The 57671-nt window shown below is 70.2% G+C and carries 44 protein-coding genes and 1 tRNA gene (2 of these 45 cut by a window edge); 18 read left to right on the forward strand and 27 right to left on the reverse strand.

The window, feature by feature from the left end; translation table 11 throughout:
- The 3 genes from CIK81_RS06050 to CIK81_RS06060 form a co-directional block, all read right to left on the reverse strand.
- A protein-coding gene (locus tag CIK81_RS06050) for an ABC transporter ATP-binding protein (protein ID WP_114355523.1) crosses the window boundary here: on the reverse strand, window positions 1-1147 show its 5' portion. It extends 653 nt beyond the left edge of the window; only the first 1147 of its 1800 coding nucleotides appear in the window; the start codon lies at window positions 1145-1147; the stop codon falls past the left edge of the window.
- Window positions 1144-2802, reverse strand: coding sequence for an ABC transporter ATP-binding protein (locus tag CIK81_RS06055; RefSeq protein ID WP_199586300.1), 1659 nt, complete (start codon window positions 2800-2802; stop codon window positions 1144-1146). The genes CIK81_RS06050 and CIK81_RS06055 overlap by 4 nt, the downstream gene beginning before the upstream one ends.
- Before the next feature lie 117 nt (window positions 2803-2919).
- On the reverse strand, window positions 2920-3768 hold the full coding sequence (locus CIK81_RS06060; RefSeq protein ID WP_096163788.1) for an SDR family NAD(P)-dependent oxidoreductase: 849 nt from the start codon (window positions 3766-3768) through the stop codon (window positions 2920-2922).
- A gap of 122 nt (window positions 3769-3890) precedes the next feature.
- Between CIK81_RS06060 and CIK81_RS06065 the strand changes: the two genes are divergently transcribed.
- On the forward strand, window positions 3891-5108 hold the full coding sequence (locus CIK81_RS06065) for a M20 family metallopeptidase (RefSeq protein ID WP_096164206.1): 1218 nt from the start codon (window positions 3891-3893) through the stop codon (window positions 5106-5108).
- A 124-nt stretch (window positions 5109-5232) separates the two neighbouring features.
- Here the strand turns inward: CIK81_RS06065 and CIK81_RS06070 are convergent, their stop codons facing one another.
- Both CIK81_RS06070 and CIK81_RS06075 read right to left on the reverse strand, forming a co-directional pair.
- Window positions 5233-7764 carry an excinuclease ABC subunit UvrA gene (locus tag CIK81_RS06070; RefSeq protein WP_114305081.1) on the reverse strand — a complete coding sequence of 844 codons (2532 nt, stop codon included), beginning with the start codon at window positions 7762-7764 and terminating at the stop codon, window positions 5233-5235.
- Window positions 7765-7799: 35 nt separating this feature from the next.
- Window positions 7800-8816 carry a Ku protein gene (locus CIK81_RS06075; RefSeq protein ID WP_096163789.1) on the reverse strand — a complete coding sequence of 339 codons (1017 nt, stop codon included), beginning with the start codon at window positions 8814-8816 and terminating at the stop codon, window positions 7800-7802.
- 103 nt (window positions 8817-8919) lie between these two features.
- Between CIK81_RS06075 and CIK81_RS06080 the strand changes: the two genes are divergently transcribed.
- The gene (locus CIK81_RS06080) at window positions 8920-11517 is read left to right on the forward strand and encodes an ATP-dependent DNA ligase (RefSeq protein WP_114355524.1); all 2598 of its coding nucleotides are present in this window, start codon (window positions 8920-8922) and stop codon (window positions 11515-11517) included.
- 763 nt (window positions 11518-12280) lie between these two features.
- Window positions 12281-12484: a cold-shock protein gene (locus CIK81_RS06085; RefSeq protein ID WP_096163791.1), complete on the forward strand. Its 204-nt coding sequence runs from the start codon at window positions 12281-12283 to the stop codon at window positions 12482-12484.
- Window positions 12485-12673: 189 nt separating this feature from the next.
- Here CIK81_RS06085 and CIK81_RS06090 read toward each other — a convergent pair whose 3' ends face one another.
- Entirely contained in the window at window positions 12674-15025 is a 2352-nt protein-coding gene (locus tag CIK81_RS06090; protein WP_158541940.1) for a family 78 glycoside hydrolase catalytic domain, read from the reverse strand.
- A 166-nt stretch (window positions 15026-15191) separates the two neighbouring features.
- Here CIK81_RS06090 and CIK81_RS06095 point away from each other — a divergent pair, with 166 nt between their 5' ends.
- Window positions 15192-15902, forward strand: a complete 711-nt coding sequence (locus tag CIK81_RS06095; RefSeq protein WP_096163793.1) for a M50 family metallopeptidase — start codon at window positions 15192-15194, stop codon at window positions 15900-15902.
- Between the two features lie 76 nt (window positions 15903-15978).
- Window positions 15979-17448, forward strand: a complete 1470-nt coding sequence (locus tag CIK81_RS06100; protein ID WP_096163794.1) for a lipase maturation factor family protein — start codon at window positions 15979-15981, stop codon at window positions 17446-17448.
- A 94-nt stretch (window positions 17449-17542) separates the two neighbouring features.
- Here CIK81_RS06100 and CIK81_RS06105 read toward each other — a convergent pair whose 3' ends face one another.
- The 3 genes from CIK81_RS06105 to CIK81_RS06115 form a co-directional block, all read right to left on the reverse strand.
- Window positions 17543-18559 carry a YdcF family protein gene (locus CIK81_RS06105; protein ID WP_096196680.1) on the reverse strand — a complete coding sequence of 339 codons (1017 nt, stop codon included), beginning with the start codon at window positions 18557-18559 and terminating at the stop codon, window positions 17543-17545.
- Window positions 18560-18806: 247 nt separating this feature from the next.
- A complete protein-coding gene (locus tag CIK81_RS06110; RefSeq protein WP_096163796.1) occupies window positions 18807-20243 on the reverse strand; it encodes a tagaturonate epimerase family protein in 1437 nt (478 codons plus the stop codon).
- Between the two features lie 116 nt (window positions 20244-20359).
- On the reverse strand, window positions 20360-21415 hold the full coding sequence (locus CIK81_RS06115; RefSeq protein WP_096196681.1) for a zinc-binding alcohol dehydrogenase family protein: 1056 nt from the start codon (window positions 21413-21415) through the stop codon (window positions 20360-20362).
- A gap of 311 nt (window positions 21416-21726) precedes the next feature.
- Between CIK81_RS06115 and CIK81_RS06120 the strand changes: the two genes are divergently transcribed.
- On the forward strand, window positions 21727-22767 hold the full coding sequence (locus CIK81_RS06120; protein WP_241964020.1) for a LacI family DNA-binding transcriptional regulator: 1041 nt from the start codon (window positions 21727-21729) through the stop codon (window positions 22765-22767).
- Window positions 22768-22873: 106 nt separating this feature from the next.
- Here the strand turns inward: CIK81_RS06120 and gntP are convergent, their stop codons facing one another.
- A complete protein-coding gene (gene gntP / locus CIK81_RS06125; protein ID WP_114307001.1) occupies window positions 22874-24259 on the reverse strand; it encodes a gluconate permease GntP in 1386 nt (461 codons plus the stop codon).
- Window positions 24260-24598: 339 nt separating this feature from the next.
- Between gntP and CIK81_RS06130 the strand changes: the two genes are divergently transcribed.
- From CIK81_RS06130 to CIK81_RS06140, 3 genes are all read left to right on the forward strand, one after another.
- Window positions 24599-26404: a TrkA family potassium uptake protein gene (locus tag CIK81_RS06130; protein WP_241964025.1), complete on the forward strand. Its 1806-nt coding sequence runs from the start codon at window positions 24599-24601 to the stop codon at window positions 26402-26404.
- A 104-nt stretch (window positions 26405-26508) separates the two neighbouring features.
- Window positions 26509-26985: a peroxiredoxin gene (locus CIK81_RS06135; RefSeq protein ID WP_096163800.1), complete on the forward strand. Its 477-nt coding sequence runs from the start codon at window positions 26509-26511 to the stop codon at window positions 26983-26985.
- Window positions 26986-27113: 128 nt separating this feature from the next.
- Window positions 27114-27202, forward strand: a tRNA-Ser gene (locus tag CIK81_RS06140).
- A 191-nt stretch (window positions 27203-27393) separates the two neighbouring features.
- Here CIK81_RS06140 and CIK81_RS06145 read toward each other — a convergent pair.
- Window positions 27394-28185 carry a GntR family transcriptional regulator gene (locus CIK81_RS06145; protein ID WP_096163801.1) on the reverse strand — a complete coding sequence of 264 codons (792 nt, stop codon included), beginning with the start codon at window positions 28183-28185 and terminating at the stop codon, window positions 27394-27396.
- A gap of 326 nt (window positions 28186-28511) precedes the next feature.
- Between CIK81_RS06145 and CIK81_RS06150 the strand changes: the two genes are divergently transcribed.
- From CIK81_RS06150 to ppc, 5 genes are all read left to right on the forward strand, one after another.
- Window positions 28512-29426 carry a transporter substrate-binding domain-containing protein gene (locus CIK81_RS06150; protein ID WP_096163802.1) on the forward strand — a complete coding sequence of 305 codons (915 nt, stop codon included), beginning with the start codon at window positions 28512-28514 and terminating at the stop codon, window positions 29424-29426.
- A gap of 85 nt (window positions 29427-29511) precedes the next feature.
- Window positions 29512-30288, forward strand: a complete 777-nt coding sequence (gene ehuC / locus CIK81_RS06155) for an ectoine/hydroxyectoine ABC transporter permease subunit EhuC (RefSeq protein ID WP_096163803.1) — start codon at window positions 29512-29514, stop codon at window positions 30286-30288.
- The gene (gene ehuD, locus CIK81_RS06160; RefSeq protein ID WP_096163804.1) at window positions 30285-30935 is read left to right on the forward strand and encodes an ectoine/hydroxyectoine ABC transporter permease subunit EhuD; all 651 of its coding nucleotides are present in this window, start codon (window positions 30285-30287) and stop codon (window positions 30933-30935) included. Before ehuC ends, ehuD begins: the two co-directional genes overlap by 4 nt.
- On the forward strand, window positions 30928-31725 hold the full coding sequence (gene ehuA / locus CIK81_RS06165; protein ID WP_275542203.1) for an ectoine/hydroxyectoine ABC transporter ATP-binding protein EhuA: 798 nt from the start codon (window positions 30928-30930) through the stop codon (window positions 31723-31725). The genes ehuD and ehuA overlap by 8 nt, the downstream gene beginning before the upstream one ends.
- A 195-nt stretch (window positions 31726-31920) precedes the next feature.
- A complete protein-coding gene (gene ppc, locus CIK81_RS06170; protein WP_096163805.1) occupies window positions 31921-34749 on the forward strand; it encodes a phosphoenolpyruvate carboxylase in 2829 nt (942 codons plus the stop codon).
- Window positions 34750-34842: 93 nt separating this feature from the next.
- Here ppc and CIK81_RS06175 read toward each other — a convergent pair whose 3' ends face one another.
- The 4 genes from CIK81_RS06175 to CIK81_RS06190 are packed head-to-tail and all read right to left on the reverse strand — an operon-like array spanning window position 34843 to window position 38246.
- Entirely contained in the window at window positions 34843-35859 is a 1017-nt protein-coding gene (locus CIK81_RS06175; RefSeq protein WP_096163806.1) for an aldo/keto reductase, read from the reverse strand.
- A gap of 48 nt (window positions 35860-35907) precedes the next feature.
- A complete protein-coding gene (locus CIK81_RS06180) occupies window positions 35908-36642 on the reverse strand; it encodes an N-acetyltransferase (RefSeq protein ID WP_114355526.1) in 735 nt (244 codons plus the stop codon).
- Entirely contained in the window at window positions 36639-37754 is a 1116-nt protein-coding gene (locus CIK81_RS06185) for an App1 family protein (RefSeq protein WP_241964026.1), read from the reverse strand. The genes CIK81_RS06180 and CIK81_RS06185 overlap by 4 nt, the downstream gene beginning before the upstream one ends.
- 6 nt (window positions 37755-37760) lie before the next feature.
- The gene (locus CIK81_RS06190; RefSeq protein ID WP_096163807.1) at window positions 37761-38246 is read right to left on the reverse strand and encodes a GNAT family N-acetyltransferase; all 486 of its coding nucleotides are present in this window, start codon (window positions 38244-38246) and stop codon (window positions 37761-37763) included.
- Window positions 38247-38417: 171 nt separating this feature from the next.
- On the opposite strand from CIK81_RS06190, the gene CIK81_RS06195 reads away from it, so the two are divergent.
- Entirely contained in the window at window positions 38418-38945 is a 528-nt protein-coding gene (locus CIK81_RS06195) for a protein tyrosine phosphatase (RefSeq protein WP_096163808.1), read from the forward strand.
- 154 nt (window positions 38946-39099) lie between these two features.
- Here the strand turns inward: CIK81_RS06195 and CIK81_RS06200 are convergent, their stop codons facing one another.
- From CIK81_RS06200 to CIK81_RS06225, 6 genes are all read right to left on the reverse strand, one after another.
- A complete protein-coding gene (locus CIK81_RS06200; protein WP_147272345.1) occupies window positions 39100-40311 on the reverse strand; it encodes a hypothetical protein in 1212 nt (403 codons plus the stop codon).
- A 654-nt stretch (window positions 40312-40965) separates the two neighbouring features.
- Window positions 40966-42603: a phosphoglucomutase (alpha-D-glucose-1,6-bisphosphate-dependent) gene (gene pgm / locus CIK81_RS06205; RefSeq protein ID WP_096164212.1), complete on the reverse strand. Its 1638-nt coding sequence runs from the start codon at window positions 42601-42603 to the stop codon at window positions 40966-40968.
- Between the two features lie 249 nt (window positions 42604-42852).
- Window positions 42853-43662: a hypothetical protein gene (locus CIK81_RS06210; RefSeq protein ID WP_096196686.1), complete on the reverse strand. Its 810-nt coding sequence runs from the start codon at window positions 43660-43662 to the stop codon at window positions 42853-42855.
- Between the two features lie 107 nt (window positions 43663-43769).
- Complete coding sequence (locus CIK81_RS06215) at window positions 43770-44786, reverse strand: inorganic phosphate transporter (RefSeq protein ID WP_114305028.1); 1017 nt, start codon at window positions 44784-44786, stop codon at window positions 43770-43772.
- Entirely contained in the window at window positions 44787-45410 is a 624-nt protein-coding gene (locus tag CIK81_RS06220) for a DUF47 domain-containing protein (RefSeq protein WP_158541942.1), read from the reverse strand.
- Between the two features lie 334 nt (window positions 45411-45744).
- Window positions 45745-46371 (reverse strand): hypothetical protein, encoded by a 627-nt coding sequence (locus tag CIK81_RS06225; protein WP_096163814.1) that lies wholly within the window; start codon window positions 46369-46371, stop codon window positions 45745-45747.
- 289 nt (window positions 46372-46660) lie between these two features.
- Between CIK81_RS06225 and CIK81_RS06230 the strand changes: the two genes are divergently transcribed.
- Window positions 46661-47344, forward strand: a complete 684-nt coding sequence (locus tag CIK81_RS06230) for a PH domain-containing protein (RefSeq protein ID WP_096163815.1) — start codon at window positions 46661-46663, stop codon at window positions 47342-47344.
- An 89-nt stretch (window positions 47345-47433) separates the two neighbouring features.
- Here CIK81_RS06230 and CIK81_RS06235 read toward each other — a convergent pair whose 3' ends face one another.
- Both CIK81_RS06235 and CIK81_RS06240 read right to left on the reverse strand, forming a co-directional pair.
- The gene (locus tag CIK81_RS06235) at window positions 47434-48120 is read right to left on the reverse strand and encodes a hypothetical protein (RefSeq protein ID WP_096163816.1); all 687 of its coding nucleotides are present in this window, start codon (window positions 48118-48120) and stop codon (window positions 47434-47436) included.
- A 157-nt stretch (window positions 48121-48277) separates the two neighbouring features.
- Window positions 48278-49138 carry a S9 family peptidase gene (locus CIK81_RS06240; RefSeq protein WP_096163817.1) on the reverse strand — a complete coding sequence of 287 codons (861 nt, stop codon included), beginning with the start codon at window positions 49136-49138 and terminating at the stop codon, window positions 48278-48280.
- 273 nt (window positions 49139-49411) lie between these two features.
- Between CIK81_RS06240 and CIK81_RS06245 the strand changes: the two genes are divergently transcribed.
- Window positions 49412-50587 (forward strand): ROK family protein, encoded by a 1176-nt coding sequence (locus tag CIK81_RS06245; RefSeq protein ID WP_096163818.1) that lies wholly within the window; start codon window positions 49412-49414, stop codon window positions 50585-50587.
- Window positions 50588-50735: 148 nt separating this feature from the next.
- On the opposite strand, the gene CIK81_RS06250 is transcribed toward CIK81_RS06245, so the two are convergent.
- The 4 genes from CIK81_RS06250 to CIK81_RS06265 form a co-directional block, all read right to left on the reverse strand.
- A complete protein-coding gene (locus tag CIK81_RS06250) occupies window positions 50736-52148 on the reverse strand; it encodes an ABC transporter substrate-binding protein (RefSeq protein WP_114355529.1) in 1413 nt (470 codons plus the stop codon).
- A 10-nt stretch (window positions 52149-52158) separates the two neighbouring features.
- A complete protein-coding gene (locus tag CIK81_RS06255; RefSeq protein ID WP_114355530.1) occupies window positions 52159-53115 on the reverse strand; it encodes a carbohydrate ABC transporter permease in 957 nt (318 codons plus the stop codon).
- A 13-nt stretch (window positions 53116-53128) separates the two neighbouring features.
- Window positions 53129-54043, reverse strand: a complete 915-nt coding sequence (locus tag CIK81_RS06260; RefSeq protein ID WP_096163821.1) for a carbohydrate ABC transporter permease — start codon at window positions 54041-54043, stop codon at window positions 53129-53131.
- A 62-nt stretch (window positions 54044-54105) separates the two neighbouring features.
- Window positions 54106-56358 carry an alpha-galactosidase gene (locus CIK81_RS06265; protein ID WP_114355531.1) on the reverse strand — a complete coding sequence of 751 codons (2253 nt, stop codon included), beginning with the start codon at window positions 56356-56358 and terminating at the stop codon, window positions 54106-54108.
- A 329-nt stretch (window positions 56359-56687) separates the two neighbouring features.
- Here CIK81_RS06265 and CIK81_RS06270 point away from each other — a divergent pair, with 329 nt between their 5' ends.
- Window positions 56688-57671, forward strand: the 5' portion of a protein-coding gene (locus CIK81_RS06270) for an AbgT family transporter (protein WP_114355532.1). It continues 690 nt past the right edge of the window; 984 of the gene's 1674 nt are visible here — the first part of the coding sequence; it begins with the start codon at window positions 56688-56690; the stop codon falls past the right edge of the window.

A 57671-nucleotide genomic window follows, 5' to 3' on the forward strand; every position in this document is an offset into this window, starting at 1 on the left:
GCAGGTCCACGGCGGAGAGCACGGGATGGTCCTGCTCGTAGGCGTGGCCGACGCCGGTGAGCACGAGGGCGCGGTCATCCGGCGCGCCATCCGGAACGTCACCCGGCACATCCTTCGGCCCGTTGTCCGAGACGGCCTTCGGCTGCGCGGCGAGTGCACGTCGTGCGGGCCTCGCGGGCAGGTCGATCACGCCCACCATCCGCGAGAGCGAGGCGCCGGCGGACTGGATCTCGTCGAACATCCCCACCAGGGCACCGATCGGGTTGAACAGGCGGTGGAACAGCAGCGCGGCCGTCGCGACCCCACCCGCCGTCAGACCGTCGGCCTCGACCAGGAGGAACCCTGCCACCAGCAGCGCCGCGAGGACCACCGCCTCGGCCCGGTTGTTGCGGGAGAACGCGCGGGTGAGGAAGCGGAACACGTCGATCGACAGGGTGCGGGCGTCGGCCGAGGCGCTGTCGATCCGTGCCAGCTCGATGTGCTCCCGCTCGTAGGCGCGCAGCGTCGCGGCGCCGCCGATGCCGCCGAGCATCCGCTGGGAGCGCACCCCGAAGGCGATGCGCTCACGGGCGTAGATCGGCCCGGAGCGCGGCAGGTACCAGCGCAGCGTCAGGGCGTACATCGGCACGGCGAGGAGGCCGACGAGCCCCAGCCGCCAGTCGACGGCGGTCATGCCCGCAGCGGAGACCACCACCACGAACAGCGACTGCAGGAACATCGGCAGGATCACCGAGGCGGCCTCGGTGACCACCCGGGAATCCTCGGCGACCCGGGAGACCAGGTCGCCGCGGCCCCCGCCCTCGACGACGGAGGAGTCCACCGCGAGGGCGGCGTCGAGCACGTCCTCGCGCAGGGAGGCGACGGTCGGTTCGGCGAGGGCCCCCATCCAGAAGCGACCCAGCCACGTGCCCAGAGCGCCGACGAGACCCGCGGCGAGGATCCATCCGGCGCCCTCGAGCACGGGCCGCATCGAGGTGCGCACGCGCAGCTCGTCGACGAGGCCGCCGACCACCCACGGGCCGACGAGCCCGGCCAAGGCGGTCACCAGCCCGGCGACGGCGATCAGGAGCAGCAGGCCCACGTGACCGGTGAGCAGGGGGCGCAGCGTGGCGAGGACGCGTCGCCCGGAGGCGGTGGGCAGGATCATCGGGTGCCCCCGGCGGAGTCGTGGGGAAGGGCCGGGGCGTGCGCGGTCGCCACCGGAGCACCGGGGATCTCGTGGACGTCGTCGGCCAGCGCGCGGAAGGCGGGGGAGGAGGTCAGCACGATCGTGGTGCGTCCAATGCGCTCCCGTTGCACGCCACGGGCGATCTGCCACTCGGTGACCGAGTCGACGGCGCTGGTGGGGTCCTCGAGCACGAGCACCTCGGGGTCGGCGTACAGCGCCCGGGCCAGGGCGATCCGCTGGCGCTGCCCGCCGGAGAGGTTGCTGCCGGCCTCGCGCACCTCGTGGTCCAGGCCGCCGGTGACCACGCCGAGCACCTCGTCGGTGGCCGAGGCGGAGAGCACCGACTCGGGCACCGGGGTCTCGCTGTCGTGGAGCATCGTGATGTTCGAGCGGAGGGTGCCGGCGAAGAGGTCCGCCGCATGCGGGGCGCTGATGATCGTGCCCGCCCGGGGGCGCGCGACGGCGCTGCGGGCGATGCCGCCGACGAGGACGTGCTCGCTGCCCGCGCCACCTGCGAGGGCCCGGGCAAGGCGGCCGGCTACCACGGGATCCGCGGCGTCCAGGACGCACAGCGAGCCGGCGTCGATCCGCAGGTCGAGGGGAGCCTCCAGGCCGAGGTCCAGGGCGTCGAGGAGGACCGTCGCGTCAGACGGCATCGGGCCTGTCGGATCCTCCTGCTCGCCGCCGCGGAGGAACTCCGCGATCTTCCCGGCCGCGCCGTGGGAGCGGGCGAAGACGGTCATCGTCATGGTGAGCGTCTGGATGGGCTCGGAGAAGAAGACGGCGACCCCGATCACCGAGACCAGCTGCCCCACGCTGAGATCTCCGGTGGTGACCCGCCAGCCCGCCACCAGCACGACGCCCGCGAGGATCAGGCCCACGCTGAGCACGCCGAGCGCCGAGACCCGGCCGGAGACGTCGGCGGTGCGGATGCCCGCCCGCGCCGCCCCGGCGGACGCGCGCTGATAGCGCTGCGAGGCCCAGCGTTCGCCGCCGACGGCCTTGAGGATCCGCAGCCCGCCCATGGTGTCGCTCGCGACGGCTCCCGCCTCGGCGACAGCCGCCTGCTGGTCACCGCTGCGCCGGGAGATCACACGGGAGGGGCCGGCGACGAGCAGGAGGGCCAGCGGCACGCCGAGCATCACGACGAGCCCCACCAGGGGGTCTGCCCACAGCAGGTAGGCAGAGGCGCCGGCGATGCCGATCAGTGCGGAGCCGCCCGACGCGATCTGTCGGAAGAGCATCGCGGTGACGTCGGCATCCGCCGAGGAGAGCGAGAGCACCGCGCCGGGGCGACGGCCCGTGAGCGCACCGCGCGTGAGCAGGGCATGCTGCGCGACCTCGACCCGCAGGTCGTGGGCCTCGAGCTGCTGTGCGGTGTTCATCCGCCGCGCCCCGAAGCGGTAGGCGAAGGACAGCACGGCGAACAGCGCCAGCAGCGCAAGGATCGAGATCAGCAGGGCGATGCGGTCCCGGGGCACGATCGCGTGGTCGACGATGAGGCCGATGGAGATCGGCACGATCGCCTCGCAGAGCTGCCAGGTGGACATCAGCAGCAGTCCGGGGATCACGAAGCCCAGGCGACGGCGCACGGCACGCCGGAGCAGGGAAGCGCTGGTGGGCAAGAACGGCATGTGGCCTTCGGGACGAGGAGCGACGAGGAGGTCGAGGGGGCGAGACCGGGGTCGGCTCTGAGAAGGCAAGCCTAATCTGAGGGAGATGCGTGGGGCGGGGTGGTCCGCCGGCGGTGCTCAGCCGGCGCTCTGCAGGCCCACCAGCTCCGCGCTGCGCTGCCACAGGGCCTCGGCGAGCGCGAGGTCGTCCGCCTGCGGATTCATGCGCCCGGTGGGCCGGTCCTGGTCGTAGTAGCGACCGGACGTCCAGGTGGAGCCCGGGGTCCCGGTGAGGAACCAGGCCAGGATCGCCCCTCCCTGCTCGGGGCTGATCATCGGCAGGAGGCGCGCCAGCGGCGAGTGGTAGAGCCAGCGCATCCAGCTGGCGGACGAGGCGGAGAAGCTGGTGCGCACCAGCCCGGGGTGGAAGGCGACCGCCGAGATCCCGTCGGCGTGGAACTTCTCGTGCAGGCTCCGGGTGAACAGCACGTTCGCGAGCTTCGCGTCCCCGTAGGCCTTGCGGGGCGAGTAGCGCCGAGTGTTGTCCAGGTCCTCGAGATCGAGGTGCGCGAACAGTCGGTGCGCCACGCTCGAGGTGGTCACGACGGACGCGCCCCCGGGGAGCAGGCGCGGCAGCAGGAGATGGGTGAGCAGGAACGGCGCGAGATGGTTGACCTGGAACGTCTTCTCGAAGCCGTCGACGGTGGGAGTGCGGTCTCCGAAGATCCCGCCCGCGTTGTGGGCGAGCACGTCGATGCCGTGCTCGCCGGTGGCCTCCGAGAGCTCGTCCGCGAGACGGCGCACGTCCTCCAGGCGAGCGAAATCGGCGACGAAGTGCTCGGCGTCGACCTCGCGCGCGACTGCCGCGGTCTTCTCGGGGGACCGGCCCACCAGGAGCAGGCGGTCCCCCTGACCCGCGAGCTGTCGGGCGGCGGCGGCGCCGATGCCGTCGGAGGCGCCGGTGATGATGAGGGTGCGTGCATGCATGGTGATCAGTCCTCTGGGTGGTCGTCGTCGGCGTCTGAAGGGCGCTCGGCGGGATGCGGTGGCAGGAGAAGGGCGAACGGGACAGGATGGAGCATCCCCTGCCCGAGTGGAAGGACCCTCCCATGACCGAGCTCGCCCCCGGTGACGACAGCTTCCTCGACGACCTGATCGCGCTGCGTCGGCGACTGCACGCGGCGCCCGAGATCGGCCTCCAGCTGCCGATGACGCAGCAGCTCGTGCTCGAGGCGCTCGCCGGTCTCGACCTCGAGATCACGCTCGGCACCGAGACCAGCTCGGTGGTCGCCGTGCTGCGGGGCGGCCGTCCCGGCCCGGTGGTGCTGCTGCGTGGAGACATGGACGGGCTCCCGCTCGTGGAGGACACCGGACTGCCCTACGCCTCGACCAACGGCGCCATGCACGCCTGCGGCCACGACCTCCATGTGGCCGGCCTGGTGGGTGCGGCTCGGCTGCTCGCCGCGCGACAGGAGGAGCTCCCCGGATCGGTGATCTTCATGTTCCAGCCCGGCGAGGAGGGGTACGACGGCGCCGGCGTGATGCTGCGCGAGGGCGTGCTCGATGCGGCCGGCGAACGGCCGATCGCGGCCTACGGCGTGCACGTCTCCGCCGACGTGCGCACCGGACTCGTCACCGGCCGCCCCGGCACCCTGATGGCTGCGTACTCCGTGCTCGACGTGCGTGTGGTGGGCCGAGGAGGGCATGGCTCGCGCCCCCATGAGGCGCTGGATCCGGTGCCCGCGACCGCCGAGATGATCTCTGCGCTGTATGCGCACGTCACGCGCCGCTACAGCGCCTTCGATCCGGTGGTGCTCACCGTCGGCGAGATCCATGCCGGCAGCGCTCCGAACATCATCCCCGACCAGACGCACTTCCGAGCCGGGGTGCGCTCCTTCAGCACGGCGGTCACCCTGCAGCTGGTCGACGAGCTGCCCCGCTTCGTCACCGACATCGGCCGCGCCCACGGGCTCACGGTGCGCGCGACCATGCGCAACGTGCTGCCCGCCACGATCAACGACGCCGTCGAGGCGGAGACCTTCGCGCAGACGGCCAGTGACCTCTTCGGCGAGGACCGCTACCAGGAGCTGGAGAATCCGCGCACCGGTTCCGAGGACTTCTCCCGCGTGCTCGCGGAGGTCCCCGGCGCCTACGGCTTCGTCGGCGCCGCGAAGGACTTCGATCCGGCGGACATGCCCGCCTCGAACCACTCGCCGCAGGCCCGCTTCGACGATTCGGTGCTCGCGGACCAGGCTCTTCTGCTGGCCACTCTGGCGTGGGAGCGCCTGCGAGCCGCGTCGTCGGGAGGCGGGGTCGCGGAGGGCTGAGCCCGCACGGTCCCTGTCAATGCCAGGCCGTCCGAGACAGTTCCCTCGGGCGAGACGGCTCGGCATCGCCCGGTCGCCATGCCACAGCCCGGTCACCGCGGCGGCGTCCCGGAAGGCGCGGGGCTCACGGCTGCCCGTGCAGGTGGCCGCGCAGATACCGGCCGGTGGCCGAGGCCTCGACGGCGGCGACCTCCACCGGGGTGCCGGTGGCCACGATCCGCCCGCCGTCCTCGCCGCCCCCGGGGCCCATGTCGATCACGTGGTCGGCGTTGGCGATCATGTCCAGGTCGTGCTCGATGACCACGACGGTCGCGCCGCGTGAGACCAGACGATCCAGGACCGACAGCAGGGTGCGCACGTCCCGCGGGTGCAGGCCGACGCTCGGCTCGTCGAACACGAAGAGCGCATCGTCCTGACGGCGGTCGATCTGCCCGGCGAGCTTGAGGCGCTGGGCCTCGCCGCCCGAGAGCGCCGGGGTGTCCTCGCCGAGCGTGAGGTAGCCGAGACCGAGATCGATCAGCGCCTGCAGCTTCTTGCGCACCGAGGCGATGTCGCCGACGGCCTCGATCGCCTCGCTCGCCGTGAGCGACATCAGATGCGGCAGGGAGATCCCGACGGCGGAGTCGGCGCGCGGGCGCAGGATGTCGTCGGCCTCCGGGCCGTAACGGTGCCCGCCGCAGTCCGGGCAGTCGATGTCGATGTCCGGCAGGAACTGCACGTCCAGCGAGACCCGTCCGGTGCCCTCACAGCGCGGGCACCGCAGGGACCCGGTGTTGTAGGAGAAGTCGCCGAGCTTCAGGCCCCGCTGATGGGCCGCGTCGGTCCGAGCGAACGCCCGGCGCAGGTCGTCCTGCACCCCGCTGTACGTGGCCACCGTCGAGCGGACGTTCACCCCGATCGGAGTGGCATCGATCTGGTGCACCCGCCGGATCCCCTCGTCCTCGAGGTCCACGACGTGGGCCGGCAGCGTGGCGCCGTCGAGCCGTGCCCGCAGCGCCGGCACCAGGGATTCGAGCACCATGGTCGTCTTGCCGGAGCCCGAGACGCCCGTGACGGCGGTGAAGCGTCCGCGCGGGATCTCCACCTCGAGCGCGTGCACCGTGTGCACCTCGGCGGTGCGCAGGCGCAGGCAGCCCGGTGCGAAGACGTCGCTCGCGGGCTGCTCGCGCACGACCACCGGTTCCCGGCCGTCGAGGAAGCCGCCCAGCTGGGAGTCCTTCGAGGCCTCGATCTCCGAGACCGTCCCGGAGGCGATCACCGTGCCGCCGTCGCGCCCCGATCCGGGGCCGATCTCGATCAGATGGTCCACGGCGCGCAGCACCTGCGCATCGTGGTCGACGAGCACCACGGAGTTCCCATCGGCCAGCAGATCGCCGACCAGGGCGAGGAGACCGTCGATGTTCGAGGGATGCAGGCCGATGCTGGGCTCGTCGAGCACGTACAGGACGCCCGTGGTGCGGTTGCGCACCGCCCGCGCGAGCTGGACCCGCTGGAGCTCGCCGGTGGAGAGCGAGGAGCCAGCACGGTCCAGGGCGAGGTAGCCCAGCCCGAGCTGCACCAGACGGTCCGCCATGGACTGCAGCGTCGCCACGAGCGCTCGCGCCATCGACCGCATCTCCGCCGGCAGCGGGTCGATGACGGTGGGAGCCCAGGCGATCAGCTCATCGAGCGTCTTCGCCGAGGCCTCGGCCAGATCGATCCCGGCGACGCGGGGGAGGAGGGCCGACGGGCGGAGGCGCGTGCCGCGGCAGTCGGGACAGGTGCCCTCGGTGAGGAATCGGGACACGCGGGACAGCCGCTTCTCGGTGTCCGCGCGCTTGAGCTCCTCGGTGACGGTCAGGCGAGCGTTGCGGAAGGTGAAATCTAGTTCGTGCAGGCCCTTCCTGCTGGTGACCGCGATGTGCTTCTTCTCCTCGGGACCGTCGAGCACCACCTCCCGCTCCCAGTCCTCGAGCTCCTGCCAGGGCACGTCGGTGCGCACTCCGAACTCGCGCGCGATGTCCGGCTGCACGTTGAAGCCGAACATCGACCAGGGCACCACGGCGCCCCCGTCGAGGGTCTTCGTCGGGTCGGGCACCAGGGAGGAATCGTCGACCGTGCGGATCACGCCGGTGCCGGTGCAGCGCGGGCAGGCGCCCTCGGCGTTGAAGGCCAGCTGCTCCGCGCCGGGCGGGCTCACCTGCTCCCCGCACTCGGGGCAGGAGATCGGCACCTCCGCGGCGACGTCGATCGTCGGGTCGAGGCGGTGGCCGTTCGGGCACACGTGGGAGGCCAGGCGCGAGAAGATCAGCCGCACCACGTTCAGCAGCTCGGTCGAGGTGCCGAACGTGGAGCGCACCCCGGGCACCCCCGGCCGCTGACGCAGCGCGAGGGCCGCGGGCACATGGGTGACCTCGTCGACGTCCGCCCGCGGGGCCTGCGACATGCGGCGACGCGTGTAGGTGGACAGCGCCTCGAGATAACGACGCGACCCTTCGGCATACAGCACGCCCATCGCGAGCGAGGACTTCCCGGAGCCGGAGACCCCGGCGATGCCGACCACCGCGTGCAGGGGCACGTCGACGTCGAGATCGCGGAGGTTGTGCACGCGGGCGCCGCGCACCTCGATGGCCGTGGGCTGATCGCCCTGTCGCTGATCGCTCGGTGACTCACTCACCTGCGTCACGCTACTCGAGGGCCCCGACAGGAGGCTCAGGCGGACTTCTTGCCGGATTTCTTCGCGGTGCCGGTCTTCTTCGCGGTCCCGGTCTTCTTCGTGGACGAGCCGGACTTCGTTGCTCCGCCGGATCTCTTCGACGTGCCTCCGGACTTCTTCGAGGAGTCCGACGCCTTCGTCGAGCCGTCGGACTTCTTCGTGGGGCCGGACTTCTTGGTCGACCCGTCGGACTTCGTCGTCGAGCCGCCGGACTTCGACGTATCGCCTCTGCGCTTCTGCACGCTGCGTTCGAGCGCGTCCATCAGGCTGATGACCTTGCCGCCTTCGTCGGATCCCTCCTGCGAGCGCTCCTTGCCGAAGGTCTCGTCGGTGTCGACGGATTCCCCCTCCTCGAGCTTGGCGTCGACCAGCTCGCGCAGCTGCGCCTGGTACTCGTCGGAGAACTGCTCGGGGTCGAAGTCGCCGCTGAACTGCTCCACGAGTGCGGAGGACATCTCCATCTCCTTGGCAGAGATCTTCGACTTCGAGGGGGCGAAGTCCACCTCCTTGAGGTCGGTGGGCCAGCGCAGCGTCTGCAGAGCCAGCAGGTCCTCATGGATCCGCAGCACCCCGAGCCGGGTCTTCGTGCGCAGCGTGAAGGTCACGATCGCCGTGCGCTCGGTCTTCTCGAGGGTGCGCCGCAGCAGCACGTAGGCCTTCGCCGAGCGACCCACCGGCTCGAGGAAGTACGAGGTGCCCAGCAGGATCGGGTCCACCTGGTCCGACGGCACGAACTGCACCACGTCGATCTCGTCGCTCTCCTCCGCGGGCAGGGCGTCGAGCTCCTCGTCCGTGAGGACCACCGTCTTGTCGCCGTCGTCGTAGGCCTTGTCGATGTGCTCGTAGTCGATCTCTCGCCCGCACACCTCGCAGCGTCGCTCGTAGCGGATGCGGCCGTGGTCCTCGTCGTGGACCTGGTGGAAGGAGATGTCGTGGGAGCGCGTCGCGCCGTACAGCTTCACCGGGACGTTGACGAGCCCGAACGTGATCTCACCGCTCCATATCGCACGCATGCCTCATGACATCACGGACTCACGGCACATGCCAGGAACGATCGGTAGGCCGTGCCTGCACCGTCCCCGTGACGGATCGTGTGTTCGGGGGCACAGTATCTCCATGGCTACCGATGAGCAGAAGGTCGAGATCGACGGGCGCACGCTGAAGCTGTCGAACCTCGACAAGGTCTTCTACCCCTCGACCGGCACCACCAAGGGCGAGGTGATCGACTACTACCGCCGCGTTGCGCCGGTGATGATCCCGCAGATCACGCGCCGTGCGGCCACCCGGAAACGATGGGTCGACGGCGTGGGCACGACGGAGCATCCCGGCAAGGTGTTCTTCCGCAAGGACCTCGAGGACTTCGCGCCGGACTGGGTGCCGCGGGTGGACCTGGAGCATCGCGAGGGGACCTCGACCTACCCCTTGGTCGACGAGACCGCCGTGCTGGTCTGGCTCGCCCAGCTCGCGGCGCTCGAGATCCACACCCCGCAGTGGCGGGTCGATGGGGACCTCGAGCCGGTGAACCCCGATCGACTGGTGCTGGACCTCGATCCCGGCGAGGGCGCCGGACTGCCGCAGTGCGCGGAGGTCGCGCAGTGGTGCCGCGAGATCCTCACCGACATGGACCTGGAGGCGTATCCGGTGACCTCCGGCTCCCAGGGCATCCATCTCTACGCGCCGCTGGACGGCGCCAGCACCGCCGACGAGGTCGACCAGGTCGCCCACGAACTCGCCCGCGCGCTCGAGGCCGACCATCCGGACGACGTGGTCAGCACCCAGAAGAAGACGCAGCGGACGGGCAAGGTGCTCGTCGACTGGTCCCAGAACAACGGGCACAAGACCACCGTGGCTCCGTACTCGCTGCGCGGACGGCTGCGGCCCACGGTCGCCGCCCCGCGTAGCTGGGAGGAGATCGAGAGCTCGGACCTCGCCCAGCTCGAGTTCACCGAGGTGCTCGACCGGATCGACGAGGGCACGGACCCGCTGGCGCCGCTCGGCGCCGAGACAGGTGCAGGGGCCACCGCCGAGCCCGGCCCGTCGGCGGAGCGGGCTCGGGACCGGCTCGAGGTCTACCGCTCCAAACGCGATCCCGGGAAGACCCCCGAGCCGGTGCCGGAGCCCGACGTCGGCGCCGAGGCGGCGCAGCGCGCGCTGGACGACGCGGCCCCCATGTTCGTCATCCAGGAGCATCACGCCTCCAGCCTCCACTGGGACTTCCGCCTCGAGCACGCCGGTGTGCTCGTCTCCTGGGCCGTGCCCAAGGGTCCGCCGCTCGACGTCGACGTCAACCGCCTCGCCGTGCAGACGGAGGACCACCCGCTCGAGTACGGGACCTTCGAGGGAACCATTCCGCAGGACGAGTACGGCGGCGGGGACGTGATCCTCTGGGACACCGGCACCATCGAGGTCGAGAAGTGGCGGGAGGGCAAGGAGGTGATCGCCGTCTGCCACGGGCGGGACGACGGGGGCCTGGGCGGCGTGCCGCGACGGTTCGCCTTCATCCACAGCGGCGGGATGGGGAGGGCGAAGACCTCCGCGGCGAAGGAGAAGGCCCAGGCCAACTGGCTGCTGCACCTGATGAAGGAGCAGCCGGGCGCCGATGAGCCGACGGGCGGCCGTCCGGCATCGGGCGGCAGCGGCCGCCCCTCCGGCCCCGATGGGCGCGGATCCTCCGGCCGGAGAGGCACGTCGTCCCGCCCCGGCGCCTCGGCCTCCGGCTCCGGCACGCCGGGGACGGAGGAGCCGATCTCCCCGATGCTCGCCACCCTCGGCAGCCGGGAGGACATCCGCGACGAGGAGGAGTGGGCCTTCGAGATGAAGTGGGACGGGATGCGCGTCATCGCCACCCTCACCCGCGACGGCCTGCGCCTGACCAGCCGCGGAGGCAAGGACATCACGGCCACCTTCCCCGAGCTCGCCGAGCTGTCGGCGGCCGTCGACGCCGACGTGCTCGACGCGGGCGAGACCGTGCTCGATGGTGAGGTGGTCGCTCTGGACAGCAAGGACCGGCCGTCCTTCTCCAGGCTCCAGCAGCGGCTGGGCCTCACCCGCGAGCGGGACGTCGAACGGGTCCGCCAGGACGTGGAGGTGCACGTGATGCTCTTCGACCTGCTGGTCCGGGGAGGCGAATCGCTGCTGCGCCGCCCGTACCGCGAGCGTCGCGACGCCCTGTTCGAGACGGTCGAGCCCTCCGAGCACGTGCAGCTGCCCCATGCTGATCACGGCGATGTCGAGCATGCGATCGAGCTGTCCCAGCGGCTGCAGCTCGAAGGGGTCATGGCGAAGAAGGAAGCGAGCGTGTACCAGCCAGGCAGACGATCGCGCACCTGGATCAAGATCAAGAACGCGCGGCACCAGGAGGTGGTGGTCGTCGGCTGGCGTCATGGAAAGGGTGAGCGTTCGGGCAGCATCGGATCGTTGCTGCTGGCCGTGCCGGATGCGGAGGGGACCTTGAGCTACGCCGGCCGGGTCGGCACCGGATTCACCGATCACGACCTCGAGCAGATCGCGAGCACGCTGCGCTCCCGGACCCGGAAGACCCCGCCGGTCCCGGACATCCCCGCTGCGGATCGTCGGGACGCCGAGTGGGTGCGCGCGGACCTCGTCGGCGAGGTGCAGTACACCGAGCGCACCGAGGACGGCCGGCTGCGTCATCCGGTCTGGAGGGGATGGCGAGCGGACAAGGACGCCGGTGAGGTGGGCTGGGAGGAATGAGCGCCGTCCGGCGAGCACCCGGTCGACGGACCGAGCGGTCGTCGTGCCCCGAGGGCGCGGATCGCATGGTGCGCGCGACACTGACTGTGCAGGCCAGTGCCGTGAAAGAGGGTGCCGCCAGGGGTCGGGACGTCGTGCCGCCCGTAGGGTGGGTCACATCGGGGAGCGGAGCATCCCCGGCATGCCGTAGTCTCCTCGTAGTCGTTCGCACGATTCCGCTCCGGCGGGACAGCACGCGCCACACCCTCGGGTGGTGGAGCACGGGTGCTGGGGCGGAGGGCCGCACGGCGCTGGATGCCTCTTTCGGAGGCGACCGACGACGGTCGCGCAGAACCACCTACGAAACTGAGTATTCATCACCGCCTCCGCACTGCCCACGCTTGACGACGTTGCGACGTCACCCCTCTCGTCCGCGCCGATGGCCGCATCCCTGGCCGTTGCAGCGCACCCCACCCTCTCCTGGCTCCGAGCCGATGACGACGTCCATGTCGCCACGCTCGCCGGGGAGTTCGCCGGTCATGTCGTCAGCCCTGCTGCTGACGCACCGGCCCACACGGCCTTCGGGCCCTCATTCGGCCGCATCGGCGACTTCATGTCGCTGGCCGCGGCTCAGGCGGCCCTCGAGGCCGCACATGCACCCCTTTCGGGCAGCGGTGACCGTATCGGTCGCCGTGACGCCTGGGGTGCGACCCATCCGGGGCGGCGCCGTCGCCACGGATACCCGGGCCACGAACGTGGTTCACGACAACGAAGGAATATCGCCATGGCTACTGGCATCGTCACCTGGTTCAACTCCGACAAGGGCTACGGCTTCATCGCCCCCGAGGACGGCTCCGCCGACGTCTTCGCGCACTTCAGCGCGATTCAGGGCACCGGCCGCCGCGACCTGGAGGAGAACCAGCGCGTGGAGTTCGAGACCGAGCAGGGCCCCAAGGGCATGCAGGCAGTGAACATCCGCGGCATCTGAGCGCCTCGGCCGATCTCTGATCGGCACTGACGACCGACGGGTCCGCTGAGCGGATCCCGGTCAAGACCTCGACGCCCGTCGAGTCCGGCTGCATGCCGGGCCCGGCGGGCGTCGTCGTCTGTCCGCGTCGCCTGTCCGGCCGGCCGGCGTACAGCTGCTGGTCGCCCGAGGATCACCACCTGCTGCGGCTCACCACCTGATCGTGTGCTGCCCGGCATCGAGCGTCCGCTCCCCGTCCGGGAGCCGCACCTGGGCGCGAGTGCCCGGGGGCACTGCGAGCGTCATGGTCGACGCCCCACGATCCACCTCCAACCGGATCTCTCCGAAGATCGTCGCGCGGATCAGGTCGATGCGACCGACCGACACCTCGGGATCGGGCTGGACGACGAACTCCTGCCAACCCTCGGGACCGCGCCGCAGACCGGCCACGTGCTCATGGATCCAGGTGGCCGGAGTGCCCATGAAGTAGTGGGAGCAGGAGCGCGGGTCCTGCCACATCTCCATGAACGTCGAGTTCCCGGCGTCCAACCAGGCCTTCCAGCCCGGCGCGGTGGGGTTGCTGAGCACCCGCATCGCCAGCGCCCCGTGCCCGTGCTCCGAGAGCACCGGCAGCAGGTGCCGCACCCCGATGTGGCCGCAGTCGTGGTGATCACCGCGCGCCTCGATGTCGGCGACGAGATGAGCCACCACCGCCTCGACCCGCGCCTCCGGCACGATGTGGAAGGCCAGCGGCAGCAGATTGCTGGTCTGGCGATAGCTGTCCTCGCCCGGATCACGGTACCGGCCGCGCTCGCTGTCGAGGAAGACGGTGTTCACCGCCTCCTCGAGAGTCGCAGCCTGCTCGCGCAGCTGGTCGGGGGAGAGCAGAGCACCGGGCGCTGCCGAGGTCGAGGCGTCGGGAGCGCCCGACGGTGCTGCGGTGGCCGGGCCCTCCGTGGTCCAGGGGTTGTTCGCGACGGCACCCACGGCCGCATCCGGGTCGGTCTCGGCGTCGGCGCCGACCAGCTCGAGGGCATGAGCGAGGGCGCGCAGACCCTGGGCGACGAAGAGGCTGCCGCTGAGGCGCTTGTCCTCCGGGGCGGGCCCGGGACTGCCCGGCGTCAGGTAGTCGCCGAGGACACCGCTGATCAGACCGTCCTCATCCCGCCGATCCCACTCATGGGCGAGGTAGGCGGCAGCGGCCTGGGCGTGCTCGCCCACCACATCGACCTCGCCGTACTCGCTGGCGAGCTCGTCCAGCAGCACCGGCAGCAGCGTGGTCCACTCCGGGGCCGGGGAGAGCTCCTCATAGCCCCAGCCGGGGTTCGGGGCGATCACCGACAGCGAGCCGTCGGCCCGCTGACCGTCCACCTGATTCGCGATCCACTTGCGCAGCATCCGGCGCATGTCGAAGCTCGCCGTCATCGCACGCAGACCCGTCAGCGCGTCCCCCGTCCACCCGTTCTTCTCATGCATCGGGGTGTCGGTGGGGACGTGGTGCATGTTGTTCGCGAGCGAGGCCCGCATCGCCGCGTCGAAGCGCTCGAGGTACTCGTCGCTGCTGGTCAGCATGCTCGCCACCTCGAGATCAGCATGGGCCAGAAGGCCGGTGACCTGGAGGTCCTGCAACGAGCCGAGGTGGGACCAGAGCTCCACGTACCGGAAGCCCTTGTAGCTGAACTGCGGCTCGAAGGAGCGGGCATCGATGCTCAGGCGCACCCTGTCCTCCTGGAAGCGCTCGGCGTGGATGTGCTCGTTGTCCGCATCGACGCTGCCGTCCGCGCGCAGCTTCTCGCCGTGGACGGCCGTGAACTCGAGCGGATCCTGCCCCGTCAGCTCGTACCGGCACCAGCCGGCGATCACCTGTCCCATGTCGAGCACCACCCGCTCACCGCCGGGGACCACGACCGGGGTGATCTCCTCCTGGATCACGACCGGCTCCTGGACCTGCAGCTGCATCCGCGGTTCCGGGATCGGTGCCGTGCGGCGCGCTCCGGTCCGCGGCCGGTCCACGAGCACCGGCTCCCAGTCGGAGTCGTCGAAGTCGGCCCGCAGCCACGCCGTCGGATCCTCCCGGCCCTCGAACACCTCGCCCTCGTACATCGAGTCGTGCAGCACCGGGCCCGGGGCCGTCCGCCAGCTCTCGTCGGTGCTGATCACCCGTGACGTGCCGTCGGCCTGCTCGATCCGCAGATGCGCCCAGGCGCGCACGGGCCCGCGCCAGGGCGCCTGCTCCCAGCGCCACACATTCGGGGTGTCCATGGCGTGGAAGCCGCGGCCCAGCGCGATGCCCAGGACGTTCTCGCCCACGCCGAGCAGCGAGGAGACCTCCGCCTCGCAGACCAGCACCCGGCGGCGCGGGTCGGTCAGTCCCGGGTCCAGGCGCGAGCTGCGGAACGGGGATTCACCGACGAAGGCGCGGAAGGCGCCCAGGCCGGTCACCAGCAGGCGCGCGGACAGCGGCGGCGAGGAGAGCTCGAAGGTGGTGCGCAGCAGGGGGTTCTGGGGATCCTCGGCCGGGGCCGTGATCCAGCGGGCGAGGGCAGGGTCGAGGTCCGTCATCGTGCAGGCCACCTGATCTCTCGAGTCATCATCGACGAATCCGCACAGTCTGGCACGCAGCATGCTGCGCAGGCCGCAGGCGACGGACGGGCGATCCCGTGGATCTCGCCGTGCCCCGCGCACCGGCTCCCAGGCGTCCCGAGGGCGCACCTGCCACCATGGCGGCATGGATCTGCAGAATCTCGCCCGGGCGGTGTGGGAGCGCATCACGCCCACGACCGCGCCGGACCCCGGCTGGTGGGTGCTGCTCGCGCTCGCCGCCGCCCTCGTGGTGGTCGCGGTCCCGACGCTGTGGCGCCTGGCGCGACCTGCGGTGACGATCGTGCACGAACTCGGGCACGCGATCATCGGGATGCTGATGGGCCGGCGCTTCACCGGTTTCGTGGTCAGCGGCGACATGTCCGGGCACGCGGTGACGGTGGGGCCGCGGCGCGGGTTCGGCCGGATCGCCTCGACCTGGGCGGGATATCCCGCGCCCGCGCTCCTCGGCGCGGTGCTGGTCCAGGTCGCCCTGCAGGGCTGGGCGAGCACGGCGCTGTTCGTTGCCCTGGTGGTGCTGGTGCTCTCGCTCGTGTTCACCCGCTCCGTGCACACGGTGCTGGCCGTGCTCCTCTCCGCCCTGGCCGTCGGCGCGACCTGGTGGTGGGGGAGCCCTTCGGTGACCGCCCTGGTCACCCTGGTGATCGGCGTGTTCCTGCTGATCGGGGCCTGGAAGCATCTGGGCGCCGTGATCACCGGCGGCGGCCGGGGCGACGACCCCGCCCAGCTGGCCCAGCTGACGCCGATCCCGGGCTGGCTGTGGATCACCGGCTACGTGGTGGTCCTCGCTGTGTGCACCTGGTGGGCGTGGACCGCGCTCGGCCCGCAGCTCTTCTGACCGGGGCGCGGCGTGACAGGCCGCGCCCGGCGGTGCATGCTCGGAGGCGGACGCCGCACTCGGGGAGGTGAGCGCGATGGAGTGGACCAGCTGGCTCGGGTTCCTGGACGGGCACGACTACACGATCGCGCGCGAGGTGATCCTCCGCGGTGTCGCCGCCGTGTTCGTGCTCGCCTTCCTGTCCACCCTGAACCAGTTCCCGGCCCTGCTGGGGGAGCGCGGACTGCTGCCCGCTCCCGACTACCTCGCCCGCACCGCCGGGCGCGGCGGCCCGACCCTGTTCCGCTGGCGACTGACGCCCTACAGCGATCGTCTGCTGCGGGTGATGTGCCTGGTGGGGATGCTGCTCGGGGTCAGCGTGATGCTGGGGCTGCCGCAGCAGGGGCCCGCCTGGAGCACCATCCCGGTGTTCCTCCTGATGTGGGTGCTGTACCTGTCCATCCATTCCGTCGGCCGCACCTTCTACGGCTACGGATGGGAGTCGATGCTGTTGGAGTGCGGGGCCGTCGTCGGCTTTCTGGGCTCCCAGGAGGTCGCACCGCCGCTGCTGGTGCTGTGGTTCCTGCGCTGGATGCTGCTGCGCCTCGAGTTCGGCGCCGGGATGATCAAGATCCGCGGCGACTCCGCCTGGCGGGACCTCACCGCCATGGACCATCACCATCAGACCCAGCCCATGCCCGGTCCGCTCAGCCGCTTCGCCCACCGCAGGCCGCGCTGGTGGCACCGGCTCGAGGTGCTCGGCAGCCACGCGGTGCAGCTCGGCGCGATCTGGCTGATCCTGCTGCCGCAGCCGGTCGCCTCCATCGGGGCGTCGCTGGTGATCCTCTCCCAGCTGTTCCTCGTCCTGACCGGGAACTACGCGTGGTTGAACTGGCTGACGATCCTGGTGGCGTTCTCCGCCGTCAGCGATTCGTTCCTGCGCTGGCTGGTCGGCGGCCCGTTCCCGGGGTGGGGCTGGGGCGGCCTGGGAAGCTCCGGGCCGACGGACTCGCCGCTGTGGTGGCATCTGCTGATCCTCGCCGTGTGCATCGTGCTGGCGGTGCTGAGCTGGAAGCCGCTGCTGAACCTCTTCTCCTCGCACCAGCTGATGAACGCGAGCTTCAACCGCTTCCACCTCGTCAACGCCTACGGCGCCTTCGGATCGATGACGACGCGGCGGTACGAGGTCGTCATCGAGGGCACCCAGGATCCCGCTCCGGAGACGGCCGACGAGGAGGCCTGGCGGCCCTACGAGTTCCGGGGCAAACCGGGGGACGTGCGCCGCCGATCCCGGCAGTTCGCGCCCTACCACCTGCGGTTGGACTGGCAGATGTGGTTCCTCGCGCTGCGGCCCGGCGCGGAGGACTGGTTCATGGCGCTGCTGGGCAAGCTGCTGGACGGCGATCCCGACATCCGTCGGCTCCTGCGCACCGATCCCTTCGACGGGGCGCCGCCGACGGGCCTGCGGGTGAGGTACTTCGAGTACCGCTATGCGTCGGCGCAGGAGCGTCGCGACAGCGGCGCCTGGTGGGTGCGCACCGATCTTGGGGTGATCGCGCGGACGTGAGCCCCGGGACCCAGCACAGCAGGGAGCCGGGAGGCAGGACAGCTGGGGCCGCGTGGACAGGTGCCGAAATGCCGGGCAGTGAGCGTCGCGTGCCTCAGACGTTGAGGAGGGCCGCGCGCACCAGCAGGATCACGAACGCGATCGACGGCAGGAACAGCACCGTGAGCCAGACCTTGCGGTACGAGAGGATCGCGAGGAATTCGCGCACCGTGGCACTGGGGACGAAGTAGAACGCCGTCGGTCCTCCGATCGCCTCGTCGGCGAAGCCGAGCTTCCGGGCCAGCAGTGCGGCCCGGAAGGCGTGGTAGCGACTGGTGGTGACGATGTACGGAGCCTGGTGGCCGGTGGCATCGAGGATCCGATGGGAGAAGACCAGGTTCTCCTCGGTGGTGCGGGACTCGGTCTCGGCATGGACCCGGTCCGCCGGCATCCCGGCGTCCTCCAGGAGATACTCGGCCATGGCCTCGCCCTCGGCGCGCGGCTCGTCCTCGCCGCGGCCGCCCGAGGGGATCAGCAGCGGGTCCAGGCCCTTGCTCAGCAGACGCTCGCGCTCGGCGACGCCGCGGTCGAGCCGGTTGCGCAGGAGCTTCGGGGGCTGCCCGTCGATCAGGCCCGAGCCGTGGATGATGATCCCTTCGGTGTCCAGCTGCCGAGGGAACAGCTGGTAGGGGACCGAGGCGCACAGGAAGACCAGGAATGCGAGCCCGATGTGCAGCGAGAGCAGGGCGAGCAGGGCTCCGGCGCCGATACCGATCGGGTTCAGGGTGACCACCAGGGAGGCCGAGGCGACCGGGGCCGCGAGCAGCGCGATCCCCACGAGCCCGGAGAGCAGGTTGCCCAGTGAGCGGCCCTCCTTGCGCACCATGGTCAGTCCGTTGCAGATCATGAAGACACCGAGCACCAGCACGCCCAGCAGCGCGAGGCCGCCGCCGGCGAGCACCAGCAGATCGCCCAGCGGGAGGGCGGTCGAGACCAGGCGTGCGAGGGTCGAGATGCTCGAGTGCAGCGCGATCAGCAGCAGCACCCCGTTGCGCACCCGTCGGCGGTCGCGGCGGAACACCACCAGATACACCGCCCACCAGAAGGCCGTGCCGACGATAGCTCCCAGCATGCGCTGCTCCTCTCGAGATCCGAGGTTCCATCCTGGCACCCGCTGCGCCGTGCCCGCGCATCGCAGCGGCCGATGCGTGATCACATCACGGACCGGCCGTAGCTCGACGGGTGGCTGCGGAGCCCGGAGCCCGGAGCCCGGAGCTCGGAACCCGGGACCCGGACCGCGGAGCTCGGAATCCGGACGCCGGAGCAGGGAGCCCGGTGTGCAGTGAAGACGCTGCACACCGGGCTCCGGACAGGCTGGCTCAGCGACCGGTCGGTGCCGCCGCGAAGGGGGCGAGGTGCTGGCCGATGTGAGCGGCGAGGACGTCGCTGTGCTGGGCCTGGTTCTCGGTGACGACCGCGAGGAAGCGGTCGTGGATCGAGGCGCCCGCGGCGTCGGTGCCGTTGAGCGAATCGCCGTAGCCCACGTGCAGGATCTGACGCGCATCGGAGGAACGGATCAGCTCCTGCAGGTCCACCCCGGCGAGCGAGGTGGGGGTGCGGTCCTCGTGCGCGGAGACCTGGTAGCTCGCGCGGGCCTTCACGTACGAGGCACGGGAGATGTCCCAGATGGCGGAGAACAGCTCCGGATCGTGGGCGGCGACCACCTCGACACCGCACAGGTAGCTGGTGCCGGAGGTCTTCAGGTGCACCAGGCCCTGGGTCGCCTCGACGCACAGCGGATAGATCGAGAACTTGTCCGAGCCGGAGTGCAGGGAGATCTTGTAGCCGCCGAACTGCTCGGAGATCGCGTGGTGCGCCTCGAGGTTCAGGCGCAGCTCCTCGGTGTCGCCCAGGAAGTCCAGCCCCTTCTCGAAGCCGTCGACATAGCGCGGTGCGAAGCTGAACCAGGAGGCGCCCAGGCGCTTGAGCTCGGAGGCCAGGTAGAAGTGCTCGAAGAAGGTGGTCAGCCACTTCGTCTCGTCCACGGCGAACTCGATCTCGACCTCGTGCTGCGCATTGTCCGTCACGTGGCGGTACAGGCGCATCGACTCCACGACCGCGCGACCGTACTTCACGGCGGCGGTGAGGACGTCCTGCTCGGTGACCTCGATCTGGGAGTGGCCGACGTCCAGCGTCATGCCGACATAGCGCTTCTTCAGGTCCTCCAGGGAGTCCTCGAGCTGGTCCCAGGGGAGGGCCTCGGCGTCGGCCGCGGAGACTCCGGCGGTGACGTCGGCGACCAGATCGCCCGGATCCAGCGTGAACATCACGAAGCCGGCCTCGAGACCGCGGTCGATGCCCTCGGTGGTCTTGATGTGGTCGCAGTCGGCGCCGAAGCCGCTTTCCCACCCGGCCTCGACCAGGCCGAAGACGGCGTCGTCCATGACGGACCGGGCGCTGCGGCCCAGACGGTCCATCTCGCGGATCGACTGCTGGGCGAGGACCGGCATGACGCCGGGACCCTGGGTGGCGAAGGCGCGGGCCTGCCCGGGGGTGGCCAGGCCCGTGCGGTCACCGGTGCCGACGGAGGTGCGGTGGCCGCTGATCTTCTGGGGGCGCAGAGCCGGGAAGGCAGTCTGCAGCGCGCGGGCGTTCGCGGTGGACAGCGGCCCGGTGAGCACGTGGCTGTCGCCGGCCGCCGAGGCCTGGCCCTCGAAGGCGGTCAGGGCGTCGGCCGCGGAGGCGACGAGCTGCAGGGAACGGGCGGAGCCGTCGTAGCGGATGCTCGCCTCGAGGGAATCGTTGCGCAGGGTCATGGGGTTCTCCGTTTCGGTGGGGTGGTCGGGATCGAGGTGGGGGATGCGCGGCAGGCGCGGGATGCAGCGCGGGCCGCGAGGAGCGGGTATGCGGGCGGATGGGGACAGGCGATCGCTCAGGGGCCGTTCGGGAACTCCAGGAGCACCTTGACCTCGCTGGTGGACCCGCCGGCAGCCTCTTCGAGCGCGGTGCGGGCCTCGGTGAACGGCACGATGGCGGTGCGGATCGGGGAGACGTCCACCTGCCCGGTGCTGAGCAGCTCGATGAGTGCGGGGAAGACGTCCCGGCTGTTGCGGGAGCCCAGCACCGTCAGCTCCTTCTTGATCAGCAGCGACTGATTGAAGGTCACCTCGGCCGTGCCGTTGCCGATCAGCGCCAGTCGCGCGCCGACGGCGGCCGCCTCGATCGCATTCAGGAAGGAGACCGGCAGCCCGGTGGCCTCGCAGACCACGTCGAAGCCGTCCCCGCCTGTCGCGCCGGCGATCACGTCCGCGAGCGGGGTGGACGAGAGGTCGACGGTGCCTTCGGCGCCGAGGGATGCGGCCAGCTCGAGCCGGGAGGGAACGACATCGGCGACCCACACGCGTGCGCCGCGGGTGCGCGCCGAGAGCATCGTGAGCAGACCGATCGCGCCCGCGCCGAGCACCAGCACCCGCTCGCCCTCGCGCACGCCGGCCCGCAGCACGGCGTGATAGCCGATGGAGAACGGCTCGACCAGCGCCAGGTCCCGAGGGTCCACGCCGTCGGCCCGGTGCAGCCGGTCCAGCGGCATGGTGATCAGCTCCTGGAAGCTGCCGTCGCGATGGACGCCCATCGTCTCGTTGTGCATGCACGCGTTGACCAGTCCGCGGCGGCAGGAATAACAGGTGCCGTCCTCGAAGTAGGGCACGCCGGTGACGATGTCTCCAGGAGCGAACCGGGCTGACCGGGCGGCGTTGTCAGCGTCGCCAGCGTCGTCAGCGCCGTGGATCTCGAGGATCTCGGCGGAGAACTCGTGACCGGGCACGCGGGGGTAGCTGGCGAACGGCTGCGTGCCGCGGAACGTCTGGATGTCCGAGCCGCAGATCCCCGCGAAGCGCACGCGCAGCAGAGCCTCGCCGGGGCCGGGGCGGGGCGCCTCGACCTCGGCGACCTCGGCGCAGCCCGGCTCGGTCACCTGCAGTGCTCTCATGGTGCTCCTTCGGGGCTGCGACAACGGCGGCGGCCGGTCGGCGCGTGATTCCAGTGCCCTGCCGGTGCGCAGGGCCGTCTACACAGCGTAAACGATTGCATCCACAGTTTCCACGTGGAGGGGTCGTCCGTGGACTAGGATTCCGGAGTGGTGCAAAAGTTGCAGTCCGCAGTTCGCAGTCCGCAGTCCGGCGCAACGCGGAGCGGACCGGACTGCACGGCAGCAGCGACGGCAGCGGCACGAGGCACGCAGGCGGCCGCTGGACGGCACGTAGACGAGATGCAGAGGACACGCAGAGGACCCATATGGCCATGACCCTGAAGGATGTCGCGGCGCGAGCGGAGGTCTCCATCGCGACCGCCTCCCGCTCCTTCCAGCGCCCGGACCTGGTCGGAGAGGCCACGCGGGAGAAGGTGCTCGCCGCCGCGGCGGAGATCGGCTACAGCCCCAACCGCAGCGCCCGCGCCCTGATCACGGGCCGGTCCGGGGTGTACGGCGTGATCGTGCCGGACCTCGAGAACCCGTTCTTCCCGGCGGTCCTCAAGGGTGCTCAGGCGCGCGCTCATCAGCTCGGCGCCCAGCTGCTGATCACCGACGCCGGGGAAGCGCCGGACGGCGAGCTGCCGCTCGTGCGCACCCTCGCGCCTCAGGTCGACGGGATCGTGCTGTGCTCGAGCCGGATGGACGAGGGCGTCCTGCGCGAGGCCGCGAGGCTCGTCCCGCTCAGCCTGGTCAACCGGGTCTCCCCGGTGCTGCCGGGGGTCTTCGCGGATCCAGTCCCCGGCATCCCCTCCGCCATCCGGCATCTGCATCGCATGGGCCACCGCCACCTCGGCTACGTGGGCGGCCCGAGCATCAGCCGCTCGGACTCCGTGCGCCGCACGGTGATCGAGCGTGTGTGCCAGGAGATCGGCATGGAGTGGACGGACATCGGCTCCTTCGCGCCGACGGTCGAGGGCGGCCGGCGCGGCGCCGAGGCCCTGCTGCTCACCGAGGTCACCGCAGTCCTCGTCTACAACGACTTCATGGCGCTCGCCCTGATGGAGCGTCTGCGCGGCTTCGGGGTGGACGTGCCCGGCGAGATCAGCGTGGTGGGCTGGGACGACATCGAGTTCTCAGCGCTGGTCACGCCCGGACTGAGCACCGTGCAGGTGCCGCGCTACGACATGGGGGTCGCAGCCGTCGACCTGCTCCACGACGGAGACGTGCACGCGGGAGCGCGGGCCGACGGGGGAGATGGCGGGCGCGGGGCAGAGGGCTCCGACGGCGGCTCCTCGGCGCACGTCCGGCTCGGCCTGCCCACCCGGTTCGTCCCGCGTGGGTCGACCGCGAAGGTCGTCGTGCGCGAGTAGCCGTCGCCCATGAGCCGCCTGAGCACTCCGATCGACGAGGTCCCTGGCGTCGGGAACCCCGCAGCGCGGGCGCCGGCCGTGCACGGCTGCTCGACGGTCGCGGTCCTCAGCCCACGAACACCGACAGCAGCAGCACCATGCCCAGCCCCACCAGCGAGTTGCACAGCTGGAACAGGCCCCAGGTCTTCAGGGTGTCCTTGACGGAGAGCCCGAAGTACCCCTTGAACAGCCAGAACGCTGCGTCGTTGACGTGGGTGAAGGTGTTGGAGCCGGCCGCCGTGGCGAGCACCAGGAGCGCCGGGTCGATCCCGCCGGTCATCGCGCCGGTGGACGGGTCGATGACCGCAGCGCCGATGATGCCTGCGGCGGTCATCGCGGAGACCACGCCCTGACCGGTGGCCAGTCGCAGCAGCACCGTGATCAACCAGGCCATGACGTAGGGGTTGGCATCCACCCCGGTCATCAGCGTGCCGATGAAGTCGCCGATGCCGGTGTCGATGATGACCTCCTTCAGAGCGCCGCCGGCACCGATGATCAGCACGACCATGGCGATGGCCCTCACAGCCTCCTCGAACCGTTCCATCACCCAGCTGAAGTCCCGCTTCTGCGCGGTGCCGAACAGGACGAAGGCCGCGATCATCGCGATCGTGATCGCCACCTCGGAGGATCCGACGAAGTTCACGATGTCGTACGCCAGGGTGTCCTCGACCAGCCAGATGTTCGCGACCGTCGCGCCCACCATGATCGCCACGGGGATCAGCGGGGTGAGGAGCGAGACGGCGAAGCTCGGGCGGTCCTCCGGGGCGACCGCCTCGTCGGCCTGCATGATCTCGGGGATGGCGAAGTCGAGAGTGCCCAGGAAGCGGGGGAGGACCCAACCGGTCACAGCGATCGTCACGATCGCGACGGGGATCCCGTAGATGTAGACCATGCCGTTGTCCGCGCCGTAGGCATCGACCAGGGCCACCGGGCCGGGCTGCGGCACGAACAGCGAGTGCGCGGTCGTGGTGGCCGCGACCGCCGGGATCGCGAGCTTCATGAAGGGCAGCTTCGCCTCATGGGCGACCGCGATGATCAGCGGTGCGAGCACGATGAAGGCGACTTCGTAGAACATCGCCAATCCGAAGACCAGTCCGCACACCACCAGGGAGACCTTCACCCACCGCACGCCGAGCGTGGCGATCAGCGTCTGGGCGATCTGGGTGGCGGCCCCGGAATCGACCATGAGCTTGCCGATCACGGCGCCGAAGACGACGAGGATCGCGAGGGACCCCAGCGTGCTGCCGAAGCCCGTCGTCATCGTCTCCAGCAGCGAGCCGAGCGTGATCGCGTCCCCGGGCAGCCAGCCCGCGGAGACCGAGACCATCTCTGCGACACCGATGAACAGTGCCGCCAGGAGCAGCGCGAGCATCGCATTGAGCTTGTACTTCATGTTCAGCCACAGCATCAGCGCGATGCCGAGGGCGATCCACAGGACGTGGAGCAGGGCCATGGGGTCCTCCGAGGGGTCGACGGGACGGCAGCGGGGGTGACGGGGAGATGGGGTGTGACGGGCCGGAAGCGGGGGCCGACGGGTCAGCAGCGGGCCGCGTCACACTGCCGACGATCCCGGGTAAATTCCTCTGGGGAACTTACTGTGGTTCGTGCACGAAGGTTCTCGCCGTCCGGTCGGACGAATGCCCTGAAAATGGCTATGATCTGCACCGATGGGCGTTGCCAGAGCTTGCCGGGGAGAGAGTCCTCACCGGTGTGAGCTGCGGAGCATGGTGCTCTGGGCCGCACCGGGCTCGCGACGGTGGCCTCCTGCCGGGGAGCGGGCCTACGCTTCCGCGTGGTGCATCGACGGTTCGCGTCGGTGCCGGATCTGGTCGAGAGGATCGCCATGGAGCTGTCGGAGGCTGTGCGCCGCCGCGCTGAACGGGCCCCGGGCCCCCGTCGTCGGTCGCGCGCCGGGCTGCTGATCGTGGCGGTCGGTGCTCTGATGGTGGTCGTCTACGCCGCGGCGTTCCTCGGGGTCATGCGCCTCGAGGGTCATGACTTCTCCTGGATCAGCGCCGTCTACTGGACCATCACCACGATGTCCACGCTCGGTTACGGCGATGTCACGTTCGAGTCAGATCTGGGCCGTCTGCTCTCGATCATCGTGCTGCTCAGCGGCGTCGTCTACATGCTGGTGCTGCTGCCCTTCTTCGTCATCCAGTACGTCGTCACCCCGTGGCTGGACCGCCGCCGCATGGCCCGCACGCCGCGCAAGGTTCCCGCCCTGCTGCGCGATCACGTCCTGCTCGTGGGGTCGGACGCCGTCACCCAGGCCTTCGCCGCTCGCGCCGAGCGCTCGCGGGTGCCCGCAGTGCTCGTGGTGGAGGACCCGGTCGAAGCGGGGCTGCTGCATGACCAGGGTCGACAGGTCGTCGTCGGCCCCTTGGACTCCGCACAGACCTACCGCAACGCCGGTGCCGACCGGGCCCGCCTGGTGGCCTCGACGCTCTCGGACACGGCCAACACCAACGTCGCCTTCACCGTCCGCCAGGTCTCCGGGGACGTCCCCGTCGCCGTCACCGCGAGCAAGCCGGTCTCCACCGACGTGCTCTCCCTGGCCGGTTCCGACCACGTGCTCGAGCTGGGCGCCGTGCTGGGTCGGGAGATGGCCGGGCGCGTTCTGGGCACGACCGGCCGCGTGCATCGCATCGGCAGCTTCGGCGAGACGATCATCGCCGAGGCCGCCGCACGCGGCACCGCGCTCGTGGGGCTCACCCTGGAGCAGGCGATCGGCGAGCTGCGCTGCTGCGTGCGGATCCTGGCGCTGCTGCGCAAGGGCAGGCTGCGCCCGATGAAGCCCGAGTCGACCATCACCGACTCCACCGTGCTGATCCTCGCCGGCGAGGCACCGGAGCTCGCCGCCTACGACGAGCAGTTCCAGGTCCATGAGCAGTCCGAGGACCCGGTGATCATCCTCGGCGGCGGCCGGGTGGGACGCTCCGCCTCGCGCGAGCTCACCGCGCAAGGACTGCCGAACACGATCGTCGAGCAGCTGCCCGGGCGGGTGGAGAACTCCTACTCCGCCCTCGAGGGCACCGCGAGCTACCGCGTCATCGACGGCGACGCCGCCGATCAGCGCATCCTGCGCCGGGCAGGCCTGGAGAGCGCGTCCGCCGTGCTCGTCACCCCGCGCGATGACGACCTGAACGTCTACCTCACCCTGTTCTGCCGACGGCTGCGGCCCGAGCTGCAGGTCGTCTCTCGCGCCACCTACGAGCGCAATGTCGCGACCCTCTACCGGGCGGGAGCGGACGGGGTCCTGTCCTACGCGACGATCGGTGCGACCGACCTGTGGAACCATGCCGGACTCAGCCACCGGGTGCTGGTCGCCGAGGGCAACGAGCTGTTCCTCGTGCCGCGGCCGTCCTCCCTGGTGCGACGGTCCGTGCGCGATGCCGAGGTGCACCGCCGCACGGGCTGCCACATCGTCGCCGTGGGGGACGAGGACGGCACCCTCAGCTACGACACCGAGTCGATCCCGTCGGCGCCCGGGAAGCTGCTGCTGCTCGGCGATCGCCACGCCGAGCGGCTGTTCCGCCAGACCTATCTGAAGCATCGGCGCTTCCGCTCCGGCGATCGCGCAGGAGCCGCCCGATAGCCTCGACCCGGATCGTGCGCGCAGTCCGCAGCGCACATCCTGCTGCCCGCAGTCCGTCAGGCGCAGCCCGCCCCGCCCTCATCCGACGCATCCTCAGGAGAGACATGACCGCCGCACCCGTGAAGCTCGCCCTCGGCGACCAGGCCCCCGACTTCGATCTGCCCACCGCCGGGGGAGGGCGAGTCAGCCTGTCCGAGCTGCGCGGCGCACCGGCGCTGCTCTGGTTCTACCCGGCCGCGAACACTTCGCTGTGCACCAAGCAGGCCTGCGACCTGCGCGACAACCACCAGATGTTCCTCGACGCGGGCTACCGAGTGGTGGGCATCTCCCCGGATCCGATCGCCGAGCTGGATCGCTTCGTGGAGAAGCAGGAGCTGCCCTACACGCTCGCCGGCGACGAGTCCCATCAGGTGATGGAGGCCTACGGCGCCTGGGGCGAGAAGAACATGTACGGCAAGAAGGTCCAGGGCACGATCCGCTCGACCTTCGCGATCGACGCCGAGGGCATCCTGACCTTCGTGAAGTACCGCGTGGGAACCCCGAAGCACATCGCGCTGCTGCAGGAGAAGCTGGGCCTCTGAGACGGCCGACGGGACGGTCCGGGAGCTCTCGATCCGTCAATGTGACGTGATCTGCTCGCTTCCGCTTTGGAGCACCCGCCGTGCTCCCGTATGCTGTTCCGGCGTGCCCTGCTCAGTGCGGGGCGCCAGGAGACGTGGCAGAGCGGCCGAATGCGCTCCCCTGCTAAGGGAGTAGGCGACCAAAATCGCCTCGGAGGTTCAAATCCTCTCGTCTCCGCCGAGGAGAATGGCCCCTGACCTGCGATCAGATCGCAGTTCAGGGGCCATTCTCGTGCCGTGCCGTGCCGTGCCGTGCCGTGCCGTGCCGGCCGGTTCTGGGTGGACGCGCCTGGTTCCTGGGTGGACGCGCCCGGTTCAGGGCGACCAGGGCTGGACCCGGCTCTCAGCCGACGTCGTCGGCGGTCGTGCTCACTCGGGAGTCTCGGCGAGGGTCGTCCACTCCGGGCCGGAGCTCTCGAGCAGGTCGGGGTCGCGCACCACGTCGGCCTGGACACCGCTGCGCAGCCTGCTCGCGAGCTCCTGCAGAGATTCCCGCAGCAGTGCGCGCGCCCGGGAGCCGTCGCCCTGGGAGAGCGCGTCCAGGAGCGACTCGTGCATGCTCGTGAGATCGGCGCGCACACCGAAGCCGAGCGGGTCGGAGAAGCTGCCCATCCGGGTGAGGATGACGATCGTGTTCATCGCCGCGCCCAGGAACCGGTTCTGAGCGATCTCCGCGAGCTGCTGGTGCAGATCGAGATCGGCATTGCCCGCCTCGATGACCTCCTCGGCGGCCAGCGCCGCCCGGGAGCGCTCGATGCAGACGCGCAGAGGCGCGACCAGGCGGTCGGCCCCGGCGTCGTCCCCGGCTCGGCGCAGGGCCGTGATCCGGTCCGCGACGATGGTCGCCGCCTGCATCTCGATGCCGAGGCGGTAGTCGATGAAGTCCGACATGGTCTCGGCATCCATGTGGGTGACGAACAGGCCGCGGCCGGGCACCTGCGTGAGCAGACCGTCGCGGACCAGGCGCTGGCAGGCTTCGCGCAACGAGGAGCGGGAGATGCCCATCTGGCGGGACACCTGCACCTCGGGCACGGGATCACCCGGGCGCAGGTCGCCGTAGTAGATCGCGTTGCGCAGCTCGAGCTCGGCCTGATCGATGATCGAGGGCCGTCGCAGCGGCTGCATCATCGGCAGCTGCACGCGTTCTTGGCGAAAGGTCATCGCCGTCCTCCTGTTCCGGCGCGGACCGCACGGTCCTCGCGTGGCGTCATCGTAGAACGGGCGGAGGCCCGAACGCCTCCCTCCGGGCCTCGCCAGTCGCTCGCCTCACTCCCGTCGGCGCGGCGAGAGGCGTGCGGGCCGTGGTCGGCGTTCACCTCGGGGTCACGACCCCGTTACGAATGGTGGTCCTGTGCACAGAGGATCGGCGACGCCTATACGCTTGTCCGGAATCCGATATCCAGACATCAGATTGTCGGACACCGCGCACGCCGTCGAGCATGCGCCACCGTCCGACGGTCCGTCGCCCAGCGAGAGGGAGTCCCCATATGTACAACCGTCGATCGTTCTTCCGAGGAAGCGGACTCGTCCTGTCCGCCGCAGCGCTGGGTGGAGGCCTCGCCGCCTGCAGTCAGACCAGCACGGGCGGGGGCGACACCAGCGACGGCGGCGGGGGCGACCTGCTCAGCAAGCTCCAGGACGCCGGGAAGATCACCGTCGGCTTCGCCGGTGAGGCCCCGTACAGCTTCGATGACAACGGCGAGCTGACCGGTGCGACCGTGGCCATGCACCGTGAGATCTTCGGCGAGCTGGGCATCGACGAGGTCGAGGGCAAGCTCACCGACTGGAACTCGCTGATCCCGGGCCTGAACTCCCAGCAGTTCGACGCGGTCAGCGCCGGCATGTCGATCCTTCCGGAGCGCTGCGCCGAGGCCGCCTTCAGCGAGCCGGAGTTCCAGTACACGACCGCGCTCATGGTGCCCAAGGGCAACCCCGAGGGTCTGAAGGACATGCAGTCCTTCGTCGACTCCGGCCTCAAGGTCGCCACCATGAGCGGCGCCATCGAGAGCACCTACGCGAAGGACCTCGACCTCGACAGCATCGAGGTCGGCGGCCCGCAGGACGGCGTGGACGCGATCAACAGCGGCAACGCCGATGCCTTCGCACTCACCGCGATCTCGCTGAACTGGCTGGCCGACAACTCGAACAACGACCTCGAGGTGACCGACAGCTTCGTGGCCGAGATCGACGGGGTCAAGCAGGTCGGCGCCGGCGGCACCGTGTTCCGCAAGGCGGACACCTCCCTGCTCGATGCCTACAACGAGAAGCTCGCGGAGATCATCAGCGATCCGGAGCGCTACCTCTCGATCGTGGGCGACTTCGGGTTCACGGAGGAGGAGCTCCCGCCGAAGGAGATGACCGCGGAGATCCTCTGCGACGGCGATCTCTCCTCCCTGCAGTGATGCCCGATCCTCATGTCGATCCCGCTCCGGCGCGTTCCTTCTCGGGACGCGCCGGAGCGGCGCATGACCAGGAGGTGATCCACCGATGGATGGTGTGATCGGTTTCTTCGAGAAGCTCGGACCGAATCTTGAGATCCTCGTGGCCCGGATGCCGCAGATCCTCGACGGCATCCAGGCCACCGTTCTGGCGACCGCCCTGGGCGGGCTGCTGGCCCTGGTCATCGCCATCGTGTTCGGCATCGCGCAGGTCGCGAAGTACGCCGCCGTGCGCATCGCGGCGCGCATCTTCGTGGAGTTCTTCCGCGGCACCTCGCTCGTCGTCCAGCTCTTCTGGCTGGCTTTCGTGCTTCCCCAGCTGCCCTATCCGTTCGGCTGGCGGCTCGCCCCGCTGGTCGTCGCCGTCCTGGCGCTCGGGCTGAACTACGGCGCCTACGGCGCCGAAGTGGTGCGCGGCTCGATCGGTTCGGTGCCCCGCGGCCAGTACGAGGCGATCAGCGCGCTCAGCCTGAGCCCGATGCGCGGCATGTTCCGCGTGATCATCCCGCAGGCGTGGGCCCTGATGCTCCCGTCGTTGTCCAACCTCTGGATCCAGCTGCTCAAGGGCAGCGCGATCGTGAGCACCGTGCTGCTGTACGACCTCTACTTCCGGGTGGAGCAGGTCCGTGATCAGACCGGCACCTGGTTCGCCTTCCTGTTCGCCCTGCTGGCCTACTACCTCCTCGCCTGGGTGATCGTGATCATCATGAATGCCCTCGAGGTGAGGGCGAAGCACAAGATCGGTCGCGGACCGGCCCTGTCGAAGTCCTGGGGGATGCTGTTCCGTGCCCCGGGCAGCGTCGTCAAGGGAGGTGCTCTCGTATGAACCCGTCATGGTGGGACTGGAACCACGCCGCGACCGTCTTCCCGCTGCTTCTGCAGGGATTCAAGATCACTCTGCTGGCGACCGTGCTGGGCACGCTCATCGCCGTCGTGCTGGGCCTGGTCGTCGCGATCATCCGACGGATCGCGCCGACCATCATCCGCAACCCGGTGACCTGGGTCGTGGAGTTCATCCGGATGACCCCGCTCGTGGTGCAGCTGGTGTTCGCGAACCTGGTGCTGTCGCCCTACATCGAATCGACGCTCGCGATCGGCATCTGGGTGCTCGGCATCCACTACACGACCTATATGGCCGAGGTGTACCGCGCCGGCATCGACTCGGTCGCCAAGGGGCAGTGGGAGGCGGCCACTGCGCTGTCGCTGCCCGTTGCGCGCACCTGGCGGGCCGTGGTCATCCCGCAGGCGATCCGCAACACCCTGCCGGCCCTGGGCAACTACGCGATCTCCATGTTCAAGGAGACGCCGTTCTTCGTGGTCATCTACATCCCGGAGATGGTCCGGGTCGCCCAGACCTACGGAGGGGATACGTTCCGCTACACCGAGTCGATCACCCTGGCCGGCCTGATCTTCCTGGTCGCGAGTTACCCGACGTCCCTCCTGATCCGACGACTGGAGAAGAAACTTGCCTGACAACGCTGACAATGCTGGACAGCCCGGAATCCCGCACATCGAATTCCGCGACGTGGTCAAGAAGTTCGGTGACAACACCGTGCTCAACGACCTCAACTTCACTGTCGCCAAGGGGGAGCGCGTCACCCTGATCGGGCCCTCCGGCTCCGGCAAGACGACGATCCTGCGCCTGGTGATGACGCTCGAGGAGCTCACCGGCGGGTACGTCTTCGTCGGCGGCGATCCGCTGCAGTACGAGGACAGGGGCGGCAAGCGCCAGCGGGTCCCCGACAAGGTCCGCCGTCGTACGACCACCCAGATCGGGATGGTGTTCCAGCACTTCAACCTGTTCCCGAACATGTCGGTGCTGGAGAACATCATCGAAGCGCCCCTCCACGTGATGGGCCTGTCCAAGGCCGAGGCGATCCCCAAGGCAGAGGCTCTGCTGGAGAAGGTCGGCATGGCGGACAAGCGGGACTTCAACCCCTCGCAGCTCTCCGGCGGCCAGCAGCAGCGTGTGGCGATCGCGCGTGCGCTCGCCATGGACCCCGAGGTCCTGCTGCTGGACGAGGTCACCTCGGCGCTGGATCCCGAGCTGGTGGGGGAGGTGCTCACCGTGCTGAAGGACATCGCCGAGGAGACCGACATCTCCATGCTGATCGTGACTCACGAGATGCAGTTCGCCCGGGACGTCTCGGATCGCGTGATGATGTTCGACGAGGGACGGATCGTCGAGGAGGGAGCGCCGGAGAAGATCTTCAGCTCCCCGGAGAGCCAGCGCACGCAGGACTTCCTGCGCGCGGTGCTCTGAGCCGTCCACCGAGGGATCCGCGGCGTCTCGCCCTACGCCTCGCCGCCGCGGATCCTCCGGCCGTCCCGTCCGCAGATCGGGCCGTGACGAGTTCTGCTCGTCCAGCGCGATAGTCTGTGCCCGTTCGTTCCGCGCCGAAGCGGTCGCCCCAGCTGTCGGCGGCCGCTGAGCTGCGCCGCCGACCCAGGAGGCCCCGTGCCAGATTCCGATGCCATTGCCGTACCGACTTTGACGAGCGAGTTCCCCGTCGTCGGCGATGATCCCCATATCGATGCCCCGTTGCGCGCGACGGTCCGTCGACTCTCGACCCTGCTCGGTCGCACTCTCGCCGATCAGCACGGTCCCGAGATGCTCGAACTCGTCGAGCAGGTCCGCAAGCTGACCAAGGACGCCAAGTCGGCCCACTCCGAGGCCGAGGCCCAGGACGTGCAGGAGCGTCTGGCCGAGCTGCCGCTCGAGCAGGCCACTGCCCTCACCCGCGCGTTCGCGCAGTACTTCCTGCTGGCCAATGCCGCCGAGCAGGTCTACCGCGTGCGTGCCCTGCGCGAGCGCCCCACGGCCGAATCGTGGGTCCCGCGCACCGTCGCGGCGGTCCACGAGTCCGTCGGCTCCGACGGGCTGCAGGAGGCCATGGACTCCCTGGACGTGCGCTTGATCTTCACCGCGCATCCCACGGAGGCCTCGCGCCGGGCGGTCCTCACCAAACTGCGCAAGCTCTCCGATCTGCTCGAGAAGGACACGGTCGAGGGCACCTCGGAGAGGCGCCTGCAGGACCATCGCCTCTCCGAGCTCATCGAGTCGCTGTGGCAGACCGACGAGCTGCGCCGCCAGCGGCCCACCCCGCAGGACGAGTCGCGCAACGTGCTCTACTACCTGCGCCAGCTCTACCGCCAGACGATGCCCGGCTTCCTCGGGGATCTGCGCGAGGAGCTGCGTGCCCACGGCGCCGACCTGCAGGAGCGCCAGGTGCCCCTGCGCTTCGGCTCCTGGATCGGCGGCGACCGCGACGGCAACCCGTTCGTGACCGCCGAGGTCACCCGCGAGGTGCTCCAGCTGCAGGCCGAGACCGCGGTGGACCTCGCGATCGACATCATCACCGAGCTGATCTCGGACCTGTCGATCTCGAGCGCCCTGACCGGCGAGGACGAGGAGCTGCAGGCGAGCCTCGAGGCCGATCTCGAGTTCGCCTCCGAGGTCGACGAGGTCCAGCAGAGCATGTACGCCGAGGAGCCCTACCGGCTCAAGCTCGGCACCATGCGCGCCAAGCTCCGGGCCACCCGGGAGCGGATCCGCACCGGCGAGGCGCACGTCCCGGGCAAGGACTACCTCGACAACGCGGAGCTCCAGGACGACTTCTCGGTGCTGCGTGCGGCGCTGTCCCGCCACGGCGGCAAGCGCGCCGCGGACGGCGAGATCGCGATCGCGCAGCAGGTGCTGGCCGCCTCCGGCCTGAACCTCGCGATCCTCGACGTGCGCGAGCACTCGGAGAAGCACCACGAGGTGCTGGCCCGCCTGTTCGACCGCGTCGGCGAGCTGGATCGTCCGTACGCGGAGCTCAGCCGCGACGAGCGCACCAAGGTGCTCGCCGCCGAGCTCGCGAGCCGGCGCCCCCTGGTGGGCACCGCGCTCAGCGAGGACAAGACCATCCTCGACGACGCCACCCGCACCACCTACAAGGTGTTCGGCGAGATCCGCGACGCCCACCGGCAGTACGGCCAGTCCTGCATCGAGACCTACATCGTCTCGATGACCCATGGCGCCGACGACATCCTCGCCGTCGCTCTGCTGGCCCGAGAAGCCGGCCTGGTGACCCTTCCCGGTGGCGAGCAGAACCGTTCGGACATCAGCTTCGCGCCGCTGCTCGAGGAGGTCGCCGAGCTGCGTCACGCCGGCGAGATCCTCGACGAGCTGCTGAGCGATCCCTCCTACCGCGAGATCGTGCGCCTGCGCGGCGATCTCCAGGAGGTCATGCTCGGCTACTCGGACGGCAACAAGGACTCCGGCGTCATCACCAGCCAGTGGGAGATCCACCAGGCCCAGCGCCGTCTGCGCGACGTCGCCGCCCGTCACGGGGTCACGCTGCGTCTGTTCCACGGCCGCGGCGGTTCCGTCGGCCGTGGCGGCGGCCCGACCTACGACGCGATCCTGGCCCAGCCGTACGGCGTGCTCGAGGGCGAGATCAAGTTCACCGAGCAGGGCGAGGTCATCTCGGACAAGTACATGCTGCCGACGCTCGCCCGGGAGAACCTGGACCTGTCGCTGGCCGCTGTGCTCGAGGGCTCCGCGCTGCACACCTCGCCGCGTTCCACGCCCGAGCAGCTGGAGCACTTCGGGGACGTCATGCAGACGGTCTCCGACGCCTCCTACCAGCGGTACCGCACGCTGGCCGACGATCCGGACCTGCCCGAGTACTTCGTGACCTCCACCCCGGTGGAGCAGCTCGGCGATCTGAACATCGGCTCGCGTCCCTCCAAGCGCGCGACCTCGGAGAAGGGCCTGGACGGTCTGCGGGCGATCCCGTGGGTGTTCGGGTGGACCCAGTCGCGGCAGATCGTGCCGGGCTGGTTCGGTGCCGGGTCGGGCCTGAAGGCCGCACGTGAGGCGGGCCTGGAACCCGATCTGCACGACATGCTGCGCAACTGGCACTTCTTCCGCACTGTGATCAGCAACGTCGAGATGACGCTCGCCAAGACGGACATGGCGATCGCCGCGCACTACGTGCACTCGCTGGTGCCGGAGCGGCTGTGGCCGCTGTTCGATCGCATCAAGGCGGAGTACGAGCTCTCGGTCGCCGAGATCGAGCGTCTGACCGGCGTGCTGGGTCTGCTGGACAACCAGCCGATCCTCAAGCGCACGCTTGCGGTGCGCGATCGCTACCTGGATCCGATCTCCTACATGCAGGTCGCGATGCTCCAGCGTGCCCGGGCCGCCACGGCACGGGGCGAGGAGCTCTCGCCCGAGCTGCAGCGGGCCCTGCTGACCACCATCAATGGTGTGGCAGCGGGTCTGAAGAACACCGGGTGACCTCAGCGTTCAACGTGGGAGGCCCCCGACGATCCTGGTGATCGTCGGGGGCCTTCCTCGTGCGGGGTGTCGTCCGGGCGCGAACCCGTCGGCTCAGCGGGCGGTGCCGTCGACCGCGAACTCGTCGAGCCGGGCGAGCTCCTCCGCGGCGAAGTCGAGGTGCTCGATCGTCTCGATGTTCTGCTCGAGCTGACGCACGGAGGACGCGCCGACCAGGGTGGTCGCCACGGTGGGGTGACGGAGCGCCCAGGCCAGAGCGAGCTGGGCGAGGCTCTGGCCGCGCTCGTGGGCGATGCCATTCAGGCCGTGCCTCCGAGCCTGGTAGGTGTGGTCATGGACCTGGCGCGAGGTGAGGGAGCCGCCGGTGCCGCTCGCGCGGGAGCCCTGCGGCACCCCGGACATGTATTTGTTCGTCAGCAGGCCCTGCTGCAGCGGGGAGAAGACCGCGAGTCCGATGCCCAGGTCGGTCGCGGTTTCGAGCAGGCCGTTCTCGATGTGGCGGTTGAACATCGAGTACGAGGGCTGATGGATGAGCAGGGGAGTGCCGAGGTCGGCGAGGATCGCGGCGGCCTCGCGGGTCTTCTGCGGGGAGTAGTTCGAGATGCCGGCATAGAGCGCCTTCCCGCTGCGCACCGCGTGGTCCAGCGCCCCCATGGTCTCCTCGAGCGGGGTCTCGGGGTCCTCGCGGTGGTGGTAGAAGATGTCGACATGGTCCAGGCCGAGCCGATCCAACGACTGGTCCAGGGAGTTCAGCAGGTACTTGCGCGAGCCGCCGTCGCCGTAGGGGCCGGGCCACATGAGGTACCCGGCCTTCGACGAGATCACGAGCTCGTCGCGGTGGTGGCGGAAGTCCTGCTCGAGGATGCGACCCAGGTGGGTCTCCGCGCTGCCCGGGGGCGGGCCGTAGTTGTTGGCCAGGTCGAAGTGGGTCACGCCCAGATCGAAGGCCCGTCGGACGATCGCGCGCATGGTCTGGGGATCGCGATCGTCCCCGAAGTTCTGCCAGAGGCCCAGCGAGATCGGGGGCAGGCGCAGGCCGGATCGCCCTACTCGCCGATAGGGCGTCGAGGCGTAACGGTCGGCGGCGGGAACGAAGGCGTCGGTGCTCATCGGCACATTCTACGGGCCTGCGCCCTCCGCAGACAACGGAGATGCAGGTCAGCCTGCCTGCAGCGGGCGCTCCATGACATCCATTCCGAGACCCTCCACCTGGAGCCAGTCAGGGTTCCCGGCGAAGGGCACGCTGGCACCCGTGCGCACGAAGCCGTGCCGCTCGTACCAGGCGTGCAGCTCCGGCCGTGACTGCAGCACCCGGATCATCAGGATCTCGATCCCGGCCTCACGCAGATGCTCCGCCTGGGCCTCCAGGAGACGGCCGCCGAGCCCGCGGGACTGGATGCCCGGATGCACGGCGAACAGACCGAGCTCGGCGCGCGTGATGCCGTCGTCGTCGGCCGGTTCCTGCCGGGTGTAGCAGCAGCCGACCACTCGGGGCCCGCTCGGTGCGGGGCTGTCTGCGGCGTGCCCGGGGCGCCCGGCGTGCTCTGCGTGCCCGGGGCTCGTGGCGGGCGCGTCGTCCGCGGCTTCGACGCTGTCCGGGCCGGAGGCGTCCGCGAGCGTGTCGAGCCCGTCGAGCCCGTCGAACGTGTCGATCTCGGCGGCGAGCAGGGTGACCGCGGGATCCGCGAGCATCTCGCGCACCTCCGCAGCATGGGTGCGGGAGCCGCTGACCAGGTGCGCCTCGGTGGTCCAGCCGCCCTCGCCGCGATAGGCGACCTGGACCAGGTCCACGATCACGTCGACGTCGGCCTCTCGGGCCGGGCGCACCGTGATCGCGCTCGCTGCGGCCGGCGTGGTGGACGAGGCGGCTGCGTCGGAGATGTGCGTGGTCATGAGATCACCTCGGAGCGTTGGAGGGCGGCGAGCAGACCGTGCCCGTCGGGGGCCGTGACGGTCAGCGGGGCGTCGGCACCGCGGCGTCGGCTCGGGAGCGGGCGCAGGGTGCCATGAGCGAGCAGCTGCTCGGATTCGGTGAGCTGCCGGATGGCGATCGCCTCGACGAGCTCGGGATGCTCGGCGGCGAACTCGGCATAGATCGACGGATCGTGCTGGCCGTCGTCCCCGACGAGGAGCCAGCGCCGCTGCGGGAACAGCTCCGCGAGCCGGCGCAGGGCCCGCGCCTTGTGCTCGCGGCCGGAGCGGAAGAAGCCCGTGTTCGTGGGGCCCCAGTCGGTCAGCAGCAGCGCCCCGTCGGGATAGCCGTTCTTGTAGAGGAACCGCTTGAGCACGGGAAACACGTTCCAGGCGCCCGTGGACAGGTACAGCACCGGAAGCCCGGGGTGCTCGCGGGCGAGGCGCTGGTAGAGCATCGGCATCCCCGGGACCACCTGGCGCGAGGACTGGTGCATGACGAAGGCGTTCCAGAAGGCGAGCAGGGGGCGCGGCAGCAGGGTCACCATGACGGTGTCGTCGATATCGCTGACCAGGCCGACGGTCGCCTCCGGCGGGAAGACGCTGATCTCGGCGGTCACCTCGTTGCCGGCGACGGTCCACAGCACGGCCTCGTGCTCGCCGGGCTCGAGGTCGACGTCGAGCTCGACATCGACGATCCCGGAACGATCGGCGCGCACGCTGTATTCACGGCCGCCCAGCAGGATGCGCACCGTGCGGAAGGGCGCCACCTGGCTGGTGAAGTTCCGCCAGCCGCGCACGGCCATCGTGCGCATGTCGTGGACCGGCTTGTCATGGAAGTCGGCAGGGCTGCCCGGTGCGGCGTAGAGGACTTTGGCGAGCACGCGCACCCGGGTGGAGGAGCCGTAGCCGTGGAAGGGCTGCAGGCGCAGATCCCAGTGCAGCCTGCGCAGCGCGCTGCCGACGGTCGCGTTCTTGACGTCCTCGAAGCGGGCCGCCCAATGCAGACGCCCCCGGTCCGGCCCGTCCTGCTCCGTGGTCGTCACGGAGAGGAACGGGCGGGAACCGGAGGCGGCTCGACGGGTGGAGAACACCGACTCTCAGAGGCCTCGCGCCATCTTCAGCCAGGCACCGTCGGGATCGTCCTCGACGACCTCCCAGCGGTCCCCGGTGTCCGCGAACCCGAGGGACTCGTACAGGGAGCTCGCGACCTCGTTCTTGGGGCCGACGTAGAGCGTGACGGTATCCGCCCCGTCCTCGCGAGCCCAGTCGAAGACGGCCTCGGCGAGCTTCACCGCGATGCCGCTCTTGCGCGCCGAGGGCAGGACCCACATCGCCTGGAGCTCGCGCTCGTTGGCGGGGGAGTCGCCCTCGTGGCGCACCGCGACGACCGCGACCGGCTGACCGTCATCGACCGCGAGGAACCATGCGGCCTCTCGGACGCGCTTCTTCCAGACCTTGTCCTCGTACGTGGACTCCGTCTCCCAGCTCTGCCCGAAGGCCGAAGGGTCGGTGCTGAGAGACCGGAGACGGATCTCGCGCACGAGCGACCAGTCGTCGTCGTGGGCGCGGATGATTTCGGCCATTGCTGTCCTCCTGAGCCGTCGTTGCGTGGCCACCGGCGCTGAGGCCGTAGCGAACACGCCCTGGCGAATGTGCGTGACCGGGCTCTGGCACCGGACACGCTTTCCACAGCATTGTAGGGCGCATGGCGATTCGGCGCTCACCACATGCCCATCGTTGACACAATGGGCCCCATGTCCTCCCTCCGCGTACTCACCGTCTGCACCGGCAATGTCTGCCGTTCACCCGCAGCGGCGGTGATGCTGCGTCAGGAGATGATCGATGCGGGCCTCTCCGGCGACGTGGAGGTGGGCTCCGCCGGCACCAGCTGGGAGGCCGAGGGAATGCCGATGGACGACCGCACCGAGCTGGCCCTCGTGCGCGCCGGATACGAGCGGCCCTTCGAGCACACCGCGCGCACGATCCACCTCACTGAGCTGCTGGCGTGGGACCTCGTGCTGGGGATGACGGCCGAGCACGTCCAGCGGCTGCGGCGGATGGCCGAGCAGGCGCCCGACGGCGACAGCGGGCCGGAGATCGCGCTGTGGCGACGCTTCGACCCCGAGATCGCGGCGAGCGCGCTGGAGACGGAGATCGCCGTGGACGACCCCTGGTACGAGGGGCAGGGAGCCTTCGACCGGACGATCGTGCAGATGCAGCGGAGCCTGCCGGCGATCCTCGCGCACGTGCAGGAATCGCTCGACCAGCGTCGCGGTCGCTGACGCGATGCTGCTGGGCGGGCGCTGACCCGCCGACCGTTCTTCAGTACGCATGAGGCCCACGCATAACACATGAGGCCACGCATGAGACCCATGAGGGGCCCGGTAGGGGCTCGCACGGGGATACGCGCCGTGCGCACGCGGAGGTGCGGTCAGGTCACTTGCCGGGGGTCTTCGACGATCCCTGTCCGGTGGCGTGGCGGCTGTACCAGGTGGCACCCGCGAACCCGGCGGTGGTGAGGAAGCCGATCCCGAGCGCGACCACGAGGACCTGCTTCATCCGGCCGAAGGCCGAGTTGGAATCCGGCGACGAGACCGCATTGAGCAGCTGGACGATCGGGCCGCCCTCCTGCTGCGTGGCGACCGGGACGGCGGGCTCGGGCTCCGCGGTCGGCGCGGGCTCCGACGTCGTCGTCTCGGGGGCAGCTGCGGGCGCCTCGGTCGACTCCGTCGTCTCGGCGGACTCGCTGGGCTCGGCGGCTTCCGGCTCGCGCGGGGGATCCGTCGGGTCGTTGTCCGTCGTCGCCGGGGCGGCGGCTTCGGTCTTCTGCTCGGTCGTCGCGGGGGCCTGACGCTGCTCAGTCTGCGTGGCGGGTGCCTCGGACGTGGGACTCTTCGTGGGCTCGGCCTCAGCAGACGGTGCGACCTCGGAGGGTTCCTCCGTCGTGGTCGGATCCTTCGTGGGGGTCGGATCCCCAGCAGGGGACGTCGATTCTGAGTTGTCCGAGGACGGCGGAGACGTGGCGTCGTCCTCGTCGTCCGTGGTGGGAGTAGGCGCAGTTGGTTCGTCCGTCGGATCCTTCGACGGCTTATCCGTAGGGCATTTCGTTGGCGATGGAGTCTCAGTTTTGGTCGTAACCGGGGCAGAGGCCAGACGCTGCACTGTGTTTCCCGCGTTGCTGATCGCCGCCGTCGTGGAGCCTCCGACGGGCACTGTCTTGTGTGGTGCGGTCGCGATGCTCACGTCGGCAGAGCTACCAGGCTCCTCTTCGTTGAGATTTACGTCCTCGCTGGCGCCGGCATCACCGTTGGTCTCGTCATCAGCGTCCGGGTCGTTGCCCGTGTCCGGGTCATCTTCGTCCAAGCCGGCGTCCGGATCCTTTTCGTTCGGGTCCGGGTCCTCTTCCGCACTCTGATTGTCGCCCGTTCCGCCTCCATGTTCCGGTGGTTCTTTCTCAGGCGCCGAGGAGTCGTCAGTGGAGGTTTCGGAAGTCTCGTTCGAGGGTGTAGACGGCTGCTCTGGCTCTGGCTCTGGCTCTGTCGCTGTCTCCGTCTCAGTCGGCTGAGTAGGGCATTCGACGGTCTCTGCGAGTGCGGGCAGAGCGGCTGTGGGGAGCGCGATGGTGAGGGCTGCGGAGCAGGCGAACATGCGTGAACGTAGGCGCATAGGCGCGGTCCCCCCTCTCCTTGTCGCGAGCTCGCAAGCTGTAGTCGGCGTCATCTCCGATGGGTCCGGCCGAGCACATTACCCTACCGACCCTTTACTTCCACCTTCCATGCTCCGGCCTCTGCGGGGCCCGACGCAAGGGGGTGTGGACGGCGCCACCATGGCGTGACATGCGCAATATTGACCGTGACTTGGTGAACTCTTGACCAGCCACCTGCGTCTTTGGGGCATTCCCTCCTACGCGCCAGCGTGCGCGATCGCCGCTCGAGCGATGTGGAGGATGAGTGAATCGACTGGTGACGGGCAGGTAACTAGAAGGGCGTGTTGGCAGCGGCGTGGCGGTGTCGCGCGTTGCGCATTGGGGCAGGCCGACCTCGGCGTGTCGGTCGGGACGCTTTGCCCTGTGACCCCCAAAGGGTTGCAAGATGACGCACGTCACAATGCGGGGTGCGGGTGGAGTCTGCTGATCCGGAGGAGCGGAGCGCCGATCCGGAGGAGCAGGCCCGAGAAGAGTCGGGCTGACGGGGACCGTCAGTGGTGCGCCGCAGCCATCCAGGGACGGCGATCCGTGACCGGTGCGCCGGGGCGGAAGAAGAGCCAGAGGCGGGGAGCAGCGCGCTGCTCCCCGCCGAGAGATCACTCCGCCAGGGCGTCGTCCACGAGAGCCTTCGCTGCCGTCTGGACCTCGTCGAGGTGGTCCTCGCCGCGGAAGGACTCCGCATAGATCTTGTAGACGTCCTCCGTGCCGGACGGGCGGGCGGCGAACCAGGCCGACTCGGTCGAGACCTTCAGGCCGCCGATCGCGCCGCCGGAAGGCGCCTCGGTGATCGCCGAGACGATCGGCTCGCCGGCGAGCTCCGTCGCGATGACCTGATCGGGGCTGAGCGCCTTGAGCTTCGCCTTCTGCTCGCGATCGGCGGGGGCGTCGATGCGGGCGTAGGCGCTCGATCCGAACTCCTCCACCAGCTCCTCGTGCAGGGCGCTGGGGGAGCGGCCCGTCACCGCGAGCATCTCCGAGGCCAGCAGCGCGAGGATGATGCCGTCCTTGTCCGTCGTCCACACCGAGCCGTCCTGACGCAGGAACGAGGCCCCTGCGCTCTCCTCGCCGCCGAAGCCGACGGAGGAGTCGATCAGGCCCGGCACGAACCACTTGAAGCCCACGGGGACTTCGTACAGCTCGCGGCCCAGGGAGCCGACGACCCGGTCGATGAGGCTCGAGGAGACCACGGTCTTGCCGACCTTCGCCCCGGCCGGCCAGTTCGGTCGGTGGGCGAACAGGTACTGGATCGCCGTGGCCAGGTAATGGTTGGGGTTCATCAGCCCGCCATCGGGGGTGACGATGCCGTGGCGGTCGGAATCCGCATCGTTGCCGGTGGCGATGTCGAACTCGTGGCGCTTCTCCAGCAGCGAGGCCATCGCCCACGGGCTGGAGCAGTCCATGCGGATCTTGCCGTCGCGATCCAGGGTCATGAACGACCACTGCGGGTCGACCTCGGGATTGACGACGGTGAGGTCCAGGTCGTGCATCTCGCCGATCTCGGCCCAGTAGTCCACGGCCGCGCCGCCCAGGGGATCGGCGCCGATGCGCACGCCCGCCCGACGGATCGCCTCGAGGTCCACGACGCTCGTCAGGTCCTGCACATAGGTGTGGAGGTAGTCGTAGCGGCCGGCGTCCTGCAGCGCTTTCTGGCGTCCGTGGCGGCGCACGCCGTTCAGTCCGGCCGCGAGCAGCTGGTTCGCGCGATCCGCGATCCACGTGGTGGCATCGGAATCGGCGGGGCCGCCGTGCGGCGGGTTGTATTTGAAGCCGCCGTCACGCGGCGGGTTGTGGCTGGGGGTGACGACGATGCCGTCTGCTCGGCCGGGATCGTCCGCCGACCGGCCGCGGTTGTGGACCAGGATCGCGTGGGAGACGGCCGGGGTGGGCGTGTAGCCGTCCATCGAGTCGACCTGCGCCGAGACGTCGTTGCCGGCGAGCACCTCGAGCGCGGTGTCGAAGGCGGGGCGGGACAGGGCGTGGGTGTCGCGGCCGATGAACAGCGGCCCGCGGATGCCCTGGGAGGCGCGGTACTCGACGATCGCCTGTGTGGTCGCCGCGATGTGATCCTCGTTGAACTTGGTGTCCAGCGAGGAGCCGCGGTGGCCGGAGGTGCCGAAGGAGACCGCCTGATCGGGATCGGACGCATCAGGGTGGAGGTCGTAGTACGCATCGAGGAGAGCGTCGACATCGACGAGGTCCTCCGGAAGGGCCAGTTGGCCAGCACGGGGGTGCATGTTCATCACTCCGTCCTCGGGTGGGGTTGATGGCGCCACTCTAGGTCAGAGGGCCGCCCGCCACGGAGGACGGGGTCGATCCCTGAGACGCACGGGACTGCGCCCCGAGAGGCGGACTGGCCGGGGCCATCTCACTGCGGGGGCGGATACTCCAGCCGCCGCGACACGTCCCGGGCGACGTCGCGCCCCACGAAGCGAGAGACGAGGTGCAGTCCGAGGCCAAGGCCTGACGAGAGCGCCGGGACCGGATCAGGCCTGGCGGCTTCGAGCCAGCAGGATGATGCCGACGATCGTGAGGACCAGGCCGATGAGCCCGGCGACGATGCCGATGATCGGACCGATGAGCATCGGCGCGGCGACCGAGAGCAGGTTGTACGGGCCGAGGTAGGCAGGCGCGTCCGTGCCCTCGCACGTGATCGTCACGGTGGTGTCCTCGAGAGCGGCGACGCCCATGGTCTGGGAGTACGCCACGCCGTCGCCGAAGGTCACCTCGCCCGAGGTGGGCACCGTGGTGACCGCGTTCGCCGAGGTGCCCTCCGCGGTGCAGGTCGTCGCGTCGGCGTCCTCCGCGGGGACGTAGAGGATCAGCATCTGGTTCGCGCTCATCTCGAGCTCGCCGGTGGAGCCCTCGATCACGGTGGGGCCGTCCGACGCATCGCCTCCCAGCGAGCTGAAGCCCCACACGAGCCCGCCGATGGCAGTGATCGGCGCGATGAGCACCAGCAGTGCGAGACCGATCAGCAGCGGCAGCAGCCCGCGGCGCTTGCGCGGCGGGGCCGAGTTCGGCGGCTGCGCGGGCAGTGGGCCCGAGGCCAGCACGGAGCCGTCTGCGGACGGGGACCGGTCCGAGCCCGGTGCCGCGGATCCGAAGGAGGAGCCCCACTGGGGTGCGCTGTTCCCGGATGCTCCGTCGGCCGCACCGTAGGCGCCGCCACCGGCACCGTAGGAGCCGTCGGCCGCACCAGGGGCCCCGTCGGTCGGACCGGGGGTCGTCGGTGCGGGGCGTCCGTACGTCGGTCGTCTGCGCGGGGCGGGCGTGGTGGACTCGCCGTCGGCCATCAGTACTCCTTCGAGGTGGGGCGCGCACAGGATAGCCGTCGAGTCTCCGAGATCCCCGGGCGGCGGCGATCAGGCGGCGATCAGGCAGGAACGTTCGGCTCGGACTATCAGCCCAGGCGGAGCTCCAGCAGGACCCCGGCGACCGCGGCGCCCAGCACCGCCGTGACGATCGGCGTCGCGACCCAGACCAGCACCATCGTGCGTGCCACGTTCCAGTGCACGTGTCGCGGCCCGCGGGCGACGCCGGCCCCCACGACGCTTGCGGCGAGCCCGTGGGAGGAGGAGACGGGGGAGTCGTGGCCGAAGATCGCCACTGACATGGCGATCACCGCCGAGGACTCCGCGGCCAGGCCCTGGGCGACGTTGAGGTCGGTGAGACGGCGGCCGATGGTGCGGATGATGCGGCGCCCGCCCAGCAGGGTGCCGGCCGCGAGGGCGACCGCGACCGCGCTCATCATCGCCAGCGACGCCCCGCCGGAGGTCCCGGAGACGGACAGCGCCACCACGATCACCGCGAGCGGCAGGCGCGCATCGCTGAGCCCGTGACCGGTGGCGACCGCCCCGGCGGAGACCGTCTGGGCGAAGCGCAGATGGCCCACCCGCACCCGTTCGTCGCGGGCCAGGGCGAGCAGCCCTCGCATCAGCAGATAGGACAGGCCCGCAGCGAGCAGCGGCCCCACCACCGAGACCACCAGCATCGTGACCAGGCGATCCCAGGCAGCGGCCGCGCCGATCGCGAGCGAGGCTCCCACGGCGCCTCCGTAGAAGGCGTGCCAGGTGGACGACGGCATGCCGAACGCCCAGGTCAGAACCTCCCAGGTCAGGGTTGCGAGCAGGATCGCGACCAGGCCCGCACCGAGCACGTCCGGGGCGCCGGCCGTGGACTCGGTGAGCCGACGAAGGCCCAGCAGCTCGACCGCCCAGCTCGCCGTCACCGACAGCAGCATCATGCACAGCAGTGCGCCCAGCAGGTTGAGCAGGGAGGCCATCACGAGCGCCGTGGATTCACGCAGCGAACGGGTGGTGATGGCCGTGGAGACGGCGTTGGAGGCGTCGTGGAACCCGTTGTAGAAGGCCATGACCAGCGCGAGCACGACCACCAGGACGAGCAGGGCCGGGGTCACTCAGGCGTCCTTGACCCGCAGCAGATCGGCGAGACGGGCGGTGCGCTCCTGCAGCTCGACGGTGCGGCGGATCGACTCGGCGATGTCGTGCAGGGGCAGCAGCTCGGAGGTGGCGCCGCCGCGGGAGTAGAGCTCGCCGAGCGCTTGGCGGACCAGCCGGTCGCCCTGGCGGCGCAGCTTGCGCATCTGGGGGTAGTAGTCGCCCATGTCCCGCACGCGGGTCAGCGTCCAGGTGGCGACCACCGTGAGCTCCGCGGCGCGCTCGATGCCCTGAGCGGCTTCGAGCAGCGGCTCGGGCACGGCCCCGACGCGGGAGAGCACCAGCAGCTCGGCCGTGTGCTCCATGGAGTCCACGGTGTCCGCGATGGTCAGCGCCAGGTCGTAGAGCATCTCCGCCTCGTACGGCGTGATGAGCGACTGCGCGAGCCGCTGGGCGATGCGATGGCACAGCTCCTCGGCGCGGGTGGACTGATCGTGCAGCGCGGGAGCCGTGCGAGTGCGCTCGCGATAGCCATGGCCGAGCAGGCGGGAGTGGGTGTCTGCGCCTTGGACGAGAAGTTCGGCGAGCTCGCCGAACAGATCGTTCATCGAGCGTTCGCTCCGACGAGCGAAGAGCTGCACCACCTGTGGCCGCCTCCTCGCGCCCCGGTGGCGCTGTCCCCGCAGTCCGCACCCTCGGGTGAGGAGGGGCGACATGCTCCTGAAGTTGGTGCGTCGGACCGGGATGCGCCTGTCGGCGCGAAGGCCGCTCGAAGCGGCAGATGTTGGAGCCCGGGGCAACCGCGGCCCGACGCCCGTACATCGTAGGACACGGCGGCGGCATGCATCCAGCCGGGCCCCGGGGAGGAATGGCGTGTGCCACGTCTGCGGGTGGCGCGAGCCGTGCGGCGGGCGGGCAGCGGCGGGCGGCCGCACAGGGACGCGAGCCTCACCGGGACGCACCGCCGGCGGAGGCCGCTCAATCCAGGCGACCGGCCTCCGCGTGCCGGCCGGCCATGGCGAGCTCCTCGCCCGTGCTGAGCAGCCGTTCCGCCTGCAGGGTGCGGTCGGGGTCGCGATCGGAATCCGCCAGCTGAGCGGTGCCGTGGGCCAGGATGGTCGCGACCGCGCCGGCACGCGTGAGGGCGAGGCCGAGGTCGCCGACGAACGCTCCGCGCAGGATGTCGTCCATGGTGCGCTGGACGTGCATCACGTCCGGCGGCTCGGAGAAGCCCGAGAGGTAGCGCAGTCCCGGCACCGTCCGGGACCCGGCACGGTAACGACGCACCACGTCGTCCCCGCTGTGCTGCACCCAGGTGTGCAGCACGTAGAGGCGCCACAGGGCGCCGGGCAGGGTGCTCGCCGGGGAGCTGGACCACAGCGCGGCCAGATCGGACAGACCGTCCTGGGCGGCCAGGCGCAGCACACGCTCGACGACCTCGGGGTCGGAGCTGTGGAACACCCCGTGCAGCAGGGCCTGCGCCGAATCGTGGGCCAGGTCCGTCGAGGTGGAGGGGTCCGGCTCTCCGGGGATGGCCTCGGCGACCGAGTCGAACAGGGGTGCCGGGCGACGGAATCGAGGGCTGGAAGAACCGGAGGAGGCCATGTTCCGCACTGTACGCACCACGGCCGAGGGCGCGCATCGTACGAGGGCGAAGCTGTGCAACGGCTCATCACCCGCCGGGGCCACGGCTTCTCGCCCGGCCATGACCTTGTCGTCTGGCCAGGAACTTCTCACCCGACCATGGGAATCCCCTTCAGGCGGCGCGGGCCCCGCGACCGAGGGCCACTGCGCGATGGAGACCTGCGCGATGGAGACCTGCGCGACCGGGGCCACTGCGCGATGGGGAGTTCGGCCCATCGCCGGGCGGGGAGAGCGTCATTAGCCTGCGAACATGACGATTCCGCGGGATCTCGGCCCGGGACCGGAGGGACATCCTGTCCTGCCTGTCCTGCCCGATTTCCGGCGCAGCAGCGCGACGGTCGAGCGGATGATCGAGAACCTGGGACCGCCCGCAGCGCCATCGCCGGCGGGTCATGCCGCCGTGCGCCCGGTGGAGAGCCTGCGCCGGCCTCGTGTCCTGCTCCCGGCCGACGCGCTGCGGGACACCCTGATGCGGACCCTGGTCGCGGCGGCCGGTGGTGCCGGCGCGCTCGTGATGGCTGTCGCGCTCGTGCTGCTCGCCCTCACGGTCGACGCGGGGCGCGCCCCGGGCATGGGGCTGCTCCTGGTGATGCTCCCCCTGGGGGTCACCACCGCTCTGACACTCCTGCTCAGCGTGCGCTTCGCGATCGTGGCGCTGGCGACGGCGCGTGCCCGCGTGGAGATCTCCGAGCACGGCCTGCGCGTGGTCGGCGCCCTGAGCAGCCGCGACGTGGCATGGCACGAGATCAGTGCGGTGCGGACCCAGGTGGTCCATCCGGTGCACTGGCTGACGGCGACGCTGCGGCTGACGGATGGCACCCAGGTCGTCATGCCGGTCTTCGACCGCCCTGTCTGGACGTACGGCCGACGCTCCGGGCACGACCTCCGTACGCTGCGACGAGAGCTGCGCCGACAGCAGCGGCCCCGCCCCTGAGCGGAGGTACGCGATCAGGGGCGGGGCCGCTGGGCCTGCCGCAGGGACCGGAGTGCGCCGGTCGGGCCACGGCGAGCAGACCATGCCGCTCAGGCAGCGGTACCCGGGTCTCTGCTCGTGCCGTCCTCCCACAGCAGGCGCACGGTCTCGGTGAGCTCGCCGCGCTCGGTGCCGGAGACGGTGAGGATGCCGTCGGAGTCCAGCGGCAGGTGGCCGGATCGCCAGGTGCCGTCCTGCTCGACGTGGATCATCAGCGGGACTTCGTCCTCCGGGGCGGAGAGGTCCACGCGGCGCAGGGAGGCGGTGCGCTCGCGACCGTCGTCGAGGAAGGCGGTGACGATGTCCGCGACCGCCGACGGCACGTGCTGAGGATCCGGCAGGGAGGTGATGAGGAAGGAGTCCATCTCGTCCTGGGTGAGCAGGAGGACGGCCTGCCCGGCCTTGACCACGAACGCCATCCGCATGGCGTCGCCCTCGGACAGCGCAAGGCCCAGCCAGCGATCGGCCGAGGTGAGGATCCCTGCCACCACCTGGCCCTCCTCGCCCAGCAGCCACTGGCCGTCGCTCGAGCGATCCACCTTCCCGCGGGCGCGCAGCCCCGAGGTGACGGCCGCCGTCACGAACTCGCGGGCCTCCTCGGGGGCGCTGTGCAGTCCCACCTGCTCGCGGGAGAGCTGAGCGCTCTCGGTGGGTCGCAGGGAGAGCATGAAGTCGATCTCGTAGGCCGTGTAGATCGACTGCTCGTCCGTCGCGGTATCCGCCGCGGTCTCGCTCATGGGGCTCCCTGTGCGTCGTGGGTGTTCGCCCGCGCCGCGGAAGCGCTCCGGGCGGCGTCGGGCAGGTCTGCACCGAGCATGGCAGACCGGGGCGGGTCGACTCCACCGGATCTCGGTGCCCGGCGCCACCGGGTGCTGTCTCACCGGACGGGGTTCCTCAGCAGGTGCGGTCGCGCAGCCACTCCCGGATGCCGGCCATCACATGATGCGGCAGTGCGTGCTCGTTCTCGTGCCGCAGCAGGTCCGGGCCCTCCTGATCCGGCCAGTGCCGTCGGGCCCGACGGATCGGCTCCAAGCCCTGGCGGGCGCCGCCGTGGGTGCTCCCGGCGAGCAGGAGCGGGCGTGGCGCGATGAGGGAGAGCAGGTCGTCCGCCTCCTGGCGCTCCTCGTGCTCCGGTCCCTGGCCCGGAAACGGGACGTGGCCCGGGTGGGAGCTCTGGTCCGGCTCCGCGACGTCGGCGGCATCGAGCCGTGGCTCGTGGACGGCCGCGACCTCGATCCGCTCGTCGAGCGCCGCCAGGCGCAGCGCGAGACCACCGCCCAGACGGTCCCCGAAGGTCGCCAGTCGTGAGCCGTCCGCGAGCCCGGATTCCTGCAGGGCGGTCACGGCGAGCATGAGGTCCGCGACGCTGCGGCCGATGGGGCTTCCTCCCTGCTCGCGCTGGTGACGCGCGGCGAGGGGGCCGTAGCGCTCGGCGGCGCCGGACTCCTCGGCCAGCACCGGATCATGTGCGGCGATCTGCTCGAATCGCCAGGGCACGGCGAGGACGCTGTGGCCGACGGCGGCGAGCTGCAGCCCCAGGGCCGCCGCCGAGGGATCGAGATCGGCGAGCTCGGTGCGGGCCGTGGGCTCGGCGAACAAGGGCGGCGTGTCGTAGCAGGGGACCACCACCACGACGCCGGTCGAGGGCACGGACAGCGGCCGGTAGAGCTCGGCGACGAGGTCGATGCCATCGTTCCGGAGCTGCAGCTGGTGGATCGTGCCGCGCACCCCGGGATGCGCGGGCTCCCGGCTCACCCCGGGACGCCACGTGGCGTCGGGATCGAGCTCCGCTCCGAGGTGGCGTCGCCACCAGGAGCGGGGAGAGGTGACGGCGGATGTCGACAGTGACGGTGACGCGTGAAGGCTCGGCATATCCGATGGGGGTAGTGGCGGGTGGGTGACCTCGACACTATCGGACTGGCCCGGCCACGTCGGGGACGACCGGAGTTCGAGCAGCTGCTCGCCCCGGGACCGGGGCATGTAGCGGACAGGCGTCGGCCGCAGCACCTGGGACGATAGGCTCTCCGCATGTCCGGGAGCGATGAGCAGGAGAGCACAGGGGTGAGCGCCGTCGCGGATCTGGGCAGCGACAGCATGAGGTCCGTGTACCGGGATCTGCTGCGCTTCGGCCCCCGTTCGCGCAGCGAGCTCACCAAGCGTCTGGGGCTCTCGGCCCCCACGGTCACCCGCGTGACCCGTGACCTGCTCGAGGCGGACCGGCTGCACCCGCTCACCGCGGTGGTGCGCCCCAAGGGCCGCCCTCACGAACCCCTCGACATCGTCGAGAACCGCGGGCCCCTGTTCATCGGCGTCAAGGTCACGGCCGACGAGGTGCACACCGTCGTGACCACCGTGCGCGGCAACACCCTCGAGGAGCTCGTGCTGCCCCTGACGGGCACCACGGTGGACGAGCTGCTGGAAGCCATGCTCGCGCCCGTCGAAGCCATCATCGAGGCGCATCCGCGCCTGGCCGGCATCGGAGTGAGCCTGGGCGGACTCGTCGCGCGCCGACGCACCGTGGTCAACGCCCACCTGCTGGGATGGCAGCAGCCGGTCGAGCTCGCGGCCCTCCTCGAAGCGCGGGTGGGTCTGCCCGTGGTGGTCGAGAACGATCTGGTCGCGATGGTGAACGGCCTGCACTGGTTCGGCATCGGGCGGTCCTACGACTCCTTCGCCGTGCTCACCGTCGGCGCCGGCGTGGGCATCGGCACCGTGATCGACGGGCGCGTGCTCGAGGGACGGAATCATATGGCGGGCCTGACCGGCCGGGTCGTGGTCGGCCAGGACCCGCAGGGCAGTCCGCTCGCCATCCGGGATGTGGCCAGCACCGACGCAGTCGTGGCCCGGGCGCAGGAGCAGGGCGTGCTCGAGCCCGATCAGGGCATCGAGGAGCTGCGGGCGCTCGTGCGCGAGCAGGAGCCGGCGGCGCTGGAGGTCGCGCAGGACCTCGCGCGCATGGTCGCGCTCGCCGCGGCTGGCCTGGTGGCGGTCGTGGACCCCGAGGCGATCGTGCTCGGTGGCGAGAACGTCGACCTGCTGAAGGCCGCCCGGCCCGTCTTCGAGCAGACCCTGCGGGAGACCACGGCCCGCGGCCAGCGCGACCTCGTGGTGCGCACCCTCAGCGGGGACTTCGACGAATGGGCACGCGGCGCCGCCGTCATCGCCATCCAGGAGTTCGTGGGCGTCGCCCCGCGCACGACCTGACGGCCAGCGCCGCAGGCACCGTGCAGTTCCCGGTGCATCCTCGAACGGGCTGACGGCTCGAACGGCCTGATGGCTGGAACGGGCTGACGGCCGGCTCCAGGTCGCAGGAGTCGGCCGTCAGCCGGAGGTGCGCGCTGAGCGCCGAGGCTCACTCGAACAGGTCGTTTACCCGGTCGTTGTATGAGGCGAAATCGGCCCCGTCGATCCGGCGCATCCAGCACTGGTCGAAGGCCGACTGCATGGTCGTCATGATCGTGGCCGAATTCTCCACGAGCGGATACAGCCCCGTCTCACCGTTCTTCACCCGGTCGGTGAACGGAGTGACGTCCAGGCCCTCCGCGGCATACGACTCGATCGCCGCCTCGGTGCCGGCATCGGTCGAGGGGAAGAACGGGGCGCGCTCGCCGATGATCTGCTGCGCGTCGTCGGACCCCAGGAACGCGATCAGGCGGGCCGCCTCCTCCTTCTTGTCCGACTGTGAGGAGATCGAGTCCCCGAGTCCGTTGAACATCGAGACGGGCGTGCCGATCGGACCGGAGGGGAGCGGGGCGATGCCCAGCTCCATGCCCTCCATGTTGTTGAACGTGGTGATCATCCACGACCCCGCCAGGGCGAGCGCGGCTTTGCCCGACTGCAGCTGGGTCTGGGCCGGGCTGGAATCGCCGAAGACGCCGAAGGGTGGGAACAGGCCCTTGTCCACGAGACCGAAGTACCAGTCCATGGTCGCGGCGAAGCGCTCGTCGTCGTAGTTGAATCGGGTTCCCCAGGTGTCCGCATCCGTGAACGTCCAGCCGGTGGACAGGGCGAAGGCGGACCAGCTGGACTGGCCCGTGTAGTCGACCGCGGCGTCTGCCGCCATCCCGTAGCGGGCCACGTTCTCGGGGTCGAAGCCCTCCTCGTCACCGCGCACACCGTTCTCGTCCAGCGCCAGGCGGGCGAGCATCTTCTCGAAGCTGCCGCCGTCCTCGGGATTCCAGTCCAGGCCCTCGAGATCCTCGGGGGCCAGCCCCTCCTCCTCGAGCAACTTCTTGTCGTACATGACGGCGATCGTGTCGTAGTCCTTGGGCAGCCCGTACCGCTTGCCGTCCTGTCCGGTCCACAGCTCCTGGAGACCGTCCTGGAAGTGCTCCGCCGGCAGGGCGTCGAGCGGGGCCAGGCCGTCGAGCGGGGCGATCACCCCGAGCTTGAGGAACTCCGGGTAGCGGGCGAGGTGATCGGCGAAGGCGTCGGGGCCCGCCTCGGCGACGAAGCTCGCCGTGAGCTTTGTCCAGTAGTCGTCCCAGCCCAGCTGGGTGACGCGGACGAAAACATCGGGGTTCTCCTCCATGAAGCGGTCGATCGCCGCGGAGTAGGCGGGAAGCTGATTCGCGTCCCACAGCCAGTAGTCGATCTCGGTGGAGCCGGCCGGCCCGGAGGCGCTGCCGCACGAGGACAGTGCTCCGGCGCCGACGGCACCGGCCGCGAGGGCGGCCGATCCCTGCAGCAGCCGGCGTCGGGTCAGTGCGGAGGACGGAGGAGTGGTGGCGCGAGCAGCGCGTGCTCGATGGATCGGGGAGTTCATCTGGGGCACCTCACTTGATCCCGCTGAAGCCGATGGAGTTGACGATCTTCTTCGCGAACAGGGCGAAGAGGATCAGCATGGGAGCGGCCGCGACCAGGGTCGCCGCCATCAGGCCCGACCAGTCGGGTCCGGTGCCCGGAGCCTGGGCGCGGAAGACGCCCAGCGCCACGGTGAGCACCCGGGACTGATCGGTGTAGGACACCATCAGCGACCAGAAGTACTCGTTCCACGCCGTCATGTACGTCAGCAGCGCGAGGGTGGCGAGCGGTGCGCTGGACATCGGCAGGATCAGCACGAAGAACACGCGCGCCTTGCTCGCCCCGTCGATCAGAGCGGCCTCCTCGACCTCGCGGGAGACGTTGTTGAAGAACTGTCTCAGGAAGAAGATCGCGAAGCTCGAGATGAACAGCGTGGGCAGCATGATCCCCAGCAGGGTGTCGACCAGGCCGAGGTTCTTGATGAGGATGAAGTTGGGCAGCAGGGTGAAGATCTGCGGGATCATCAGCGAGCCCAGGAAGATCAGGAACACCGTCTCGCGGCCACGCCAGCGCAGACGGGAGAACGCGTAGGCGGCCATCGCGCAGGAGAAGGTCTGCACGACGGTGATGGCGGTCGCGACGACCACCGAGTTCAGCAGGTAGCGCCAGAAGTTGATCGAGGCGCCGCTTCCGCCCTGGGAGATCGCCGTCTCGACGTCCTGCAGGCCGAAGACCCGCTCGAAGCCTCCGGAGTTCAGCCCCACCGGCAGCAGGCTGCCCGGATCGGTGGCCAGGGCGTTGTTGCTGGAGAGTGCGGTGCGCAGCATCCAGTAGAAGGGGAACAGGGTGATCAGCAGGAAGATCACCATCACGGTCCAGGCGGCGATCTTGCCCCAAGGGATGCCGTTCCTCGGCTTCACTGCGACGGGGCGATCCTGATCCCCGGAGCGCGGTGACCCGTCGGTGACGGGAAGCGTTGTCGTGGTCATGTGCTCTCTCCCGTCAGTCCAGGTCCGACTTGCCGGCGTTGGTCATCCAGTACTGCGCGAAGGTGATCACCATGAGGATCACCAGCAGTGCGACGGACAGCGCAGAGGCGTAGCCGAACTGGTACTGGCCGAAGGCGTTCTCGTAGATGTACATCTGCAGCACCTTCGAGGCGTCGGCCGGGCCGCCCTGGGTCGTCACCGAGATCGTGTCGAACACCTGGAACGAGCCGATGATCGTCATGATCAGCACCAGCGCCAGGATCGGACGCAGCAGCGGCAGCGTGATCCGACGGAACAGCGTGAGCTCTCCGGCGCCCTCGGTGCGCGCGGCCTCGTAGAGGAAGGCGGGGATGGACTGCAGGCCCGCGAACAGCAGCAGCGCGGTGTAGCCCATGTGGCGCCACACGTTGACCAGCGCGACGGTGGGGATCACCCAGGTCTCGCTGGACCAGAACGAGATCGGGTCGAAGCCGATCCACTGCAGGAAGATGTTGAAGACGCCCAGCTGGGAGTCGAGGATCCACAGGAACACGATCGCTGCGACCACGTTGGAGACCAGATACGGGGCCAGCACCAGGGACCGCAGGATCGTGGACTGCGTGAGGCGCTGCATGAGCACCGCGATCAGCAGCGCCACGATCGTCTGGACCCCGATGTTGATCAGGACGTAGAGCACCGTGACCTTGAGCGAGTTCCAGAAGATCGGATCCGCGATCAGCTTCTGATAGTTCTGCAGCCCCACCCACTGCGGTGGGGTGAGCGTCGTGTACTCCGTGAAGGAGTAGTACAGACCGGTCAGCAGCGGCCACACGAGGAACACCAGGAGGCCGACCGTGGCGGGCGCGATGAACAGCAGCGCCAGCTTCGTATCGTCCTTCCGTCGGCGTCGTGTCGGGGCCGACCGCGTCGACGTCGTCGCGGTGGACATGGCTACCTTCTTTCGGTTCGACGGGGCCGGACCGCCCGGACCCGTCCGTGCAGGGGCAGAGGTCAGGAGACCTCTGCTCGGGTGATGTCGATCAGGAGCGCCTGCTCGGGGTCGAGGAGCGGAGCGGCGAGGCCGGAGACGGTCAGGACCGAGCCCGGCACCAGGAGGCCGCCGTCCTCGGCCGCCTCCTCGGCGAGCTGGATCCAGCGCGGCGGGATCAGGCTCGAGGTGCGGGCCTCGGAGGGGAGGGGGCGGATCCGGTAGAGGGACTCGGGGTCCAGGCCCGGGAACCGCAGGCGGTCGTGCTGGGAGCGGTCCGAGCGGCCGACGGCGGCGAGCGTGAACAGGGCGCGGTCGCGCTGCGGCGAGACGACCCCGTGCAGCCACAGCGGGCTGTCGCCGCGGTCCGCCCGGACCAGGTCGCCGGTGAACAGCAGTGCGCGGCGGTCCTTGTAGAGGCGGATCCAGCCGCGCAGCGCGGTGATCTCCTCGGCGTCGGCCTGCGTGAGGTCCCATTCGATGCCGAGATGGCCGAACAGGGCCGACGCCGCGCGGAAGTCGAGGCTGTGCAGGCGGCCGGTGCTGTGGGAGGCCCCGGAGGCGATGTGGCTGCCCATGAGCTCGAGCGGGAGGAGCTGCGCGGTCCAGCGGTTCATCTGCTGGCGTTCGAGGGGATCGATGCAATCGGAGACCCACACGCGGTCGGTGCGCTCGAGCACGGCGAGGTCCGCCCGGGCGCCGCCCGAGGAGCAGGATTCGATCTCCAGCCCCGGATGATCCCGTTTGAGCGCATCCATCAGGGCGTAGGCGGCGAGGGTCTGCTCATGGACGGCGGCCCGGCCTGTGCTGCGGGTCGCGGCCTCGAGCAGGTCGCGGTTGTGGTCCCACTTGATGTAGCCGATGTCGTAGGCGTCCAGCACGGCGCTCATCTGGGTCTTCACGTGCTCGAACGCCTCGGGGATCGACAGGTTCAGCACCTGCTGGTGGCGCGAGGGCAGGGGGAGTCGGTCGGCGGAGGGGGACATGATCCACTCCGGATGGGCGCGGGCCACGTCGGAATCCTCGTTCACCATCTCCGGCTCGAACCAGAGCCCGAACTCCATGCCCAGACCCGTGACGTGGTCGACCAGCGGGCCGAGGCCATCGGGCCAGACGTCGGCCGAGACCACCCAGTCGCCGAGGCCGCGGGTGTCGTCGCGGCGGGATCCGAACCAGCCGTCGTCGAGCACGAAGCGCTCCACACCGAGATCCGCGGCGTGATCGGCGAGGGCGGTGAGCGTGTCGAGGTCGTGGGCGAAGTAGACCGCCTCCCACACGTTCAGGGTCACGGGACGATCGGTGCTCACGTGGTGATCGCGCGCCCGCAGGTGGCGGTGGAAGCGGGAGGCGACCGCATCCAGACCGTCCCCGTAGGAGGCATACAGCCAGGGGCTCGTGTACTCCTCATACTCGCCCAGCACCACCTCGCCGGGCACCAGCAGCTCGCCGCCGCCCAGGAGCCGGTAGCCGGTGTTGATCTGCTCGGCGAGGTGGCGGTGGTTGCCGGAGAACGCGGTGTGCACGCCCCAGACCTCGCCCTGGCGGAAGCCGATGCCGGGACGGCCTGCATGCAGGACATGCGCGGAATCGGCCCCGGTGCGGCCGCGGCGGTTCTCGCGCAGGTGGGTGCCGACGGTGAAGGTGCTGCGCTGGGGCGTGCGCTCCTTGCCCCAGCGGCCCGCGAAGTCGAGCAGCTCGTCCGCGTCGCCGGGGACGGGCACGGTCAGCGTGAGCTCCTCGAGCGCGTACGGGCTCGCGGCGGTGTTGGTGAGGGTGGCGCGCTGTCGCAGGAGGCCCGTGGGCAGCAGCTCCACCTCGAGGGCGACGGCGAGTCCGAGCTCCTCGTCGGCCAGCTCGAAGCGCACCAGGGCCGCGCCGGTCTCGGCGTGCGCGGCGCGCAGGGGCGTCCCGTCGACCGAGATCGACTGGGTGGCCAGCCGCGGCGCCCAGCCGGAGCCGTCGGGCCGGGACCCGGTCAGGCCCTGCCGTCCGATCCAGCCGTCGGACTGCTGGGGAAGGATCCCGACCCGGACGGGGACATCGACCGCGTTGTGGGGGACGGGTTCGATGCTCGCCGTGCACACCGCGTCCAGCCCGGCCGCGCCGAGCATGCCGAGGTCGGCGCCCCAGTGGAGGAGGGCGGGGATGCGCCCCTCCGTCACGTCCAGGACCACCGAGACTCCCGCGGCGGCCAGGTGCAGACGCTGGGTGGCCCCTGGCGCGGGGGCCGTGACGGCACTCTCCGCAGCGGAGCCGGGAGTAGGACGTGGGGTCATCGGGGGCCTCCGGAAGGACGGACGGGACGGACGGGACGGACAGGCGGACGGGGCGGGGTGGCGCACGGGGCGGGGTGGACCGGCGCTGCCGAGCGGACGGTGCGGGGCGAGCGGTGCCGGGCGAGAGGAACTGCGCTGAGCGCTTAACTGAAACCATGAAACTAAATACGGGCTCGGACGTCAAGGGGAGCGTCGGTCCTGAGACGGAACGTGCTCCTCGCGAGCGTGGACGGACGATCCCGGCGGACTTCCCGGTCCTATGATGAGGCCCTGCGCGTGGCCCTCGCGCGCCTCCCGGCAGCGGGAGACGTCCACCCCGTGGGAGCTCGATGTCCGCCTCCGCCGCGCCCGTCCGTCCGAAGCGCCTGGACCGCGTGCTCGACCGGGTCGAGCGGATCGGGAACCGCCTGCCCGACCCGCTCGTGCTCTTCGCCGGACTGTTCCTCCTCACCGCCGTGCTCACCACGGTGCTGGGGGCGCTCGGGGCGCAGGTGCAGGTGCCCGGCGAGGACGATCCCCTGCAGGTGCGCTCGTTCTTCAGTGGCGAGGGGCTGACCTGGTTCACGACCACGATGGGGGAGAACTACATTGGCTTCCCACCCCTGGTGAACGTGCTGCCGATCGTCCTCGCGGTCGGCATCGCCGAGGGCTCGGGCCTGCTCAGTGCCGCGATCCGAGGGCTCTTCGGGTCCGCGCCGCGCTGGCTGCTGCCGTATGTCGTCGCCTTCGTCGGAGTCAACGGGAACCTCATGAGCGACACCTCGTTCGTGGTGATCCCGCCTCTGGCCGCACTCGTGTTCGCCGCCGCCGGCCGCCACCCCGTGGCCGGACTGATCGGCGGCTTCGCAGCCGTCGGCGCCTCGTTCTCGACCTCCATGCTGCCCTCACCGATCGACGCGAACTTCGCCGGGATCACCTCCGGCGTGATGGGTGCCCTGCCCGATGCGCTCCAGGCGACCCCCGTCACCGTGGTCTCCAACTACTGGATCAACCTCGCCTCCTCCCTGGTGCTCGTGCTCGCCTGCGGCGCTCTCATCGATCGTGTGCTCGAGCCGCGCCTGGAGAGGGCCGGTGTCCCGAGGGTCATCGACGACCCGGACGAGGGTGCGCCGACCGGCCCGAGCAGCGGCGGCGGGGCCGAGGCCGACGGCTCTCCGGGCGGCACCGCGGCGTCCGGCGGGAAGGAGCGACCGAAGGCCAGGACGGGGGAGCGGGACGAGGACGTCAGCTCGTCGGTCGAGCCGGTGGAGAAGCGCGCGCTGGTCTGGGCGGGTGTGACGCTGGCAGGCCTCGTCGCGCTCATCGTGGCGATC

It is taken from the genome of Brachybacterium sp. JB7 (assembly GCF_003335205.1).
Classification (GTDB): domain Bacteria; phylum Actinomycetota; class Actinomycetes; order Actinomycetales; family Dermabacteraceae; genus Brachybacterium; species Brachybacterium alimentarium.

Coding starts and splice junctions, on each gene's coding strand:
- CIK81_RS06055 (WP_199586300.1), bottom strand. CDS start 2,802: ATGCCGTTCTTGCCCACCAGCGCTTCCCTGCTCCGGCGTGCCGTGCGC.
- CIK81_RS06060 (WP_096163788.1), bottom strand. CDS start 3,768: ATGCATGCACGCACCCTCATCATCACCGGCGCCTCCGACGGCATCGGC.
- CIK81_RS06065 (WP_096164206.1), top strand. CDS start 3,891: ATGACCGAGCTCGCCCCCGGTGACGACAGCTTCCTCGACGACCTGATC.
- CIK81_RS06075 (WP_096163789.1), bottom strand. CDS start 8,816: ATGCGTGCGATATGGAGCGGTGAGATCACGTTCGGGCTCGTCAACGTC.
- CIK81_RS06080 (WP_114355524.1), top strand. CDS start 8,920: ATGGCTACCGATGAGCAGAAGGTCGAGATCGACGGGCGCACGCTGAAG.
- CIK81_RS06085 (WP_096163791.1), top strand. CDS start 12,281: ATGGCTACTGGCATCGTCACCTGGTTCAACTCCGACAAGGGCTACGGC.
- CIK81_RS06090 (WP_158541940.1), bottom strand. CDS start 15,025: ATGACGGACCTCGACCCTGCCCTCGCCCGCTGGATCACGGCCCCGGCC.
- CIK81_RS06095 (WP_096163793.1), top strand. CDS start 15,192: ATGGATCTGCAGAATCTCGCCCGGGCGGTGTGGGAGCGCATCACGCCC.
- CIK81_RS06100 (WP_096163794.1), top strand. CDS start 15,979: ATGGAGTGGACCAGCTGGCTCGGGTTCCTGGACGGGCACGACTACACG.
- CIK81_RS06105 (WP_096196680.1), bottom strand. CDS start 18,559: ATGCTGGGAGCTATCGTCGGCACGGCCTTCTGGTGGGCGGTGTATCTG.
- CIK81_RS06110 (WP_096163796.1), bottom strand. CDS start 20,243: ATGACCCTGCGCAACGATTCCCTCGAGGCGAGCATCCGCTACGACGGC.
- CIK81_RS06115 (WP_096196681.1), bottom strand. CDS start 21,415: ATGAGAGCACTGCAGGTGACCGAGCCGGGCTGCGCCGAGGTCGCCGAG.
- CIK81_RS06120 (WP_241964020.1), top strand. CDS start 21,727: ATGACCCTGAAGGATGTCGCGGCGCGAGCGGAGGTCTCCATCGCGACC.
- gntP (WP_114307001.1), bottom strand. CDS start 24,259: ATGGCCCTGCTCCACGTCCTGTGGATCGCCCTCGGCATCGCGCTGATG.
- CIK81_RS06135 (WP_096163800.1), top strand. CDS start 26,509: ATGACCGCCGCACCCGTGAAGCTCGCCCTCGGCGACCAGGCCCCCGAC.
- CIK81_RS06145 (WP_096163801.1), bottom strand. CDS start 28,185: ATGACCTTTCGCCAAGAACGCGTGCAGCTGCCGATGATGCAGCCGCTG.
- CIK81_RS06150 (WP_096163802.1), top strand. CDS start 28,512: ATGTACAACCGTCGATCGTTCTTCCGAGGAAGCGGACTCGTCCTGTCC.
- ehuC (WP_096163803.1), top strand. CDS start 29,512: ATGGATGGTGTGATCGGTTTCTTCGAGAAGCTCGGACCGAATCTTGAG.
- ehuD (WP_096163804.1), top strand. CDS start 30,285: ATGAACCCGTCATGGTGGGACTGGAACCACGCCGCGACCGTCTTCCCG.
- CIK81_RS06175 (WP_096163806.1), bottom strand. CDS start 35,859: ATGAGCACCGACGCCTTCGTTCCCGCCGCCGACCGTTACGCCTCGACG.
- CIK81_RS06180 (WP_114355526.1), bottom strand. CDS start 36,642: ATGACCACGCACATCTCCGACGCAGCCGCCTCGTCCACCACGCCGGCC.
- CIK81_RS06190 (WP_096163807.1), bottom strand. CDS start 38,246: ATGGCCGAAATCATCCGCGCCCACGACGACGACTGGTCGCTCGTGCGC.
- CIK81_RS06195 (WP_096163808.1), top strand. CDS start 38,418: ATGTCCTCCCTCCGCGTACTCACCGTCTGCACCGGCAATGTCTGCCGT.
- CIK81_RS06200 (WP_147272345.1), bottom strand. CDS start 40,311: ATGTTCGCCTGCTCCGCAGCCCTCACCATCGCGCTCCCCACAGCCGCT.
- pgm (WP_096164212.1), bottom strand. CDS start 42,603: ATGCACCCCCGTGCTGGCCAACTGGCCCTTCCGGAGGACCTCGTCGAT.
- CIK81_RS06210 (WP_096196686.1), bottom strand. CDS start 43,662: ATGGCCGACGGCGAGTCCACCACGCCCGCCCCGCGCAGACGACCGACG.
- CIK81_RS06225 (WP_096163814.1), bottom strand. CDS start 46,371: ATGGCCTCCTCCGGTTCTTCCAGCCCTCGATTCCGTCGCCCGGCACCC.
- CIK81_RS06230 (WP_096163815.1), top strand. CDS start 46,661: ATGACGATTCCGCGGGATCTCGGCCCGGGACCGGAGGGACATCCTGTC.
- CIK81_RS06235 (WP_096163816.1), bottom strand. CDS start 48,120: ATGAGCGAGACCGCGGCGGATACCGCGACGGACGAGCAGTCGATCTAC.
- CIK81_RS06245 (WP_096163818.1), top strand. CDS start 49,412: ATGTCCGGGAGCGATGAGCAGGAGAGCACAGGGGTGAGCGCCGTCGCG.
- CIK81_RS06250 (WP_114355529.1), bottom strand. CDS start 52,148: ATGAACTCCCCGATCCATCGAGCACGCGCTGCTCGCGCCACCACTCCT.
- CIK81_RS06255 (WP_114355530.1), bottom strand. CDS start 53,115: ATGACCACGACAACGCTTCCCGTCACCGACGGGTCACCGCGCTCCGGG.
- CIK81_RS06260 (WP_096163821.1), bottom strand. CDS start 54,043: ATGTCCACCGCGACGACGTCGACGCGGTCGGCCCCGACACGACGCCGA.
- CIK81_RS06265 (WP_114355531.1), bottom strand. CDS start 56,358: ATGACCCCACGTCCTACTCCCGGCTCCGCTGCGGAGAGTGCCGTCACG.